Annotated in this window: 41 protein-coding genes and 1 pseudogene (1 of these 42 cut by a window edge); 23 read left to right on the top strand and 19 right to left on the bottom strand. The window is 64.1% G+C overall.

Annotation, left to right across the window (positions count from 1 at the left end; translation table 11 throughout):
• The coding region (locus tag ACW4E8_RS02225) for a transposase (RefSeq protein ID WP_456803032.1) at nt 1–343 on the bottom strand (343 nt) is incomplete at its 3' end.
• Nucleotides 344–365: 22 nt separating this feature from the next.
• On the opposite strand from ACW4E8_RS02225, the gene ACW4E8_RS02220 reads away from it, so the two are divergent.
• Complete coding sequence (locus ACW4E8_RS02220; protein ID WP_456803031.1) at nt 366–1703, top strand: MFS transporter; 1338 nt, start codon at nt 366–368, stop codon at nt 1701–1703.
• Between the two features lie 100 nt (nt 1704–1803).
• Here ACW4E8_RS02220 and ACW4E8_RS02215 read toward each other — a convergent pair whose 3' ends face one another.
• Complete coding sequence (locus ACW4E8_RS02215; RefSeq protein WP_456803013.1) at nt 1804–2235, bottom strand: DMT family transporter; 432 nt, start codon at nt 2233–2235, stop codon at nt 1804–1806.
• Nucleotides 2181–2531, bottom strand: a complete 351-nt coding sequence (locus ACW4E8_RS02210) for an EamA family transporter (protein WP_456803012.1) — start codon at nt 2529–2531, stop codon at nt 2181–2183. The genes ACW4E8_RS02215 and ACW4E8_RS02210 overlap by 55 nt, the downstream gene beginning before the upstream one ends.
• 307 nt (nt 2532–2838) lie before the next feature.
• On the opposite strand from ACW4E8_RS02210, the gene ACW4E8_RS02205 reads away from it, so the two are divergent.
• Entirely contained in the window at nt 2839–3789 is a 951-nt protein-coding gene (locus ACW4E8_RS02205) for a LysR family transcriptional regulator (protein ID WP_456803011.1), read from the top strand.
• 90 nt (nt 3790–3879) lie between these two features.
• Here the strand turns inward: ACW4E8_RS02205 and panB are convergent, their stop codons facing one another.
• From panB to ACW4E8_RS02190, 3 genes are all read right to left on the bottom strand, one after another.
• On the bottom strand, nt 3880–4776 hold the full coding sequence (gene panB / locus ACW4E8_RS02200) for a 3-methyl-2-oxobutanoate hydroxymethyltransferase (RefSeq protein WP_456803030.1): 897 nt from the start codon (nt 4774–4776) through the stop codon (nt 3880–3882).
• A gap of 91 nt (nt 4777–4867) precedes the next feature.
• Nucleotides 4868–6052, bottom strand: a complete 1185-nt coding sequence (locus tag ACW4E8_RS02195; RefSeq protein ID WP_456803010.1) for a pyridoxal phosphate-dependent aminotransferase — start codon at nt 6050–6052, stop codon at nt 4868–4870.
• Nucleotides 6053–6389: 337 nt separating this feature from the next.
• The gene (locus tag ACW4E8_RS02190) at nt 6390–7205 is read right to left on the bottom strand and encodes a Crp/Fnr family transcriptional regulator (protein ID WP_456803009.1); all 816 of its coding nucleotides are present in this window, start codon (nt 7203–7205) and stop codon (nt 6390–6392) included.
• A 321-nt stretch (nt 7206–7526) separates the two neighbouring features.
• Between ACW4E8_RS02190 and ACW4E8_RS02185 the strand changes: the two genes are divergently transcribed.
• A complete protein-coding gene (locus ACW4E8_RS02185) occupies nt 7527–8186 on the top strand; it encodes a TetR/AcrR family transcriptional regulator (RefSeq protein WP_456803008.1) in 660 nt (219 codons plus the stop codon).
• Between the two features lie 228 nt (nt 8187–8414).
• On the opposite strand, the gene ACW4E8_RS02180 is transcribed toward ACW4E8_RS02185, so the two are convergent.
• Complete coding sequence (locus ACW4E8_RS02180) at nt 8415–10070, bottom strand: AMP-binding protein (RefSeq protein ID WP_456803007.1); 1656 nt, start codon at nt 10068–10070, stop codon at nt 8415–8417.
• 245 nt (nt 10071–10315) lie between these two features.
• Here ACW4E8_RS02180 and ACW4E8_RS02175 point away from each other — a divergent pair, with 245 nt between their 5' ends.
• From ACW4E8_RS02175 to ACW4E8_RS02160, 4 genes are read left to right on the top strand one after another with little or no spacing between them, the layout of a single operon-like run.
• The gene (locus ACW4E8_RS02175) at nt 10316–11038 is read left to right on the top strand and encodes a nitroreductase (protein WP_456803006.1); all 723 of its coding nucleotides are present in this window, start codon (nt 10316–10318) and stop codon (nt 11036–11038) included.
• A 55-nt stretch (nt 11039–11093) separates the two neighbouring features.
• On the top strand, nt 11094–12458 hold the full coding sequence (locus ACW4E8_RS02170) for an MFS transporter (RefSeq protein ID WP_456803005.1): 1365 nt from the start codon (nt 11094–11096) through the stop codon (nt 12456–12458).
• A gap of 20 nt (nt 12459–12478) precedes the next feature.
• Nucleotides 12479–13237: an SDR family NAD(P)-dependent oxidoreductase gene (locus tag ACW4E8_RS02165; protein ID WP_456803004.1), complete on the top strand. Its 759-nt coding sequence runs from the start codon at nt 12479–12481 to the stop codon at nt 13235–13237.
• An 18-nt stretch (nt 13238–13255) separates the two neighbouring features.
• Entirely contained in the window at nt 13256–14452 is a 1197-nt protein-coding gene (locus ACW4E8_RS02160; protein ID WP_456803003.1) for an acetyl-CoA C-acyltransferase, read from the top strand.
• A 277-nt stretch (nt 14453–14729) separates the two neighbouring features.
• On the opposite strand, the gene ACW4E8_RS02155 is transcribed toward ACW4E8_RS02160, so the two are convergent.
• Entirely contained in the window at nt 14730–16148 is a 1419-nt protein-coding gene (locus ACW4E8_RS02155) for a tannase/feruloyl esterase family alpha/beta hydrolase (RefSeq protein WP_456803002.1), read from the bottom strand.
• A 499-nt stretch (nt 16149–16647) separates the two neighbouring features.
• Here ACW4E8_RS02155 and ACW4E8_RS02150 point away from each other — a divergent pair, with 499 nt between their 5' ends.
• From ACW4E8_RS02150 to ACW4E8_RS02135, 4 genes are read left to right on the top strand one after another with little or no spacing between them, the layout of a single operon-like run.
• The gene (locus ACW4E8_RS02150) at nt 16648–17325 is read left to right on the top strand and encodes an alpha/beta hydrolase (RefSeq protein WP_456803001.1); all 678 of its coding nucleotides are present in this window, start codon (nt 16648–16650) and stop codon (nt 17323–17325) included.
• Nucleotides 17326–17376: 51 nt separating this feature from the next.
• Entirely contained in the window at nt 17377–18999 is a 1623-nt protein-coding gene (locus ACW4E8_RS02145) for an AAA family ATPase (RefSeq protein ID WP_456803000.1), read from the top strand.
• Nucleotides 19000–19057: 58 nt separating this feature from the next.
• Nucleotides 19058–19651 carry a sigma-70 family RNA polymerase sigma factor gene (locus ACW4E8_RS02140; RefSeq protein ID WP_456802999.1) on the top strand — a complete coding sequence of 198 codons (594 nt, stop codon included), beginning with the start codon at nt 19058–19060 and terminating at the stop codon, nt 19649–19651.
• 41 nt (nt 19652–19692) lie between these two features.
• Entirely contained in the window at nt 19693–19899 is a 207-nt protein-coding gene (locus tag ACW4E8_RS02135) for a zf-HC2 domain-containing protein (protein WP_456802998.1), read from the top strand.
• A gap of 52 nt (nt 19900–19951) precedes the next feature.
• Here the strand turns inward: ACW4E8_RS02135 and ACW4E8_RS02130 are convergent, their stop codons facing one another.
• Nucleotides 19952–20296 (bottom strand): hypothetical protein, encoded by a 345-nt coding sequence (locus ACW4E8_RS02130; RefSeq protein ID WP_456802997.1) that lies wholly within the window; start codon nt 20294–20296, stop codon nt 19952–19954.
• Nucleotides 20297–20582: 286 nt separating this feature from the next.
• On the opposite strand from ACW4E8_RS02130, the gene czcI reads away from it, so the two are divergent.
• From czcI to ACW4E8_RS02095, 7 genes are all read left to right on the top strand, one after another.
• On the top strand, nt 20583–20957 hold the full coding sequence (gene czcI / locus ACW4E8_RS02125) for a cation efflux protein, CzcI family (RefSeq protein WP_035827227.1): 375 nt from the start codon (nt 20583–20585) through the stop codon (nt 20955–20957).
• A gap of 94 nt (nt 20958–21051) precedes the next feature.
• Nucleotides 21052–22323 carry a TolC family protein gene (locus tag ACW4E8_RS02120; RefSeq protein WP_456802996.1) on the top strand — a complete coding sequence of 424 codons (1272 nt, stop codon included), beginning with the start codon at nt 21052–21054 and terminating at the stop codon, nt 22321–22323.
• Between the two features lie 16 nt (nt 22324–22339).
• A complete protein-coding gene (locus tag ACW4E8_RS02115; protein WP_456802995.1) occupies nt 22340–23599 on the top strand; it encodes an efflux RND transporter periplasmic adaptor subunit in 1260 nt (419 codons plus the stop codon).
• Between the two features lie 13 nt (nt 23600–23612).
• On the top strand, nt 23613–26789 hold the full coding sequence (locus ACW4E8_RS02110) for a CusA/CzcA family heavy metal efflux RND transporter (protein ID WP_456802994.1): 3177 nt from the start codon (nt 23613–23615) through the stop codon (nt 26787–26789).
• Between the two features lie 155 nt (nt 26790–26944).
• Entirely contained in the window at nt 26945–28069 is a 1125-nt protein-coding gene (locus tag ACW4E8_RS02105) for a cytochrome P450 (protein WP_456802993.1), read from the top strand.
• 26 nt (nt 28070–28095) lie between these two features.
• The gene (locus tag ACW4E8_RS02100; protein ID WP_456802992.1) at nt 28096–28452 is read left to right on the top strand and encodes an antibiotic biosynthesis monooxygenase family protein; all 357 of its coding nucleotides are present in this window, start codon (nt 28096–28098) and stop codon (nt 28450–28452) included.
• A gap of 13 nt (nt 28453–28465) precedes the next feature.
• Nucleotides 28466–29218: a sulfite exporter TauE/SafE family protein gene (locus ACW4E8_RS02095; protein ID WP_456802991.1), complete on the top strand. Its 753-nt coding sequence runs from the start codon at nt 28466–28468 to the stop codon at nt 29216–29218.
• Between the two features lie 31 nt (nt 29219–29249).
• Here the strand turns inward: ACW4E8_RS02095 and ACW4E8_RS02090 are convergent, their stop codons facing one another.
• On the bottom strand, nt 29250–29999 hold the full coding sequence (locus ACW4E8_RS02090; protein WP_456802990.1) for a carbonic anhydrase: 750 nt from the start codon (nt 29997–29999) through the stop codon (nt 29250–29252).
• Nucleotides 30000–30301: 302 nt separating this feature from the next.
• A complete protein-coding gene (locus ACW4E8_RS02085; protein WP_010810704.1) occupies nt 30302–30502 on the bottom strand; it encodes a DUF3606 domain-containing protein in 201 nt (66 codons plus the stop codon).
• Nucleotides 30503–30633: 131 nt separating this feature from the next.
• On the opposite strand from ACW4E8_RS02085, the gene ACW4E8_RS02080 reads away from it, so the two are divergent.
• The gene (locus ACW4E8_RS02080) at nt 30634–31731 is read left to right on the top strand and encodes an extracellular catalytic domain type 1 short-chain-length polyhydroxyalkanoate depolymerase (protein WP_456802989.1); all 1098 of its coding nucleotides are present in this window, start codon (nt 30634–30636) and stop codon (nt 31729–31731) included.
• A gap of 56 nt (nt 31732–31787) precedes the next feature.
• Here ACW4E8_RS02080 and ACW4E8_RS02075 read toward each other — a convergent pair whose 3' ends face one another.
• Both ACW4E8_RS02075 and ACW4E8_RS02070 read right to left on the bottom strand, forming a co-directional pair.
• Nucleotides 31788–32102 carry a 2Fe-2S iron-sulfur cluster-binding protein gene (locus ACW4E8_RS02075; RefSeq protein ID WP_456802988.1) on the bottom strand — a complete coding sequence of 105 codons (315 nt, stop codon included), beginning with the start codon at nt 32100–32102 and terminating at the stop codon, nt 31788–31790.
• Entirely contained in the window at nt 32095–32712 is a 618-nt protein-coding gene (locus ACW4E8_RS02070; protein ID WP_456803029.1) for an IMPACT family protein, read from the bottom strand. The genes ACW4E8_RS02075 and ACW4E8_RS02070 overlap by 8 nt, the downstream gene beginning before the upstream one ends.
• A 295-nt stretch (nt 32713–33007) precedes the next feature.
• On the opposite strand from ACW4E8_RS02070, the gene ACW4E8_RS02065 reads away from it, so the two are divergent.
• From ACW4E8_RS02065 to ACW4E8_RS02055, 3 genes are all read left to right on the top strand, one after another.
• A complete protein-coding gene (locus ACW4E8_RS02065) occupies nt 33008–34993 on the top strand; it encodes a PhoX family protein (protein ID WP_456802987.1) in 1986 nt (661 codons plus the stop codon).
• Between the two features lie 110 nt (nt 34994–35103).
• Nucleotides 35104–35616 carry a GNAT family N-acetyltransferase gene (locus ACW4E8_RS02060; RefSeq protein ID WP_456802986.1) on the top strand — a complete coding sequence of 171 codons (513 nt, stop codon included), beginning with the start codon at nt 35104–35106 and terminating at the stop codon, nt 35614–35616.
• Nucleotides 35617–35744: 128 nt separating this feature from the next.
• Complete coding sequence (locus ACW4E8_RS02055; RefSeq protein WP_013953965.1) at nt 35745–36374, top strand: DUF938 domain-containing protein; 630 nt, start codon at nt 35745–35747, stop codon at nt 36372–36374.
• A 131-nt stretch (nt 36375–36505) separates the two neighbouring features.
• Here ACW4E8_RS02055 and bcsS read toward each other — a convergent pair whose 3' ends face one another.
• Nucleotides 36506–37237, bottom strand: coding sequence for a cellulose biosynthesis protein BcsS (gene bcsS, locus ACW4E8_RS02050; protein ID WP_456802985.1), 732 nt, complete (start codon nt 37235–37237; stop codon nt 36506–36508).
• Nucleotides 37234–39393, bottom strand: coding sequence for a glycosyltransferase family 2 protein (locus ACW4E8_RS02045; protein WP_456802984.1), 2160 nt, complete (start codon nt 39391–39393; stop codon nt 37234–37236). The genes bcsS and ACW4E8_RS02045 overlap by 4 nt, the downstream gene beginning before the upstream one ends.
• Nucleotides 39394–39820: 427 nt before the next feature.
• Between ACW4E8_RS02045 and cysK the strand changes: the two genes are divergently transcribed.
• Nucleotides 39821–40738, top strand: coding sequence for a cysteine synthase A (cysK, locus tag ACW4E8_RS02040; RefSeq protein WP_078201148.1), 918 nt, complete (start codon nt 39821–39823; stop codon nt 40736–40738).
• Between the two features lie 59 nt (nt 40739–40797).
• Here the strand turns inward: cysK and ACW4E8_RS02035 are convergent, their stop codons facing one another.
• The 4 genes and pseudogenes from ACW4E8_RS02035 to ACW4E8_RS02020 form a co-directional block, all read right to left on the bottom strand.
• Nucleotides 40798–41286 (bottom strand): GFA family protein, encoded by a 489-nt coding sequence (locus tag ACW4E8_RS02035; protein ID WP_456802983.1) that lies wholly within the window; start codon nt 41284–41286, stop codon nt 40798–40800.
• A gap of 84 nt (nt 41287–41370) precedes the next feature.
• Entirely contained in the window at nt 41371–42033 is a 663-nt protein-coding gene (alkB, locus tag ACW4E8_RS02030; protein WP_456802982.1) for a DNA oxidative demethylase AlkB, read from the bottom strand.
• Nucleotides 42034–42064: 31 nt separating this feature from the next.
• Nucleotides 42065–42481, bottom strand: coding sequence for a type II toxin-antitoxin system HicB family antitoxin (locus ACW4E8_RS02025; RefSeq protein ID WP_456803028.1), 417 nt, complete (start codon nt 42479–42481; stop codon nt 42065–42067).
• 51 nt (nt 42482–42532) lie between these two features.
• Nucleotides 42533–42656: pseudogene (locus ACW4E8_RS02020) on the bottom strand (type II toxin-antitoxin system HicA family toxin) (its annotated part continues 47 nt past the right edge of the window); the annotation flags it as partial.

Raw genomic sequence — 42656 nt, 5'->3', positions numbered from 1 at the left:
AGGGTGAGCGCGCAATCCATTTTCGCGACTTCATCACCTCCACTGCCTCGCGCAGAATCTCGTTCTCCATGGTCTTCTTGCCCAGCAGGCGCTGCAGCTCACGAACCTGCTTGAGCGCATCGCTCAACTCGGACGCTGGCACCACCTCCTCCCCAGCACTGACCGCAGACAGGCTGCCGTCCTGGTACAGCTTGCGCCAATGAAAGAGCTGGTTCGGATTTACGCCATGCTGGCGCGCCACCATCGACACGGTCTTACCCGGCTCGCAGCTCTCGCGCACCATCGCGAGCTTCTCTTCCGGCGACCAACGCCGCCGGCGCTCCGGCCCCGTCAACACTTCCACCAATTCCTGCTTCGTTTTAGTCATAAACACAGTCGTATGCCTACCCGCTATTGTAAGTGGGGGACTGTGTCCGGCGATTCAGGGGGCCGCTCCAGCGGGAATCGCGCTGCCATCAATCATGAAGGACATGGGTGTCAATTCGACGAGTGCCGGGTTCATGGTTAGCTCGGCGCTGTTCGGGATGATGGTGGGTGCCATCTTTCTCGGTACGGTTGCTGACAGGATTGGTCGACGTCGGGCCATCGCCATCTGCGTCGGACTCTTTAGTGTGTTCACCGCCGTGGCCGGCCTTACCAGCGACCCGGTGACGTTCAGCGTTACCAGGTTTCTTGCGGGCCTCGGGATCGGCGGTGTGATGCCTAACGTGGTAGCTCAGATGACGGAATACTCGCCCAAGCGAATTCGCAGCACCATGGTTACGCTGATGTTCAGTGGCTATGCGGTGGGAGGCATGCTGGCTGCTGTCCTCGGCAAAGGTCTGATCGAGACATACGGCTGGCAGTCCGTTTTCCTTGCAGCGGGCGTGCCGGTGCTGCTGATCCCGCTTATCCTGAAGTCGCTGCCCGAATCGATGCCGTTCCTGATCAAGTCTGGACGCATTGAAGAGCTAAAGAAAACTGTTTCGAAGCTGGAGCCGGGTTACCGGCCACAAGCGGATGATCTCATCGCGCTGCCTGCCGCGGACAACACCAACGATGCGCCGATTCGCCAATTGTTCCGTGAGGGGCGTGGTTTCAGTACCTTGATGTTCTGGGTCGTCTTTTTCATGTGCTTGTTCATGGCCTACGCGCTGAGTTCATGGCTGGCCAAACTGATGGCCACTGCGGGCTACAGTCTGGGCTCCGCATTGACCTTTGTCCTGGTATTGAACTTTGGAGCGATCGTCGGTGCGATCGGAGGGGGCTGGCTGGCCGACCGCTTCCATATCAAACATGTGCTGGTGGGGTTCTTTGCGCTGGCGGCTGTGTCGATTTACTTGCTCGGCTATGGTGTACCTACGGCGGTGCTGTATTTCGTCGTCGGTATGGCCGGCGCGACAACCATCGGCACCCAGATTCTGGCCTACGCATATGTCGGTCAGTTCTATCCTATGACCGTTCGCTCGACCGGAATCGGCTGGGCATCGGGTGTCGGGCGCACTGGTGCGATCCTCGCTCCGATCTTGATCGGCATCCTGGTGGGTAGGAATCTGCCTTTGCAGCAAAACTTCATTGTGATTGCGGTTCCCGCGTTGATCGCGTTGGTCGCCATCGCAATGGTCAACCATCGGCGCTCTGCCTCCGTGCATGGGGAGCGGACCAGCGCGGTGGCGTCGGGCCTTCCGCCGGTTGGCACGGTAGCGGGGACCCTGCACCGCTGAGGTCATATTCAGGGGGGAGGCGCAGCTTCATTGGCCCTTCACCGGATTAGCGGCGAGCCCGGCATCAAGCAAGGCTCGCCGCGCGCCACACCAGAGGGGCTCATAGAGCCTGTCTGTGAACCCGTGGCGTGAGACCAGGAATCCAGCGTTGGCCTGCGCCAAGTCCGGAACAAACCAGGCCTGCCACGATGGCCGCTATGCCGAGCGCATGGTAAAGGTGGAGATGTTCCCCTAGGAATAGTGCCGACAGCACGACGCCAAACATTGGCGCAAGGTGTACACACAAGCCCGCTTTGGCGGGGCCGAAGTGTTGCACGGCCCGCATATACAGGAAATAGGCGAGCGCCGACGCAAAGATCCCCACATAGGCCACGGCCGCATAGGCCTTCGCTCCCCATGCCGGCGCGGAGTACGCGCCGTGTTCCATCACCGCGAAGGGAAGCAGAACCAGCAGCGCCAGCGCGATTTGAACACCCATCAGGCCAAGGCGATCCAGGTCCGCGGGGAGTTGGCGCAGCCAGAGTGTATACACCGACCAGCATCCCGCCGCACCCAGGACGATAGCGTCACCCGCGTTGAACGTGATGCTCTGCCACCGCGGCCCTGCCCTTGAAGGACCAGGATCAGGACGCCGACAAACGAGAGTATCAGCCCTGCGCCCTGGTTCCAGTTCAAGCGCTGGCGATAGAACATCGCGCCCAGCAGCACGATCAACAAGGGGGCGAGCGAATTGAGCAGCAGGGCATTGCTGGCGGTCGTGGTCTGCAGGCTGCAATACAGCAGCGAGTTGTACGCCGCGATTCCCATGAACGACGTGCCCAGTACCATCCACCGATGTTCCCACTAGCGCCGCCAGTCGCGACGCATCGCCCCAAGGGCGAATGGAAGCAGGCAAGCAAAGCCAATGACCCAGCGCGCGAGTGAGAGCGTCATCGGCGTCAGTTCGTTGCGAACGGCTCGCCCGACGACGAAGTTGCCTGCCCACAGCAAAGGCGGCAGCAGTAGAAACGAAGGGTGCGGGTTTAGAGGTAGGGAGTGATGCCATGGGTAAAGCTCGAAATGCGAAGTGATAGGGGGATTGTGTTTATTCGCATTGAGGGAAACAATACGGCTTGAATGCAATCTTATTTACGTTATGCGTAAGAATCTGGACAACGGTGTCTTCCACGCCATGCGCGCTTTCGTCTGCGTTGTGGACGCGGGCAGCTTTTCCCTGGCCGCTGAGCAACTCGGGCTGACTACCGCGCAGGTTTCGCGGCTTGTCGGGGAACTGGAAAAGCGCCTGAACGCCAAGTTGCTTCATCGCACGACCCGGCAACGCTCCTTGACCGACATTGGCGCGGATTACCTCGAGCGCTGCCGCGAAGTGCTGGCGCTGGTCACTGAGGCGGAAGCGCAGGCATCCGGCACCGCAATTGTTCCGAGCGGCTGTCTGCGGCTGCAATGCATGTTCACCTTCGGTCAGCACTATGTCGCGCCGCTGCTGCCGGAATTCTTCCGGCGCTACCCCGGGATTCAGGTCGAATACAGCACGTCGCAATACTTGCCTAACCTACTGGCACGCGGCACGGATGTAAGCCTGTACGTGGCGGAGAAATTGCCGGACTCCGGGCTGGTATCGCGGCGTTTGGGAACAACGTTTTCAGTGCTCTGTGCTTCGCCGGCCTACCTGTCGGAACATGGCACCCCAAGGACACCGGCTGACCTTGCGCGTCATCCCTGTCTGCAAGCGGTCAATCCCTCGGTCAGTCCAACATGGACCCTTGTTGCGCCAGACAAGCAAAACTACGAGCTGGCGCCGGAAGGTCCGTGCATCGCCGACACGCCTGACGTATTGCGCGCCGTCGCGGAAGCCGGCATGGGCATCGCGCTGCTCCCGCTATTCAGCGTGATCGAGGCGATACGGTCCGGTCGCTTGAAGCGCATTCTCGCGCCGTGGCGCTCGCCTGACATTGGCGTGTTTGCCTTGATGCCTTCAAGGCATTATATGGATGCGAAAACCCGTGCCTGGTTGGACTTTATCGATGAGCGAATTGCACCGGAAATCGAGCAGGACGCTCGCTTTATTGACGGCAAGCGCCACTAGCTGCGGCGTTCTGACGTCGGTGCGGGCGTGTGCATGGCAGCGAAGGCCGCCGACTCGTCGGTCGCGCGGCCTTCGCGCCCATCGCCCAGATTACCAAGCGTGTTGGTTGTCGTTTGGAAATGAGCCATCCTTGACGGCCGCGACGTATGCGGAGAAGGCGCCGTGCACATCATCTGCATCACGCATGAAATTCCGGACAAACTTTGCCATCCGTCCGAGATTTATCCCGAGCATATCGTGCATGACCAGAACTTGCCCCGCCGTAGCGCTACCCGCGCCAATACCGATGGTTGCGCAGATAGGCATCTCATCGGTGACGACTTTTGCGAGTTGGCCGGCAATCATCTCCAGCACCATCATCGATGCGCCGGCGGATTCCAGAGCGGCCGCGTCGCGTCGGATTTCAAGCGCGGCATCGTCCTGACGGCCCTGCACCCGATAGCCACCCAGCGCCGAGACCGTTTGCGGCGTGAAGCCCAGGTGAGCGCAAACGGGAATCCCGCGCTCAACCAGAAATGCCACGACCTCGGCTGTCCAACCGCCGCCTTCGAGTTTGACCATGTTTGCGCCGGCCTGCATGAGCTGTATCGCAGATGAGATCGCCTGTTCGCAGGACTGCTGATAGGAGCCGAAAGGAAGATCCGCGATAATCAGCGCACTGCCTTCTGACCGTGCCAGACCTTGCGACACGCAGTGGGTGTGATATCGCATTTCCTCCAGCGAAACACCAACTGTGGTTGTCTTGCCCTGGCACACCATGCCCAAGGAGTCGCCAACCATGATGCAATCCACCCCGGCGGCGTCCGCAACCGCCGCAAACGTCGCGTCATAAGCGGTGAGCACTGCAATCTTCTCACCGTTTGCACGCATCTCGGCAATCCGAGTGGTGGTGACCTGCTTACGCTTGCGATCGAGCGGATTTCCGCTCATGCCGTAGGGCGCAGTAACCTGGCCTGCCCCCTCGGTTTGGGGTGTGGGTTGGTTCATGTTCATGTAGTTCGACCTATCGGAGTCCTGGAAATAGGGAAGCGCACGAGGGTCGAGCGCCGGCCGCCGCGGACCCTCCGAATTGGCCAGGTCAGGGCCGGAAGGCGGCGAGCCGCTCAACTGCCTCCTGGAGATTTTCCATAGAGTTGGCAGTAGAGAACCGCACGAACCGCGCAGCGTCGGCGTTGCCGAAGTCCCGGCCCGGCGACATCGCGACATGGGTGCGTTTCATCGCCTCAAAAGCGAAATCCCAACTACTGGACAGATCCCAGGCCTCGAGCCATGCCGAGCAATCGGCCCAGGCGTAGAACGCTCCATCCGGCACTACCGGCACATTGAAGCCAATCTCCTGCAGAGCCGGAATGAACCAGTCCCGCCGCGCCTTGAATTCGGCCCGCCGACGCTCATACTCTGCCAGGCTCTCTGGCTCGAAGCAGGCGAGCGCCGCGTGCTGCGAGACGGCGCTCGGACAGAGGAAGAAGTTTTGCGCCAAGCGCTCGAGGACCGGCACCAGCGACTCGGGCGCAACGATCCAGCCCAGGCGCCAGCCCGTCATGCAAAAGTACTTCGAGAAGCTGTTGATGCTGATGACGTTGTCATCGAAAGCCAGGGCGGTTTGGCCGAAGTCGCTGTCGTGACTCAACCCGAGGTAGATCTCGTCCAGTAACGTAAAACCGCCGTTGGCCTGGACTGCATCGTGGATGCGCCTCAACTCCGCTGGATGAATGGACGTTCCGGTTGGGTTGGAGGGCGAGGCCAGCAATACGCCACGCGTCTTCTCGCTCCAGCTTGCCCGTACTTTCTCCGCGCTGAGTTGATAGCGCTCGCCAGCAGTCGTCGGCACGAGTACCGGGATCCCTTCGGCGCCGATGACGAAATGGCGATTGCACGGATAGCATGGATCCGGCATCAGCACTTCATCACCGGGTTCGATCAGAGCCATGCAGGCCAGTTGCAATGCGGCCGAGGCGCCGGCGGTGACGACAATGCGCCGCGCTGGCACGTCGACGCCAAAACGCTCGCGATACCAGTTGCTGATGCGTTCGCGCAAAGGCTCAATACCAACGGCCGGCGTGTATTGGGTAACGCCGGCGCGTACTGCACGTATGGCCGCTTCCTGAACCAGAGGCGGCGCCGTGAAGTCCGGCTCGCCGATGGTCAGATGGATCACCGGTTTGGCTCGGGCGGCCTCGGTAGCGGCCAATTGTGTAGCCGCCTTGGCTACCTCCATCACGTAGAACGGCTCGATGTGAGCAGCACGCTTCGAAATCTTCATCGAATATCTCCATCCGGGAATGCGCCGCTCTTATGTGGCTCACTGGGGATCATTGTGTGCCAGGCGACGTAAGGGCCACGGAACGGTGGGGCGCTCCCGCCGGCAGGCGTGGGTCGAAACGAGAATTCTCGTGACCTCGTGCGGACTGGACAATATGGCTTACAGAGAATGTGTTTTGTATCCTGCGTAAGAATTGAGGCGCTTTCCATCCGGTTGCGCCGCAAGACGGAACCGCTGCCATTGAATGCGTCTTTCAGGGTATCTCAGGCGAGATAGTGACCTTGGACGGCGAATCGAATCTCACATAGCCTTCGGGAAAGGAGGGGCGAGGTCCCGCTCAATCCCCCACGTGCGCAAATCTCCACAGCGCGCCAAGGTCCATAATCTGGATCGCCCCGTATTCCACCGCGATCAATTTGGCGTCAGCCAAATCGCGAAGTGCACGATTTGTGTTTTGCCGCGATAGTCCAGACAGGCGTCCTATTTCCTCTTGGGATAGACCCACGATCCTGTCAGTAGCTGGATAGAGCTGCTGATTGAACATCTCGGCCAAGCAGAATGCCACTCGCGCTGAGGCTTCGTGCAACCGTAAGTTGTGTACCAAACCGACGTAGTAGCCACAGCGCGCATTGAGCTGGTTTATGACATATCGGCTGAACTGGCTGCTGTGATCGAGCAGCCAGAGAAATGTCGATCTTGGGACGAATGCCAGCCGACTGTCCCGAACTGCCACTACCGAATAGGGTCGGGGCTCTTCCTTTAGGACCGCTCCCTCCCCAAACCAAGAGCCAGCAGGGACGCCCGCGAATGTGACAGTGCGCCCTGCGCTTGAGGCGGTATCGACCTTAATGATCCCGTCCACAACTGCCAACCAGTGGTCAGCGGGATCGCCCCGGTGGCAAACGGTCGAGCCGGCATGGTATGAGCGATCAAAGCAGTCGCTCCTTACACGAGCCTTTTGTTCGCCGGAAAGATTCGGATACCACGGCGACCGGGAAAGGAAATCCACCAGGCTCGAAATCCCTGCATCCTCCGTTTCTGTTGAATCACGGAACAGGATCGGTCTTCCCAGCCGGTCTGTGCTTGCAGGCCCTTCGGGCGCAATGCCAAGCCGCTCCACTCGCTCGGCACAGAAGGCTCTTAGAGAGTTCATGATGGTAGCGCTACGTCGTCTTGGACGGCCGCAACCAGTGGCGTGCGGCAATCACCATAGATTCCTCGCTCAGCCGTCGTCCGGGCGCGCGGCAGCAGAACCGCTCTGATTTCGCATGTCAACACGGGGGGTCTCTTAAGTGAAATTCAAATTCACTTAAGGCTATGCGGCAACCTGGCCCCTGTCAAGCTTGTCGCATTAGGTGCTTCCACGGCCCGCTCCCAAGTTCTCAGTCGTCCTGGGGCCAGTCGCATGCCATAATTGGATCCTCACGCAACAGGCTGAGTAGGTTCAGATGCGTTAATCGACACCCGAGATCCTATGTCTATTGAAACCGAGCTTCTACTTAGCACTCCGCGCGCACGGATTCGCCGCCGCGGAGCGGACAAACATCCCCTGATTCTGAAGGCGGCGCGTGCCTTGGTCGCTGACGTGGGATTCCGGGAAACACAGATGTTGTCGGTTGCCGAAGCCGCAGGAATTGCCATTGGCACGTTGTACCGATACTTCCCGTCGAAGACAGAATTGATGATCGAGGTCGTCAAAGTAACGGCGCAGCGCGAAGTGGATGTGGTTGCCGGCATTGCAATGCGCGATGGATCGGCCCACGAACGACTGGGTGCGGCGGCATGGACCTTCGCCAATCGTGCCCTGCGAGGTCGCCGCCTTGCTCACGCGCTAGTTGCGGAGCCAGTCGAGCCCGATGTTGAGGCAGCGCGCCTCGTCTATCATCGCGCGCTGTCGAGAGTCTTCAAGACCATAATCGAGCAGGGCATCACCAGCGGTGAATTCCCTGCCCAGGACGCGGCCGCTTCTGCAGACTGCATTGTTGGCTGCCTGTTCGAAGGGCTAGTAACGCCACTGTCCAATGACGTTAGTGCTGATGCGGCGCAGATAAATATCCATGCATCAGCCATTATCACTTTCTGCTTGAGAGGAGTTTCCGGCTCGCAAGCTCCCTACAGCGTACCGACTCAGTAGCCTCCGAGCAGCAGATCCCCTCGTAGCCAAAAAAGCGTCCATCAGCATTGCTGATGGACGTTGCCAGTACAACTATCACTCGATGGGGTAGTCCAACAAGAATCTAGTGTTCCTCTTCAGCCCCGTTGGAGGTGGCGTGAGTAGTCGTTGACGTCTAGGACCCTATCGTCCGTCAGTGATCCCGGCGTACGTGATCAGGAAGACCTGGAAAGAAGAATTATGACCAGGTTACGAGCCGGAAGGCTCCGTGATAGCTTCGCGGCTCCCGGCGAGCTCTCGCAGCTTGAACTTCTGGATTTTCCCAGTGCCTGTCTTCGGGAGCGCCCCGTAAATGACGCGGACAGGGCATTTATAGTGAGCAAGCCGCTCGCGACAGAACGCAATGATCTCGGCCTCCGGCGGGGCGGCGACATCGGGCTTCAGCTCAATGAACGCGCAGGGTGATTCGCCCCACTTCGCGTCGGGCTGGGCTACTACGGCCGCGATCAAGACCGCTGGGTGACGATGGAGTACCTCCTCAACCTCCACGGACGAGATGTTTTCACCACCAGAGATAATGACGTCCTTCGATCGGTCCGTGATCTGGATGTAGCCATCGGGATGCATCACAGCCACATCACCGGTATGAAACCAGCCGCCGGCAAACGCATTCGCGGTCGCGTCTGGATTCTTCAGGTACCCCTTCATCACAATGTTGCCCTTTAGCAGCAGCTCGCCTTGCGTCTTTCCGTCGCAGGGAACGGGCTCGCATGTTGCTGGGTCCGCCACGCGCAACCCCTCCAAGACTGCGGATCGATTGCCCTGGCGAGCCATCAGCCGTGCTCTTTCGTCCATAGGCTTGTCGTGCCAGACCGGATTCACGAAGGAACTGACGGGGGTACCCGAAGCCTCGGTAATGCCGTAGACGTGTTCGACTTCAAATCCCATCTCAAGAACAGACTTCAAGACGGTCGCGGGCGGCGGCGAACCTGCAGTTCGCACACGGATCGTATGGGAGAAGGCTCTACGCTCAGCAGCCGTGGATGTCGCGAGCGAAGCAAGTACGATGGGCGCAGCGCAGAAATGATCGACACCGTGCTGGTCGATTGCGGCAAAGATATTTGCGGCCGTCACCTTTCGTAGGCACACATGCGTGCCTGCGGCTGCCGTGATCGCCCAAGCAAAGCACCAGCCATTGGCATGAAACAAAGGCAGCGTCCACAGATATACCGGCCTGCGTGGCATACCCCAGTCCGTCAGTTGCAACAAGCTCATCAGGTAGGCGCCTCTGTGGCTGGGCACAACCCCTTTAGGATCCGATGTGGTGCCAGAAGTGTAGTTGAGGGCGATAGCATCCCATTCGTCGGTGGGCCAGACGCCGGCGAAATCCGGGTCGCCTTCCGCCAGGAACGCTTCGTATTCCATTGTTCCAATTAACTCACCGCCGATCGCCTCAATGTCGGCGATGTCGATTATGAGTGGCTTGCTGTCAAGCTGCTCCAGCGCTTTCGCCGCCAGGGCGGAGAACTCCCGATCAACAAAGAGAACCTTCGATTCTCCGTGACGCAGGATAAAGCGAACGCCTTCGGCGTCCAGGCGGCAATTGATGGCATTGAGCACCGCGCCGCTCAACGGGACACCATGATGTGCCTCGACCATGGCCGGCGTGTTCGGGGCGAGGATAGACACCGTGTCCCCCTTCTTAATCCCCCGCTTTACCAGCGCGCTGGCCAAGCGTCGGCAACGTTCCCTCGTTCGGCTCCAGGACTGCCGCAGCGTCCCATGGACGATGGCGGTGTGATCGGGATACTGGTCCGCACACCGGTCAAGAAACTGCAAAGGGGTCAGTGGAAGGTAGTTTGCAGGGGTCCGGTCAAGGCCGTGTTCGTAAATATTTCCGCTCATCATCTGTCTCCGTGTCGGGTCATAGGGGCTCGGTCCTGATGGGTGACCCTTCCTCAAGCCGTTCAGCAAATTAACTGTAGCTGGGCCCGACGATTGTCATTCGCAAGACATTTCAGAATCCTGCGGAAGCGGTTTGCCGATGGATTGCAGTGATTGTCGGCTACATGACATTGAGCTCGCTCGATGATCGCTACTCTGCAATCCAGCGGGCGCCAGGCCCGCTTGATGAGACAGCGAGGTAGGAGATGGAACGAGCAGGACCGCCACCGGACGAGTTGGCATCGCTTCGATCGGCCGTTGAATGGGCGATCGCAACAAGACGTAGCGTCAGAGCTTATCTTCCGCGTCCCGTACCCGACGCAATCGTCCAAGCCATTCTTGATGTGGCTCGCTACGCAGCCACAGGCGTGAACATCCAGCCGTGGAAGGTGCATGTGGTAACTGGTCCCGCCAAGGACCGTGTATGCGCCGCCATCAGGAAAGTCGATAACGATCCGACGTTATCCAAAATGCACTCTGATGAATGGAGCTACTACCCGGATGAGTGGGTGTCTCCATACATCGACCGGCGTCGCGCGCTTGGCTGGAAGCTCTACGGCCTCCTTGGCATCGAGAAAGAAGATAAGCAGAGAATGCACGAACAGCACGGACGGAACTATCAGTTCTTCGACGCGCCGGTCGGGCTGTTCTTCACCATGGATCGCGTCATGGAGCGCGGCAGCCTGCTGGACTACGGCATGTTCCTCCAGAACATCATGGTCATGGCCCGCACCTACGGGCTCAGTACCTGCCCTCAGGCGGCATTCATGAAGTACCACAAGATCATAGAACGCGAGCTGCATCTGAAGCCTGAGGAGATGTTTGTCGCAGGCATGAGTCTTGGCTTCGCAGACGAATCGCGCATCGAGAACTCTCTCGTCTCAGAACGAGAGCCGTCGTCATCTTTCGCCGTCTTTCACAGCACCTGAACTACACAACAGACGGGCGATAGCCACATAGATCCATCATGAAACGGAGGAGACCATGAACAACCAAGTTGACGTACAAGAGATAGCGCAAAGCGCCAGATTTTCACGATTCCACGCAGTCATCCTGTTCTGGTGCGTGCTGATTCTTGTTCTTGACGGCTACGACCTGGCCGTCGTGGGTGCTGCTTTGCCCTCGATCATGAAACAGATGGGGGTCGACGCAGCGAAGGCTGGCTTCATGGCCAGTTCTGCGCTGTTTGGCATGATGTTCGGGGCGATCTACCTGGGTACGCTCGCTGACAAGATCGGTCGCCCTGTGTCGATCTGCGTATGCGTGGCGCTATTCAGCGTATTCACTGCCGCAGCAGGTCTCGCGCATGATCCTGTGACCTTCAGCATCACCCGCTTCCTTGCAGGACTCGGCATTGGTGGTGTGTTGCCCATCGTGACGGCACAAATGGGTGAGTTTGCTCCGAGAAGCATTCGCGCCCGGCTTGTGACCATCGTCTTTGCCGGGTATTCGATCGGCGGGATTCTCGTCGCTCTCACTGGTAAGCAGTTGATCGAAGCCTACGGCTGGCAATCGGTGTTCTTCGTCGCCGGAACGCCCATTTTGCTTGTTCCCTTCATCCTATGGACCATGCCGGATTCACTCGCGTTCCTGGTCCAGAAGAAGCGTGCCGACAAGCTCGTCAAGGTACTGAAAAAGATCGCCCCCGAGGTGCAGGTGAGCATCCGGGACAATTTTGTGATGCCGAAGGATGCGCTGATTACCAGCGCTCCTGTAGCCCGGCTGTTCCAGGAAGGTCGCGGTGCCAGTACCTTCATGATCTGGATTGCGTTCTTTATGGGTCTGTTCATGGTCTACTCCCTCAGCTCGTGGCTCACGAAGCTGATGGCGATGGCGGGTTACAGCCTGGGTTCTGCTCTCACCTTCGTGTTGGTATTCAACATCGGCGCAGTCGTGGGAGCAATCGGCGGTGGATGGCTGGGCGACAAGTTCAACATTAAGTACGTCCTCGTCGCCTTCTACGCGGTCGGTGCAGTGTCACTGGCGCTCATGGGCTATACGAAATCGACGGAGCTTCTCTTCATTGTCGTCTTCGTCGTTGGTGCCTCTACCCTTGGCACTCAACTTCTTGCCTACGCCTACGCCAGTGAGTTCTACCCCGCTGCCATCCGCTCTACGGGAGTGGGCTTTGCTTCTGGCATCGGACGTCTCGGGGCGATTGCCGCGCCAGTTCTGATCGGGACGCTGGTTGCAATGCAATTGCCGCTTGAACAGAACTTCCTTGCGATCGCCTTCGCAGGTGTACTCGGAACCATCGCAGTCATGATGGTCGACCATCGTCTTTGCGCAGCCAATCATCAGGAAGCGCGCGCACATGCTGCGGTTCCTGCCCGCGCAGAATTGAACTAGTAACCATTGGACATCAACCGATGCAGATTGAAAACAACGTATTCGTAGTCACCGGCGGAGGATCAGGTCTCGGTGCGGCTACGGCCAGGATGCTCGCTCATCAAGGTGGGAAGGTCGTGATCGTTGACTGCGATGCAGCCGCAGGTACTGCCGTCGCCTCCGAGACGGGTTGGATCTTTGTCCGAGCTGACGTCACGAGCGAAGAAGACGCAAAAGAGGTATTTGCTGCAGCCACAGCGTTAGGTACGCTTCGCGGCCTGATCAATTGCGCCGGTGTGGCACCCGCCGGTAAAGTCGTTGGTAAGCAGGGTGCCCATTCCATGGAATCCTTTCTGCGCACGGTGCACATCAACCTGGGCGGAACTTTCAACATGGTTCGTCTTGCCGCCGAGATCATGCAGCAACAGGACTCTGATTGCACCGGTGAACGCGGCGTGATTGTGAACACTGCATCGGTCGCGGCCTTTGATGGCCAGGTCGGGCAGGCAGCATATGCGGCATCGAAGGGAGCGGTTGCGTCCATGACGCTACCTTTGTCTCGCGAGTTGGCGAGGTCAGGTATCCGCGTGATGACGATCGCTCCCGGAATTATGGAAACCCCGATGCTCCTAACCATGCCATCGGAAGTACAGGAAGCGCTGGGTCGATCAGTTCCTTTCCCTCCTCGCCTTGGTAGAGCGACCGAATTTGCCAGCCTCGTCGAACATGTGATTGGCAACGGTTACCTGAATGGGGAGGTCATTCGGCTCGATGGAGCAATACGAATGGCTGCGAAGTGATTGTCCAGGAGAACACGTATGAGCACTAACGATCCGATCGTCATTCTGTCGGCGGCGCGCACACCAATCGGTGGGTTTCAGGGGGAGTTGTCGAGCCTCACAGCTCCGGAGCTAGGCGGCTTCGCCATTCGTGCTGCCGTGGAGCGGGCTTGCGTAGATCCCGCTGACATTCAGGAGTTGCTAATGGGGTGCGTGTTGCCTGCTGGCGTCGGTCAGGCACCCGCGCGACAAGCCTGCTTCCAGGCGGGACTTCCTCAGTCGGTGGCCTGCACGACCATCAGCAAGGTCTGCGGGTCAGGCATGAAGTCAGTGATGCTGGCGCACGATATGTTGTCCGGGCGCGGGTACGATCTGATCGTCGCCGGTGGAATGGAATCCATGACCAACGCACCCTACCTGCTCCCCAAGGCACGAAAGGGTTACAGGCTCGGTCATGGCTCGTTGTTGGATCATATGTTCTTCGATGGCTTGGAAGATCACTACAGTGCGGAAACACGTGGTCGCCTGATGGGATCGTTTGCCGAAGATTGCGCTGTGAGCTATCAATTCTCACGCGAGGCGCAAGACGAATGGGCCATCTCGTCAACGCTTCGCGCGCAGGAGGCGATCAAGCGCGGTGACTTCGCTTGGGAAACGACGCCGGTCATCATAGATAGTCGTTCGGGATCGCAAACGGTCCTGCATGACGAACAGCCCATGAAAGCCGACGTGGACAAGATTCGGACCTTGAAGCCAGCGTTCCGAGGCACAGGGACTGTGACAGCGGCGAACTCGAGCTCTATCTCAGACGGTGCTGCGGCGCTCGTGCTGACGCGGGAGTCCGTAGCCCGCAGACTCGGGGCAGAACCTCTCGCGCGCATTGTCGGTCATGCTACCCACGCACAGACCCCCGCGACCTTCACGAGCGCGCCGGTAGGGGCGATCAGCAAGCTGCTGGACCAACTCGGATGGCGAGCATCAGATGTCGACCTGTGGGAGATCAACGAAGCCTTCGCGGTGGTTGCCATGGTGGCAGTACACGATCTGGGACTGGACCCAGAGAAGGTCAATATCCATGGCGGCGCATGCGCGCTTGGGCATCCCATCGGAGCATCCGGCGCGCGAATTCTTGTGACGCTCTTGGGCGCCTTACGAAAGACGGGAAAGAGACGCGGTGTCGCGAGCCTCTGCATTGGAGGCGGTGAAGCAACTGCGACGGCGATTGAATTGCTGTGACGCTGGCACCAGCCTCAAAGGCAGGCTGGTCACGATTCAGTTTGCGGGCTACTCCTTCGCGCAAACGTAGCGTCAAGATCACAGCCGATGAGCAGCCGCTTAAGGCCGACCTCAATTGCATCCGACTCACGCGAGATCGGGTGAACATTCATGGCGCCATGCGCGGGCCCCCGGTGCCTCCGTCGGCATTCGTTAAGGCAGATGACGAATACCCCGGGGCCACCCAAATTGCCCCGGGGTTGCGGGCTCTATAAGTGCGACGATAATGCCGCCCGTTCTAGGAAGTCGTGCAGGTGAAGCTTTCGGCGGCCTTCGGATCTCCGCCGATGTATTTCGGGTACGCCGGGTATCTACAAAGCGGGCGGCGCGCGGGCGTGCCCCCATCAGTCGGCGCCCGTTGTTCCGCAACGATGACGGAGCTCGATGGCTTGGTTCCATTCTCCAGCCACTCGAACATCGGCCCCACCAAGTCGACTTTATCTGCGCCGGTGCCGCCGTTGCAGTGGTCCACCCCTGGCGCGGTGTAGTACTCGACGAACTCGTCCGCTGAAGACTGTCCTCCAATTTTCTGTACGACGCGCTGATAGTAGTCGGTCGCATTGTTGGCAGTAATCAGCCAGTCAGTCTGCCCCGTCCAGAGAAGAAGCTTTCCTTTGCGGGCTTTGAAACGGCTAAGATCCGGATCGACGGCATCGAGCATCGCGCTTAGCTGCTCAAGCCGGGAGAGGTACTGTTCGGGCTCCAGCGTCAAGGGATCGATGGACGCGCCTTGCCCAACCATGTACTTGATGAAGTCGAGTCCAAGCTGGCCTCCCGGCTTCCAGTTTGCTGCGGTCTCGCCCCCCGGAAGGAAGCCGGGCCAGGTGAAGCGGCCGTTGCCTATGCTGGTTGGGGCATAGAAAAGCTTTGCAGTCTCCACCTGTGGAGGGGTCAGGCACGAGTCGGATTCGGCACCGGTGCAAGCTAATTCTGCAGGATCGAACGTGCATGATTCTGGTCGACCGATGATTCTGTCTGCCAGGCCATCGAGGCTGTCGCACTTTGCGTATACCGCATCGCCGATGGCCTTGATCTTCGCTTCACTGAGTGCAGCACCCGGTTTCGCGAGTTGCTTCTGCATTTTTTGATACCAGAGAAACTGCACGGTATAGGCATTCGCTGGCGCGCGGGCGATGATGCCATCGAACAAATCGGGATTCCGCTGCGCCTGCATCAATGCTTGTCGACCACCGCCCGAGCAGCCTTCATAGATCAGCTTTGTATCGCGAAATGCGTCGCCATAGCGGCTGCGAAGGATGGCCTTTGCCGGACCCAATACACGCGGCACGGAAGCCTGGGCATAGTCAGCGAGCATGTCTTGATCGAGAGCAAATGACGCGCCAGGTGATGTCAGCATGGCATGACCGTGATTGGTCGCGATGGTGGCATAACCTCGCTTTGGAAGGTCTGGACTTCCCACGGGACTGACAGCAGGGTCACTGATGTAGCCCACGTCGAGGAAGCCGTCGAAGCCGCCGCCGCCCCGGAAGACGGTGCGGTGATTCCACTCCGTAGGCATGCGCACGTCGAAATCCAAGTTCTTCGGCATTTCTGCGCGAACGATGCAATGCTCCGGCACGTCGTTGGTAGCTGCAATCAGCTTGGCCTTCGTAACCGTAGCGCCTTCATAAGTCTGACCCAGGAAGGCTTCGCACAAGCTCTGTGCGCTAGCTTGGGGGACGGAGACTTCGGTTCCTCCCTCGCCGCTTCCGGCACAGCCGGACAGACAGGCGACTGCAAGCACGGTGATACCCGGACTCATCAGGCAAAAGGGCAGTACCGGTAGACGCTCGCTAGGTCGCGAGGTCGACGGTCGTGTCGCTTCTTCGGTTGGTGGGAAATTCAAGAGTGAGCGCATTCGATTCTTTCTCCTCATAGGTGTGTGCTTGTTGGCACGAATAGAGGGTATGAAAGCTGCGCAATGCTGATTGTCGGCTGCACGACATTTACACGTTTCGGGGGGCTCTGATCCGCTCTCGAATCGTCTACACGCGCCCAGCCCTCGCTGATGAGCGAAGGCGAGGCCGCCGAGCCGCTCAAGGTGTGGCGGGGGCCTGCCGACTGTTTAGCGGCTGTCGGTCGTCCGGAGCCCATCGCCCCATGCTTAGATATGTGATATACAATATATCAAGTACGCACAACGCCCCCCTGCCGCCATGCTCGATCCCTCGCTGTTCGGTCGCCTGTCGTTCACCCACGCGGATCCCGTCGACGGCCCGCTGCCGCCGGGGCGCAACCCGCTGGGCGTAGCTGCGGAGCGCGATGCCGTGCTGTTCGTGCCGGACGGCCTGCCGGACAGTGGGCCGGTGCCGCTGCTGGTGATGTTCCACGGCGCGGGCGGGTTTCCGGAAAAGGTGCTGCCGCATATTGAGCCGCATGCGCAGCGCCACAAGTTCCTGGTGCTGGCGCCGCATTCGCTCTACCCGACCTGGGACATCGTGATCGGCGGCAACGGCCCCGACCTGGAGCGGCTGCGCCAGGCGCTGACCGCGGTGACGTCGCGCTACCGGGTCGACCCGGGCCGGCTTGCCTTTGCCGGCTTCTCGGACGGGGCCAGCTATGCGCTGTCGGTCGGCATCACCAACGGCGACATTGCCAGCCATGTGATTGCGTTCTCCGGCGGCTTCATGTCGGTGTTCATGCAGGAGGGCGCGCCCAGGGTGTTTGTCGCGCACGGGCTGGCCGACGAGCAATTGCCGGTTGCCACCAGCGGCCGCGCCCATGCGGCCAGGCTGAAGGCCGCGGGCTACGACGTGCAGTACGTCGAGTTCGATGGCCTGCATGTCATCCATCCGCCGGTGGTCGAGCGCGCGATCGACTTCTTCCTGCAGTGAAACCCCGGCCGCTGGCCGGCGCGGCCATGCCATTCAACGGGAGTGCGGTACATGGATTTCGAGATTCCGGAGGCGCTGATCCATCCCCTGCTGGCGATGATCGAAACCGGGTCGCCGCTGGCGCGGCAGCTGCAGGAGCACGGCGTCTGCCACGGCAATATGCTGGTGTCGAGCAAGCTGTTCGATGCGCAGTCGCTGAACTCGCTCTACACGCTGAGCAAGACGCAGAACGAGCGCGCGCTGATGTTCCAGATGCTGGCGCTGGACAATGTCTACAACGCGCCGCAGGCGCGCGTGATTCCGGGGCTGGACCAGCTGGTGGCGGGGCTGGCCGCCTACCTGTCGCGCGATGCCATCGACGGCTGGCTGTACCAGCGCAACCGCGACGGCGTGCTGCTGCCGTGGCTGGTGCGCCGGATGCGCTATGTGTCGCCCGAGCAGGGCATGCCTTATGTGGTGGTGGACATGCTGGCCAACACCATGCAGTCGGCCAACTCCACACTGACCGACCACCACCTGCGCCGCTCCGGCATGACCACGTCGATGGTGATTACCCGCGACGATATCGCCAACCGCACCATCCCGGAGTTGCTGGCCGAGTTCGGCTTCTACAAGGAGTGCGCGGAATTCCGGCACGAATACGAGCAGCACGCGCAGCGCTTCGTGCGCTACCAGCGCCGCTTCGGCGCGCAGTTTGTCGCCACCCGCGCGGCGTTCTCGCTCGATGCCAAGGGACCTGCCGAGCTGACGCCGATCGCCGATGCCGCGGGCGCGCGCTGCGTGAATGATGAAGAACGGCTGGAGCGCCGCTTCGAGATGACCTGCGACCCGGCGTTCTGGCGCGACGCCGGGGTCATGGAGGGCTTTGAGCGCGTGCCGCTGCATTGCTACGTGCACCTGTTCCACCTGGAGTGGCATCGCAATATCTGGGTGCATGCGCAGCACCTGTCCGAGTATCGCTACCAGCCGGCCCTGCGCGACAAGCTGGTCCTGCCCGCGCATCACCGCGACCTGATCGATATCCTGACCTCGCACATGGACATGCTGGTGCCAGACTTCGTACCCGGCAAGTCCGGCGGCACCACCATCCTGTGCCAGGGTGCGCCAGGCCTGGGCAAGACGCTGACCGTGGAGATCTACGCCGAGGTGGTGGGCAAGCCGCTCTACCGCGTGCACTCCGGGCAGCTGGGCACCACTGCCGCGTCGGTCGGCGCCACGCTGATGACGATCCTGCGCCGCGCCATGCGCTGGAACGCGATCCTGCTGCTGGACGAGGCCGACGTCTATATCCGCTGCCGCGACAACGACCTGGAGCACAACGCCATCGTCGCGGAATTCCTGCGCACGCTGGAGTACTTCAACGGCCTGCTGTTCATGACCACCAACCGCATCGGCGACGTCGACGATGCGATCCTGTCGCGCTGCATCGCCACCATCCATTACGAAACGCCGTGCAAGCAAGACGCCATGCGCCTGTGGCGCCTGCAGGCCGGGCAGTTCGGCGCGGACCTGGGCGACGGGCTGATCGATGCGCTGACCGCCGCCTACCCCAAGGCGAGCGGGCGCGACATCAAGGAGCTGCTGAAGCTGGCGACCCGCTACGGCAAGGCCAAGGGGATCCCGCTGTCGGAAGACGTGTTTCGGCTGTGCGGGCAGTTCCGCGGGATAGGGTAAGGCGCCGGCGCGCGGGTATCATGGGCCATCCGTGCAGGCAACCGCGCCCCGATCCCCAATGAGCCTCGACCCCGCCGAACTCCAGGCCATACGCCCCTACCTGCTGCGCTTTGCCCACCTGCAGCTGCGCGACGAGGCAGTGGCCGAGGATGCCGTCTCGGAAACGCTGCTGGCGGCGCTGGAGCACCCTGAGCGCTTCGCCGGCCAGTCAACGCTGCGCACCTACCTGGTTGGCATCCTCAAGCACAAGATCATCGACACCCTGCGCAGCGGCAAGCGTGAGGTCAGGCTGGCGCTGGCCACCGATGCCGAGGGCCAGCCGCAATCCGACGACGACGCCCTGGACGCGCTGTTCACGCGCAACGGCCACTACCAGGACCCGCCGTCCGACTGGGGCAACCCGGAACGCGCCTTTGAGCGCCGCGAGTTTTTCGAGATCCTGCAGCTTTGCGTGGACCGCCTGCCGGAGCGCACCGGCCGGATCTTCATGATGCGCGAGTGGCTGGAGCTGGACACCGAAGAAATCTGTCAGCATTTGCAGATCAGCGCGACCAATGCCTGGGCGATGCTGTACCGCGCGCGCATGCGCCTGCGCGAATGCCTGGAACTGCACTGGTTCGGCCAGCGCGGCCGGCCCGGCAAGGCCGGTTGAGCCTGGCCCCCGCCCACGCAACGGATAAGTCACTGAGCAACATGCCAGATTCCCGCCCCTCCCGCCGCCTGCTGCCGAACTGTGAAGAGGTCCACCACCTCACCATGAAGGGCCTGGACCGGCCGCTGTCATGGGGCGAGCGGCTGCGCATGCGCGGCCACCTGGCGATCTGCAGCGCCTGCACCAGCTTCAGCGCCCAGATGCGGACCCTGCGCGAGGCTATGCACAGGCTGGGGCGCGACGAATGACAAAAGGCCAGCGGATCCGCTGGCCTTCTTGCTGGCTGGGTGCCGGTATCGCTCAGGCGCGCGCGCCCTCCCCGTAGGGGTCGAAGCCGCCAGCGCGGCTGCCTTCGGTAAAGGTGTCGAAGCTGCGCGACGGCGATGCCGACACGCCGCTGCGGTCCAGCCCGGCCAGCGTGCGGGCGCCGTCCACGAAGGGATCGGTCTTGCCAGTGCGGGCGCCGTCGGTGAAGGCGTCGTGGCTGCGGAACTCATAACCATACTTGTCGCCGGGCACGGTGCTGCGGAAGCTGTAGCCGTACTTGTCGCCGGGCACTTGTTCGGCGGCGGTGGCGGCTTGCGCGGCGCCCAGGGCGGCCAGCGACAGGAGCAGGGCGGTAGCGAGGCGGGTGGTCTTGGTCATGATGGTTCTCCTTGGGGTCGTTGAATTTGTCAGAAGGCTTTGCGTTGTGTGCGTGCCGTTCATGTACAGAACTATAGGAGCGCCATCGAGACGGAAACAGGCCGGTTGCCGGACAAGTTATTCAAAAATATTGAATTTACGGGCGAGGGCGGAGACGGCCCGTGGCATGACGCAAATGTAATGACCCCGTCGCCGGAATGCCCGGCGCGGCTCGGTTAAACTTGCGGCTCGCTGCAGTCCCCCCGTCGCCTGATGCCGGGCGGCCAGGGCAGCTGCCAATTCCCTTATGCAACGGCTCATCCTCATCCTTCTTGCGCTCGTCCTGCCGCTCCAGTTCGCCTGGGCGGGAGCCGCCGCGTATTGCCGGCATGAGGTGGCGGCTTCGGCCAAGGCCCATTTCGGGCACCATGAGCACCAGCACAAGGCCGACAGCGGCAAGCAGGACCAGCCCGCGCAGAAGGCGCAGGACAAGGCCAAGCTCGGCCTGCCCGATCCCGACTGCGGCGTCTGCCATATCGCTTCGCTGCCGTTTGCACGGGCCGACGCGCCCGACGTGCACGCCATGCGCCGGGTGGAACTGGCGCCACCGGCGCCGCAGCCCAGCTTCTCTTCGCACAGTGCGCGGGCGCCCGACCGTCCGCAGTGGCCGCGTCTTGCCTAGCCGGCGAGACGACGCTTCCATTTCCTGGTCTTCCTGAGTCCCTGACATCAGGCGTCTCGCCGAATTCTCCCGGTTTCTTTCCTGGTGCAATTCGATGCGAAGACTTTTGCTGCCGCTTGGGCTGGCGGCCGTTCTATCCAGCCCGATCCATGGCGTCGCGCAGACGCCGCCCCCTGCCATGGCGCAGCCATCGGCATCCTCGCCGGCCCCAGGGCAAGAGCCTGCCGGCACGCTGACGCTCGACGCCGCGCTGGCGCTGGCCGAAGCCGGCAGCTTCACGCTGTCCGCCGCGGGCAAGGAGCTTGACGCCACCGAGGGCGATGTCACGCAGGCGCGCGTGCTGCCCAATCCCGAACTGGCCGTGTCGATGGAAGACACGCGCAAGGCCACGCGCGCCACCACCGGCCAGATCAACCTGCCGATTGAACTCGGCGGCAAGCGCGCCGCGCGCATCGGCGTGGCCGAGCGCGGGCGCGAGCTGGCGCAGGCCGAGCTGGGCGGCGCACGCGCCGAGCTGCGCGCCGCGGTGATCGCACGCTTCTTTGGCGTGCTGGTGGCGCAGGAACGCGTCAAGCTGGCCGAAGGCTCGGTCGGCATCGCCAGCAAGGCGGCCGCGGCGGCCGGGCGGCGCGTGGCCGCCGGCAAGGTCGCGCCGCTGGAAGCAACGCGCGCCAGGGTCGAACAGGCCAATGCCGAGCTGGAACTGGCCGAGGCCACCGGCGCGCTGCAATCCGCACGGCAGTCGCTGGCCGCGCTGTGGGGCAATGCCGTGCCGCATTTTGCGCAGGCGCAGGGTGACCTTGACGCACTGCCCTCGCGCCCCGCGCCGGCAGCGCTGCAAGCGGCGCTGGAAGACTCGCCGCAGCTGGCGGCAAGCCGCCTCGTGGCCGAGCGCAGCCGCGCCGAAGTCGCCGTGGCGCGCAGCCGCCAGTACCCCGACGTGACCGTGAGCCTGGGCGCCAAGCGCGACAACGAGGCCAACCGCAATATGGCCGTGCTGGGCGTGGCGATCCCGCTGCCGCTCTTTGACCGCAACCAGGGCAACCTCTACGCCGCATTGCGCCGGGCCGACAAGGCGCAGGACACGCACGCGGCCACGCGCATCCGCCTGGTGGGTGAGCTGCAGCAGGCGTCGACGCAGCTGTCGGTATCGCGCGCCGCGGCGCAGACGCTGCAGGCCTCGGTGCTGCCCGCGGCGGAGCAGGCCTATGCCGCTGCCTCGCGCGGGTTCGAAGCCGGCAAATTCAATTTCCTCGATGTGCTGGATGCCCAGCGCACGCTGTTCCAGGCGCGCATCCGCTACCTGGACGTGCTGGCCCGCACCTATGACGCGGCGGCCAGCATCGACCGCATCCTCGGACACTGATACGGAAGCTGCAGACATGGCAATGAGCAAGCAACAACGGGCCGCCGTGGTGGCCATCCTGGTCGCGGGGCTGCTGGGCGGCGCGGCGATCCTGTTCACCGGCAAGGGCGGCAGCGCCACCGGCGAGGCCGGGCACGGGCATGCCGACGAGCATGAACATGGCAAGGAAGCGGACAAGGCGGCCGCGCACGCTGACGCCAGCGCTCCCGCGGCAAAACCGGAAGCCGAAGGCAAGCCGCACCTGATCGCGCTGACGCCCGTGCAGATCCAGCAGGCCGGCATCGGCATTGCCACTGCGGCCGCGGCGCAGCTGCGCAGCAGCGTCGATTTCCCCGGCGAGATCCGCTTCAATGAAGACCGCACCGCGCACGTGGTGCCGCGCGTGGCTGGCGTGGCGCAGGCGGTGCCGGCCAACCTTGGCCAGCAGGTGCGCAAGGGCGAAGTGCTGGCGCTGCTAGCCAGCACGACGCTGGCCGAGCAGCGCAGCGAGCTGCTGGCGGCGCAGAAGCGCGAGGCGCTGGCCCGCGCCACCTACGCGCGCGAGAAGACCTTGTGGCAGGAGAAGATCTCCGCCGAGCAGGATTACCAGCAGGCTCGCACGGCGCTGGAGGAAGCGCAGATCGCGGTGCAGAACGCGCGCCAGAAGCTGACCGCGATTGGCGCCACGGAGAACAGCGCGGGCAAGGGTGGCAGCCTGAACCAGTTTGCGCTGCGCGCCCCATTCGATAGCATCGTGGTCGAGAAACACCTGGCGCTGGGCGAAGCGGTCCAGGAAGCCACCAGCGTCTTCACGGTCTCCGACCTGAGTTCGGTGTGGGCGGAGTTCGTGGTGTCCGCGCGCGACCTGGACCAGGTGCGCGTGGGCGAAGCGGTCACGGTGCGCTCGAGCGCCTCGGACACGCAGGCCGAGGGCAAGGTGTCCTACGTCGGCGCGCTGCTGGGCGAGCAGACGCGCACGGCCAAGGCGCGCGTGACGCTGGCCAATCCCGGCATGGCGTGGCGCCCGGGGTTGTTCGTCACGGTCAGCGTGCTGGGCGCGCCGGCGCAGGTGCCGGTGACGGTGGCGGCCGACGCGGTGCAGCAGGTCGACGGCCAGAGCGTGGTGTTCATCGCTGTGCCGGGCGGGTTTGCCGTGCAGCCGGTCAAGACCGGGCGCGCCGGCGGCAAGCTGGTGGAGGTGACCGAGGGCCTGCAGGCCGGCGCCCGCTACGCCGTGGCCAACAGCTTCATCCTCAAGTCCGAGCTGGGCAAAGCCAGCGCCGGGCATGAGCACTGAGCGGGAGGCACGCATGTTTGAACGCCTGATCCGCTTTGCCATCGAGCAACGCTGGCTGGTCCTGCTGGCGGTGCTGGGCATGGCCGCGCTGGGCCTGTACAGCTACACCCGGCTGCCGATCGACGCGGTGCCCGATATCACCAACGTGCAGGTGCAGATCAACACCGCCGCGCCGGGCTATTCGCCGCTGGAGACCGAGCAGCGCATCACCTATCCGGTCGAGACCGTGATGGCGGGCTTGCCCGGGCTGGAGCAGACCCGCTCGCTGTCGCGCTACGGCCTGTCGCAGGTGACGGTGATCTTCCGCGACGGCACCGATATCCACTTTGCCCGCCAGCTGGTCAACCAGCGCATCCAGGAAGCGCGCGACAAGCTGCCCGCCGGCATCACGCCCGCGATGGGCCCGGTCTCGACCGGGCTGGGCGAGATCTACCTGTGGACGGTCGAGGCCGACCCCGGCGCGCGCAAGCCGGACGGCACGCCCTATACGCTGTCGGACCTGCGCGAGATCCAGGACTGGGTGATCCGCCCGCAGCTGCGCAACGTGCCTGGCGTGACCGAGGTCAATGCCATCGGCGGGCATGCGCGCGCTTATGTGGTCGCACCCAGCCTGGAGCGCATGGCGTCGTACGGGTTGTCGCTGGCCGACGTGGTGAGCGCGCTGGAGAAGAACAACGACAACGTCGGCGCCGGCTATATCGAGCGCCGCGGCGAGCAGTACCTGGTGCGCGTGCCGGGGCAGGTGCGCTCGCTCGACGATATCCGCGACGTGATCGTCGGCACCGCGCAGGGCCAGCCGATCCGCGTGCGCGACGTCGCCACCGTGCAGACCGGCGGCGAGCTGCGCACCGGCGCGGCCACCGAGAACGGCCGCGAGGTGGTGCTGGGCACCGTGTTCATGCTGATCGGCGAGAACAGCCGCACGGTTTCACAGGCGGTGGACCGCAAGATGGCCGAGATCAACCGCACCCTGCCCAAGGGCGTGAAGGCCGTCACGGTGTACGACCGCACCACGCTGGTCGACAAGGCCATTGCCACGGTCAAGAAGAACCTGCTGGAAGGCGCGGTGCTGGTGATCGCCATCCTGTTCCTGTTCCTGGGCAATTTGCGCGCGGCGCTGATCACCGCGCTGGTGATCCCGCTGTCAATGCTGTTCACCTTCACGGGCATGGTGCATTACCGCATCAGTGCCAACCTGATGAGCCTGGGCGCGCTGGACTTCGGCATCATCGTCGACGGCGCGGTGGTGATCGTCGAGAACTGCGTGCGCCGGCTGGCCCATGCGCAGGAGCGCCATGGCCGGCCCCTCACGCGCAGCGAACGGCTGCATGAAGTCTTTGCCGCGGCGCGCGAGGCGCGCCGGCCGCTGCTGTACGGCCAGCTGATCATCATGGTGGTGTACCTGCCGATCTTTGCGCTGACCGGGGTCGAGGGCAAGATGTTCCACCCGATGGCCTTCACCGTGGTGCTGGCGCTGCTGGGCGCAATGGTGCTGTCGGTGACCTTCGTGCCCGCGGCGGTGGCGCTGTTCATCGGCAACCGCGTGGCCGAGCGCGAGAACCGGCTGATGGCCTGGGCGCGCCGCCGCTACGCGGTGCTGCTGGAGCGCTCGCTGGCCGCGACCCCCGTGGTGCTCACCTTTGCCGGCGTGGCGGTGGTGCTATGCCTGGCGATCGCCACGCGCCTTGGCAGTGAATTTGTGCCTAGCCTCAACGAAGGCGACATGGCGATCCAGGCGCTGCGCATCCCCGGCACCAGCCTGACCCAGTCGGTGGCGATGCAGCAGCAGGTGGAAACCGCGCTGAAGGCCAAGTTCCCGGAGATCGAGCGCATCTTTGCGCGCACCGGCACCGCGGAGATCGCCTCCGACCCGATGCCGCCGAATATCTCCGACGGCTACATCATGCTCAAGCCAGTGTCGCAATGGCCTGAGCCCCGCCGCACGCGCGACGAACTGATCGCCGCGATCCGCGATGAGGTCGGCAAGCTGCCCGGCAACAACTATGAGTTCTCGCAACCGATCCAGCTGCGCTTCAATGAGCTGATTTCCGGCGTGCGCTCCGACGTGGCGGTCAAGGTGTTCGGCGACGACAACGCCGTGCTGGAGCAGACCGCCAATCGCATCGCGGCGGTGCTGCAGGGCATCCCCGGCGCGGCCGAGGTGAAGGTCGAACAGACCACCGGCCTGCCGATGCTGACGGTGCAGATCGACCGCAACAAGGCGGCGCGCTACGGGCTGAACCTGAGCGATATCCAGGATGCGGTGGCGATCGGCATCGGTGGCAAGGTGTCTGGCACCTTCTTCAGCGGCGACCGGCGCTTCGACATCGTGGTGCGTCTGCCGGATGCCGTGCGCGAGGACGTGGAGGCACTGCGGCGCCTGCCGGTGCCGCTGCCGAAGGAGGCCGCGGCGCGCACCAGCTATATCCCATTGAGCGAAGTCGCCAGCGTGGAGATCGCGCCGGGCCCCAACCAGGTCTCGCGCGAGAACGGCAAGCGCCGCATCGTGGTCAGCGCCAATGTGCGCGGGCGCGATATCGGCAGCTTCGTGCCCGAGGCCGAGGCCGCGATCCGCGCGCGCGTGCAGATCCCGGCGGGCTACTGGACCAGCTGGGGCGGCACCTTCGAGCAGCTGCAGTCCGCCACCGCGCGGCTGCGCGTGGTGGTGCCGCTGGCGCTGGGGCTGGTGTTCGTGCTGCTGTTCGCCATGTTCGGCAACGTCAAGGACGGCCTGCTGGTCTTCACCGGCATCCCGTTCGCGCTGACCGGCGGCATCCTGGCGCTATGGCTGCGCGGCATTCCGCTGTCGATCTCGGCGGCGGTGGGCTTTATCGCGCTGTGCGGCGTGGCGGTGCTCAACGGGCTGGTGATGCTGTCGTTCATCCGCTCGCTGCGCGAGGAAGGTCATGGGCTGGATGCGGCGATCCGCGATGGGGCTTTGACGCGGCTGAGGCCGGTGCTGATGACGGCGCTGGTTGCGTCGCTTGGCTTCGTGCCGATGGCCTTGGCCACGGGCACGGGTGCCGAGGTGCAGCGCCCGCTGGCGACGGTCGTCATCGGCGGCATCCTGTCGTCGACGGCGCTGACCTTGCTGGTGTTGCCGGTGCTGTACCGGCTGGCGCACCGGAAAGATGAGCCGGCGACGGAAGCGGCGCAAGGAGAAGGGGAGCTGGCGCGAATGGATGCGTGAAGACCCAGGGTGCGCCGGCGTTGCGCCACTGCATTCGATAGTTCATGTCACCATGAATCTTCGGCCTGCGCCGCGGCGGCATGATGCGACTGTCCGCCCGCCCCCGGGCGCTGGGTTCATTGCAAGGACTCAGCACTTTCATCCACTGTGCCGCCATGCCCGATACCAGCATCGATCCGCTCAGCGCCGTCACCGATCCCGACCCGTACCCGTACTACCGGGAGCTGGCCGCCAGCCAGCCATTCTACCGCGATGACCGCCTGGGCCTGTGGGTCGCCGCCGGCCCACGGGAAGTGGCCGACGTGCTCGCCCACCCCGACTGCCGCGTGCGGCCGCCCGCACAGCCGGTGCCGCCCGCGCTGGCCGGCACCGCCGCCGGCGAGCTGTTCGGCCGGCTGATCCGGATGAACGACGGCGCCGCGCACGCGCCGCTCAAGGCCCTGCTGATGCCGATGCTGGCGGGCATCGACGCGGCCGCCGCGGCGCAGCGCGCAACGGTGCTGGCGACGGTGCTCGATGCCGGCGAAGCGTCCCGGGCCACTAAGTCCGGCGAGCGCATCAATCGCTGGCTGTTCACGCTGCCGGTCATCACGGTCGCCGACCTGCTTGGCCTGCCAGTTGCCAACGGAGGCAGCCGGGCAGCCGAAGTCGCACAACGCGTTGCGGCCTTTGCCGGCGCGCAGTCGCCATTGGCCGATGCACCGGCAGTGCGCGCTGGCGCTGAGGCCGCTCAATGGCTGGGCCACTGGCTTGCCGATGCGGCGGCCGGCGCGGGGCCGCTGCCGGCGCTGCGGCAGGCAGCCGGTGCCGCCGGCATCGACGCGCAGGCGGTCGCCGCCAACATCATCGGCCTGCTGGTGCAGGCCTGCGAAGCCACTGCAGCGCTGGCCGGGAATACGCTGCTGCGGCTGGGTCGCGACACGACGCAGTCAGAGCTGCCGCTCGATGCCGTGGTGGCGCGGGTCGCCCGGGAGGATCCGCCGGTGCAGAATACGCGCCGCTTCCTGGCCGCCGATGCGCAGCTGTGCGGCCACGCCGTCAAGGCCGGCGATGCGGTGCTGGTGCTGCTGGCCGCGGCGTCTAGCAGTGGTGCCGCAGCCGGCGAGCGGCCATGGACCTTCGGCCACGGCCGCCATGCCTGTCCCGGCGACCGCCTGGCGCAGGCGCTGGCTGCTGCCACGGTGGCGGCGCTGCGTGCGCGTGGTGCCGACCCGGCCGCGCTGGCGCAGGCATTCCGCTATCGTCCGTCGCTGAACGCGCGCATTCCGCATTTCCATTGATCCCCGCCATTGCCTCAGGAGACAACATGATCGCAGTCATCTTCGAAGTCGAGCCCGCGCCGGGCCGGCAGGACAACTACCTCGACATCGCCGCGCAGCTGCGCCCGCAGCTGGAAGCCATCGACGGCTTTATCTCGGTGGAGCGCTTCCAGAGCCTGACCAACCCCAACAAGCTGCTGTCGCTGTCGTTCTTCCGCGACGAGGCCGCGGTGATCGCCTGGCGCAATACGCTGGCGCATCGCCAGGCGCAGGCGGCCGGTCGCGGCGGCGTGTTTGCCGGCTACCGGCTGCGCGTGGCGCAGGTGCTGCGCGACTACGGGCTGAATGAGCGCGACCAGGCGCCGGCGGACAGCCGCGCGGTGCATGACCACAAGGCGGAATGAAGGGGGAGCAGCGATGACGATGGAAGCGATCGCCACCCAAGCCGCCTTTATCGGCATGACGTTCTTGCTGGCAGGCTTTGTCAAAGGGGTGGTGGGCCTGGGCTTGCCCACGGTTGCGGTGGGCATGCTGGGGCTGGTGATGCCGCCCGCGCAGGCGGCGGCGCTGCTGGTGGCGCCGTCGATGGTGACCAACGTGGTGCAGCTGTTCGGCGGCCCGCGCTTCGGGCAACTGATGCAACGGCTGTGGCCGATGCTGGTGGCGATCTGCGCCGGCACCTGGCTGTGTGCGGCATGGGTGCCGGCCGGCATGATGACGCACGCTACCTCGGCGTTGGGTGTGGCGCTGGTGCTGTACGCGGTGGTCGGGCTGGCAGCGGTGAAGCTGGTGGTGCCGGCAGGGGCGGAGCGGTGGCTCGGACCGTTGATCGGGCTGGTCACGGGTGGCATTACGGCGGTGACCGGTGTGTTCGTGATTCCCGCCGTGCCTTACCTGCAGGGGCTCGGGCTGGACAAGGAAAGCCTGGTGCAGGCGCTCGGGCTGTCGTTCACGGTATCGACCATTGCGCTGGCGGTGAGCCTGGCCATGGGCGGGTCGCTGCTGCACATGCCCGTGCTGGGCGCCTCGGCGCTGGCGCTGGTGCCGGCGCTCGGCGGCATGTTCCTGGGCCAGTGGCTGCGCCACCGGATCAGCGCCGAGCGCTTTCGCAAGCTGTTCTTCTGCGGGCTGCTGGTGTTGGGCGGCGAACTGGCGCTGCGCGGGCTGTGATCAAGCCCGCAATGCTCCCCGCCCTGCACGCTCAGTGGCTGGCCTGCACCGTGCGGCCGTTCAACGGTTGCACCGGGCGGGCGTTCATCGGATAAAGCTGGCGGAATGCGGCCAACTGCGCCGGCGACACTTCCACCGGGGTCTTGAGCACCTGCCAGCGCACGTCCTCGCTGCACGGTGGCGTGGTCAGCGAGCCGGTGAAGGCCCAGTACGACTGCCGGGCCGGCAGCAACGCCGCCACATCCAGCGGCGCCGTCAGTTCGCGCGACGCTCCAGCCTTGGCCGGCAGGCTCGCGAAGACGGGTTTCAGCGCCGCATTCTCCCGCCCGGACTTGAACAGCACCGCCACCACCGCCAGCTTGCCTTCTGCATTCTGGTGCACCAGGTGCGCGACCAGCGGATAGGTCTTGCCGTTGATCTTCTCTTCGCTGGGCGTATGGAAGTGGAACTGCAGCAGCTTGTAGGGCACACCGTCGAGTTCGATCTGCCCCGCGGCGGGCAGGTTGACCTGTACGGTGTGGCCATTGTTGACCACGGTGGCGGGCGCCGCGGCGTAGTCAAAGACGATCGGCTTCAGGTCCGCGGGTTGGACCTTGCCGGTGCGGATATCGATGGGCGACTGGTGCTTGCCCAGCGCACAGGTCTTGTAGTCCTGGTCGAGTTTGGCCCAGTGGCTGGTACCGGTGGGTCCGGTATAGCTCCAGTGCGGGTCATTGCCGGCCCACGTGGCAGGTGCAAGCAAGGCGGTGCAAACCGTGATAATCGGCAGCCTGATGTTCATTGTCGATGCGTCCTAGTGTTGGTAACCCCTTGGTTTCCGACGTGGTGTTATCCAGCTGTCCCAGTCTTGAGTGCCGGATCTTTGCCCGGGCCGGAAATCATGCAGCAAAACCGTCGTCCAGCGAATAAGACATTGGTATGCACTGCATTTAACAAGGGTATGGACTGCATGCACGCATGCGATTGATGCGTGCCGCGCATGCCGTCATGGAACGGACACGGCGCCGACATCTCGCGTGGCACGCTCCACAGGCATCCCCGCTCAGCCGGGGATGCCTGCCTGCCACCGTTTGTCTCGGGATTTCAGCCAGGCCGCGCGCCGGCCTGGTTCGACTCCAGTTGCGCGCGTACCGCGGAGATATGGTCGCCCGCGGCATCGACGGCGTTCTCCAGGTCGCTGGTGCTGCAGCCCAGCTCCCGGCACCAGTACTGCACTTCAAGCGGATCCATCAGGTTGATGCGGCCCGGATCCAGGGGCCTGAACTCGTTTGTCACATCGCTCATGCTTGCCTCCTGTCCATGTCTCGGGGCGACACGGCCCTTGCATTGTAGGCAGTCATCCGGCGCGCGTTGCATGCAAGACGGCCTGAGCTTGCGCATATGATGTACGGGTTACCCAAGTGACAGGACGCCGCATGCCGCGCTCATCCGGTGCAAAACTCTGGTCCACGCTGAACAAGGCCGCGGCCCGCAATGCGCGCCGCATGCAGCGCGCCGTCAACCAGAACCTGACCGGGCCGATGGCCGAGGCCATCGTGCGCAACGCGGTGAAGCAATCGGCTGCAGTCACGGCCGCCACACAGCGCGCACTGTCGGGCGTGGTATCGCCGGTGCAGGCGCCGCAGAGCCGCGGCAGCGGGCGCTGGGAGGAAGGCGCATGGGGCGCGCCACTGGCACCGCGCCGCTACCGCATCTTCGTGCCGGCCGGCATCACGGCGTCGCGGCGCGCCCCGATGCTGGTGCTGCTGCATGGCTGCGGCCAGGACGCCGCCAGCTTTGCCGCGGTCACGCGCGCCGCCGCGGTGGCGCGCGAAGCCGGCTGGGTGGTGTTGCTGCCTGAACAGACCTCGCAGGCCAACGCACAGCGCTGCTGGAACTGGTTCCGGCCCGCCGCGCAGGGCGGCGTCGAAGCCGGGCTGCTGATGGCGCTGATCGACCAGGCTTGCCGCGTCCATCCGGTTGCCGCGGACCGCATCAGCGTGCTGGGGCTGTCCGCGGGCGGCGCGATGGCGCTGATGCTGGGGCTGCGCTACCCTGAACGCTTTGCCGCAGTGGGATCGCACTCCGGCGCGGTGCCCTGGAGCGCCACCAATGCCGCCCAGGCGGCGCGTGCCATGCGCGGGGGGCGCGGGCCCGATGCCAAGGCCATGAAGGCGCTGCGGCTCGGGTTGGCGGGGCGCCGCCCGCCGCCGCTGCTATTGCTGCATGGCGATGCCGACCACGTGGTCGACTTCAGCAACGCGACCGCCGCGGCGGGCATGTGGATGCACCTGCAGCCCGAGGATGCGCACCCGCTGTCCGCGGTGCCGGCACGGCGCATCCAGCGCGGCATGCGCCGTGCGATGGATGTGTCCGACTGGACGGAGGGAAAGTCGCCTTACGTGCGCCTGGTGCGGATCGAGGGCCTGGGTCACGCCTGGAGCGGCGGGGCAGGCGGCCAGGCGTTCTCCGATCCGGCGGGGCCGGATGGGTTGAAGGTGGCGTTGCGGCTTTTTCTGGCGGTTGGGGGGTGAGAGAGTAATCTTGACGCCGCACAACGGGTGATTAAGGTTCTCTTCAGGCCTGAGCCCTACCCCAAACTGACAGGCTCAAACACCACATCACTGGCCGGACAAGCCACACACGGCAAGATCAGCCCCTCTTCCCTCTCATCCAGACTCAACCCCGGCCATTCGATCCGATAGCGGATCGTCCCCGCATGCAGCCGGCTGGCGCAGGCGCGGCAGGTGCCGTTGCGGCAGGAGTTGGGCAGCGCCACGCCTTCGAGCAAGGCAGCTTCCAGCAGGCTCAACGCCGCCGGCGCGGCGAAGCGGGTATTGCCTGGCAGCACGCTTGCGGTGAATTCCGCGCGGTCGTCCGGCGCCACCGGCTCGCGTTCAGCCATGGGCCTCATCCTCCGCTTCCGGGAATTGGGCGCGTCCGTGGGTCGCGTCGCGCAGGGCGTCGCGCGCGGCGTCGAGCTGGGTTGCGGGCATGCGCAGGACCAGCGTGGCCAGCGCGCCATAGGCGGTGCCGGCCAGCGTGCAGCCCGGCTGCGCTTCGTAGTCGAGCCAGCGGCGCACGCGCGGCTCGTCGGCATAGTCGACTGACACCGTCAGGGTGGCGTAGGCGATGCGTTCCACGCGCTCGGCCGTTTTCAGCGCGGCCGCGATGGCATCGGTGTAAGCGCGCACCAACCCGCCCGCCCCCAGTTTGACGCCACCGTAATAGCGCACCACCGCCGCCAGCACGCCGTCCAGGTCATGGTGGCGCAGCACTTCCAGGATGGGCCGGCCGGCGGTGCCGGAGGGCTCGCCATCGTCGGACATGCCCGAGGCGCCGCCAGCCAGCAATGCCCAGCACACGTGGGTGGCGGTGGGGTGCTCGACGCGCAGCGCCTGCAGCGCCGCCATGGCGGCCTCACGGTCGGCAACGGGCAGCGCCAGCGCCAGGAAGCGGCTCTTGCGGATTTCGATCTCGGCCCGGACGGGGGTGGCTAGCGTGTAGGTGGGCAAGCGGAAGGACGGAAGGGGGCAGAAACGGAGGCTGCCGGCATTCAACGGATCCGCGCCTGTGGAGCCGCGGATGCAAAGGGCGAGTGTACCGCAGCGGCATCCGGGGCCTGGCCGAGAGCGCCGCTTTTGTGTCGTATCGTCAACTTGTTGTCACAAACTGCGCCTACGATCCGCTCCGGCCATGCGCAATGCCGCCCGCCGCCCGCCTGTGCCAACAGGTGCCCGGCCCCGCCCGCGGGTCCGGCGCAAATACGCAGTGAACAACATATCCCTTCCTCTTCCCCGGATCGAGAACATGCTTGAACAACCCAATGCTGGCCGCCGCAAGGCCCTGAAGCTCCTGGCCGGCGCGCCGATGCTGCCGCTTGGCCTTGCCTCCAGCGGCCTGCTGGCAGGTTGCGGCGGTGGCGACGACGCTGTCGCCGCGCCGCTTCCGCCGGCCCAGGCCGCCACGTTCACCACGGCCGAGTTCGTCGGCATGAGCGCGCCGACGCTGGCCACGCCGGACGCCATGGCGACCACCACGGTGGGCTCCAGCCTCAAGGTGTCGTTCAGCGACGGCAGCAGCCAGACCTACAAGCTGGCCTACCAGCCGTTCTTCATCACCGGCGACACCCTGCCCGACGGCAAGGGCGGCACCATCCTGGCCGGCGGCTACTACGACATCAACAACAAGCCGATCCTGGACACCTCCGTGGCCGGCAAGGAACGCCAGTTCTTCTCCGACGCGCCGGACGGCAGCTCGCTGCTGACCCTGGCCAACCCGACCGTACCCGGCGTCAAGGGCAAGACAGTGTTTGCGGTGGTGCAGTTCGAGTACACCACGCGCAACCAGGGCAATGCCAGCATGTACGGCCTGCTGCCGTCGCCCATCGCCGTGGTGACGCTGGACCAGGACCCGGCCACCGGCAAGCTGACCCCGGTCAAGTACCACAACGTCGATACCTCGGGCGTCAACGGCCTGTGGATCACCTGCGGCGCCAGCCTGTCGCCGTGGAACACCCACCTGTCGAGCGAAGAGTACGAGACCGACCTGCTGAACGCCAGCGCGGTCACGCAGCTGCAGGGCTACAGCCAGAACCTGTACGGCGACCCGGCGCGCGCCAACGCCTACAACTACGGCCACCTGCCGGAAGTCACGGTCAACCCGGACGGCACCGGCACCATCAAGAAGCACTACTGCCTGGGCCGCATCTCGCATGAGCTGGTGCAGGTCATGCCGGACGAGCGCACCGTGCTGATGGGCGACGATGCCACCAACGGCGGCCTGTTCCTGTTTATCGCCGACCGCGCCCGCGACCTGTCGTCCGGCACGCTGTACGTGGCCAAGTGGCACCAGACCTCGGGCGTGGGCCCGGGCAGCGCCACGCTGTCGTGGATCAAGCTGGGCAGCGCCACCAGTGCCGAAATCCGCGCGCTGGTCGACGGCGGCATCAAGCTGGCCGACATCATGGACGTCAAGACCGCCGATCCGGCAGATGTCAGCTACACCCGCATCCTCTACAACGGCAAGCCGAACTGGGTGAAGCTGATGCCGGGCATGGAAAAGGCCGCGGCGTTCCTGGAAACGCACCGCTACGCCGCACTGGTCGGCGGCAGCCTGGGCTTCACCAAGATGGAAGGCACCACGGTCAACATCAAGGACAAGAAGGCCTACTCGGCGATGTCACGCATCGAGTCGAGCATGCTCACGGGCAACGCCGCCAACGCCGGCGATATCCAGGTGGAAGGCCCGTACTCCGGCGCGGTCTATGAGCTGAACCTGAAGGGCGGCCAGGCCGACAAGACCGGCACGGCCATCAGCAGCGAATGGGTGCCGGTCGACATGGCGGCGGTGCCGGCGCTGGTCAGCGAAGACCTGGGCGGCGGCAAGATGAAGCAGCAGGATGCGCTGGGCAACTTTGCCAACCCCGACAAGGTCGCCACGCCCGACAACCTGAAGTTCTCGGAAAAGCTGCGCACCCTGTTTGTCGGCGAGGACAGCAATACCCACGTCAACAACTTCCTGTGGGCGTACAACGTCGATACCAAGGTGCTCAGCCGCGTGCTGTCGTGCCCGGTCGGCGCCGAATCCACCGGCCTGCACGCGGTGGACGAGATCAACGGCTGGACCTACGTGATGAGCAACTTCCAGCACGTTGGCGACTGGGAGACGCCGCTGCACGACAAGGTCCGGCCCGCGCTTGAAGCGAAGGTGATGGCCAACTACAAGGACCGCTTCGGTGCCGCCGTGGGTTACCTGACGGCCGATCCGACCGGCGTCAGGCTGGCCAAGGCCTGACGCGTAGCGCAGTGCCAGGATGAGGGCGGCGGGCTTCGGCCCGCCGTTTTTTGTTGGGGCACGATCGTCTAACATGGCAACTCCGGCTCATGCCCAGCCTCCCGCCCGTCATGCCTGACCAGCTTCCGCACATCCACTCCGCGCGCCTCAGCCTGCTGCCCTTTCGTGGCGACGATGCAGCCGAGGCGTTTGCCTGCATCACCCCGACACTTGCCCGATTCATGGACTGGGAGCCATCGCCCACGCCGGCGGCTTTCGAAGCCGTGTGGCAAGGCTGGCTGGCAGGCATGGCGCGAGGTTCGGAATTTGTGCTCACCATCCGGCGAGCCGGCGACGGGCTGTTCCTTGGGCTGGCGGGATTGCACCACGCCGACACGCCCGCGCCGGAACTCGGCATCTGGATCCGCGAGGACTGCCACGGCCATGCCTTCGGCCTGGAAGCGGTCACCGCGCTGGCGCAATGGGCGCAGGACAACCTGTCGCCGGCGCACCTGGTCTATCCCGTGGCCGAACAGAACTGGCCCAGCCGCCGGATCGCAGAGTCGCTTGGCGGCACGGTCGTGGGCCAGGCCACGACGCGCAAGTTTGAGCGCTTGATCTACCGGATTCCGGGGCACCGTTGACGTACTGCGGCATCACATCCTGCCCGTGCTGCCGTCCTTCATCAGCTGACACGCTGCCCTCAGGGCAGCGCGCCCCCGGCGCGCCGATTCTGCTACGCTAAGCGCTTTCCCCCGCTGAGCGTGCCATCATGACCGGCTCGACCCAAGACCCCGATGCACGCCGCATGGCGCCCGCCACCGAGCGCAACCGCGAGCCTATCCTTGCGGTATTGCGCAATGTGCTCCCCGCCAGCGGCACAGTACTGGAAATTGCCAGCGGCACCGGCCAGCACGCCGTGCACTTTGCCGCAGCACTGCCGGGACTGACCTGGCAGCCAAGCGATCCGGAAGCCGCCGCGCGCGCGTCGATCGCAGCCTGGACCGCGCATGCGGGCCTGGCCAATGTGCGCGCGCCGCTGGCGCTGGATGTCTGCCGCCAGCCGTGGGGCATCGATGCCGCGGATGCGGTGGTGTGCATCAACATGATCCATATCGCCCCGTGGGCCGCGGCCGAGGCGCTGTTCGAGGGCGCCGGCAAGCTGCTGGGCCCTGGCGGCGTGCTGTTCCTGTACGGCCCCTATCGCCGCGGCGGCGCGCATACGGCGCCCAGCAACGCGGCCTTCGACGCGCAATTGCGCGCCACCGATCCCGACTGGGGCGTGCGTGACATGGAAGCCGTGATCGCGCTGGGCGAGGCACAGGGCATGCGCTGCGACGAGCCGGTGCCAATGCCGGCCAACAACTTCAGCCTAACGTTCCATGTCAATGGAATCAAATAGTTAGCGTATTTTTTCGGGCGCTTTGGGGCACCTGCGATGATCTTCCCCGGATTCAGCGGCGCCCACTCGTTCCCGTCAACAGCAACGCCGTGCGCCGCACCCGCAGCCGTATGTGTGCGGCACAAGCGCCATCAGAACGCCTTGCTGATTTCCAGCCCGCCATAGAATGCGCGAGGCTGCCCACCGGTCTTCTTGACACCACCATAGAAGCCAAGCTTCACGGTCTGGCCGAGCGAGATGCCGGTCAGCACCAGACCGCCCTGCGTGGAGTGGTAAAACGGATCGCCATGCTTGATGACCTCCGCTCCGGCCCACGCATCGCCGAAAATCTTGTAGAGAATCCGGCCGCGCGCCCAATACGCCTTAGGCCCGATGTTGTAGCTCGCGATCCCGTTGACAGCCCAGTGTTGCGCGAACTCCTGCTGGCCGAGGACTGTCAATGCCAGGCCCCATTCGCCGCCGTCGGCACGGTTATCGGCGCCTTCTGGCGACACGCGATTGTAGCGATAGCGCGCGCCGGCCGTGGCTTCAACCCAGCCGGTCTCCCAGCCTTTCTGTACGCCAAGCGCCGCCTCGGCCGACTGTCCGTTCACTGACACCGTCGTGCCGTTAGAGCCGTACTTGTAGTGGTAGTCGCTGACGACGAGCTTCTGGGTGAGGAAGGGCACCGGCAGCCAATTGCCGGTGACACCAGCGTATTCGCTACGCTCACCTCCACCGGCGAAGCTTGCCCCGCCGAACAACGTGCCCGCCATAGCCGGCAACGGGACGATGGCCGAGCCACAGAGGGTTACGATGACGAGAGCATGGTCGGCCCGAATATTCTTGCGCGTGTCCTGCGTCATGCGGCTTTTTTCTTTCATACCGTCGTCGCGTGCGGCGTAATGTTGTAAAGGTGAAAATCGCCGGTTGGCGTCGCTAGCCTGCCCGTGGGCGTCAGCCTGATCGTATGTTCCGTGGCCATGCCTTTCGTGGTACGACGCAAGGTGGCACCAGTGTCAAGATCGAGTTCGATGCTGCTGAACAGCAGCGGCGCCGCGCCCTCGATCGTGGCAATGACCACCGGCAACACACCGGCGCGCAGCGGCTGCATCAGCAGTCCCGGCGCCCAGTTCTGCGTCAGCAGTGGCGCGCCCCCGTCGCGGCTCAGCAATTCAGCCAGGCGAGTAAGAGGCGGAGTCTCGGTTTCGGAAAGGTTGCCCATTTCAAGCTGCAGCCGACTGCCGTACAGAAACGTCTCGAGTGCGCCGGTGTTGCCCTGCGCATCCCAGTTGAAGCGCAGTCCCACTGTGGCCTCCCCGGCGACGCCCGCCGCGGCCTTTTCCGCCCACGCCGCAGATCGGTTGACGAACGTCGCCGCGGCCGCATCGCATACGATCAGATTGGGCAGGTGGATGGCTATGTTTACCGTGTCGCCGCGGGATAACGTTGGAATTGGTTCCCCGATGTAAAGCGCGCCGTTGGGGGAAAGGTCCGATGTCAAGCCAAGGTATGACGTGCCATCAAGGGTCAGCGTGATCGGCAGCCGCAGCGGGAAGCGGTACTCGGTGCGGCGGTTGCTTGCATGGCGGTGAGCGTACACGGTCACCATCGCTGCCGTGAGAAGGGTCACGCAGGTCCATATGAGCGTGACGACGCCTGCACCGACCGGAATGCTTCCTGTATGCATCCGGTACAGGCCTATTGGCACGCTGATTGCCGTAATCCCCGCCAGCACCAGCACCGGCGACATCCAGAGCCACATCCTGCCAGTATCGGAAAGCTGCTTGTCGGTCACGGCAAACGGGATGTTGCGACGAAACAGTCCAATGCTCGTTGACATGAAGGCAAAGAATCGTGTCATGGCGTACTGCTCGCTGAGAAGCAGCGAGTTGTAGCCGCGTCCCAGCTCAAGGTGAACCAGCATCGACAGCAGGTAGTACAGGCAGAACAGCAGCAGGAAAGTGTTGAGCGATGAGACGATGGGTAGGACGCCCGAGAGAAATACTGCCGGCGGTGTCAGAAAGAAAACAAGCTTCTGCCAACCTTCGAAGAAGAAAAGTGCCGACGCGAAATAATTGAGTCGCTGGCCCAGCGTCAGGCCCCGGCTGAAAAGAATTTTTTCGCGCCGGAACACCTGCATCGCTCCCATTCCCCAACGCATGCGCTGCTTCAGGTAGGTGTCAATGCTGTGCGGCGCCAGGCCAAAGGCAAGTGATTCGGCGTAGTACACAGACTTGAATCCCAGCTTGTGCAGCTTGACGGCCGTATGCACATCCTCCGTAACGGTCTCGGTGGCGAAGCCGCCGATTCTCTCCACCGCGGAACGTCGGATCACCGCACAACTGCCGCAGAAGAAGGCCGCATTCAGTGCGTCCTTGCCGCGCTGTATGACTTTGAAGAAGAGCGCCTGCTCATCCCAGACTCGCTTCTTGCCGATGCGGTGGTTGAACGAGTCGATATTGAAGAAGTCTTGCGGTGTCTGCACGAACGCAACGCCCGCATCGCGGAAGAATCCCAGTGTCTTCACCAGGAAGTCCTTGCGAGGAGCATGGTCGGCGTCGAAGATCGCAATGAATTCGCCTTCGCAGAACTGCAGCGCGTGGTTCAGGTTGCCGGCCTTGGCGTGGGAGTTGTTATCGCGGGCGAGGTAGCGGCAGCCCAGATCCTCGGCCAGCTTGCGCATGTCTGGCCGCCGGCCGTCATCCAGTAGCCAGGTAACATGCGGGTACTCCATCCGCGTGGCCGCCAGCAGCGTACGGCGCAGCAGGTCCACGGACTCGTTGTAAGTGGGCACGAATACATCGACCTTCATTCCCGCTGGCGGCGGTACTACCTCCCGCACGCTGAGCCGAAAGGTCATCAGCACGAACAGAAGTCCGCTCAGATAACCGTAGACTTCAGCGGCATACAACGGCAGAGACAGCCACGGCGCGTCCATGTTGACGGTTCCTACGCGCCAGGCGAGATACGCGAATCCGCAAGACACGTAGACGGCCACTAGCCAGGCGATATAGCGTTTGGGCTGCTCAGTCTTCATGTTGGCTTCCAATGGGCGCCTTGCCCGTCGAGCTACAAGCGGAGACCTATGTCGGCATAGTCATGCGACTAGTCCGCATGGTGCCATAGGCGGGAGCTCTTTGACGACCTCATGTCGCATCAGACGGTTGTTGTTTATTTCTGATATGAAGATCATTTAAGGCAGAGGCGGGGACGAGCTGGCTAGTGACCAAAATCTACGCGCAGATTCCACTGTTGCGTGAGTTGATCGCCGAGCGCCTGCGCGATTGAGCGGTGGCCTGCGCAGGGCATACGGTCAATGGTTAAGGAGGGCATTGCAGACGATACGATCCTGGCATGAAGCGTTCCGCCTGCGTGGCGCTTTGCTCTAGAATCGTCCCGTCATTCGATCCTGCGATGCCAGTGCCTTACAGGCCTGCGGCATCGCGCCCGCCACGGAGAACACGATGAAGGTCCAGAACATCCTGCAGACGATCGGCAATACCCCGCATATCCGCATCAACCGGCTGTTCGGCAACGGCCACGAGGTCTGGATCAAGTCAGAGCGCAGCAACCCGGGCGCCTCGATCAAGGACCGCATCGCGCTGTCGATGGTGGAAGACGCCGAACGCCGCGGCGTGCTCAAGCCGGGGGGCACCATCATCGAGCCGACATCGGGCAATACCGGCATCGGCCTGGCCATGGTGGCCGCGGTCAAGGGCTACAAGCTGGTGCTGGTGATGCCGGACAGCATGTCGGTGGAGCGCCGCCGCCTGATGCTGGCTTATGGTGCCACCTTTGACCTGACCCCGCGCGAGAAGGGCATGAAGGGCTCGATCGCGCGCGCCGAGGAACTGGTCGCCGCCACGCCGGGCGCGTGGATGCCGCAGCAGTTCGAGAACCCGGCCAATGTCGACGTGCACGTGCGCACCACCGCGCAGGAAATCCTGAATGACTTCCCCGAGGGGCTGGATGTGCTGATCACCGGCGTCGGCACCGGCGGCCACCTGACCGGCTGCGCCAGGGTGCTCAAGGACAAGTGGCCGCAGCTCAAGGTGTTCGGCGTCGAGCCGGTGGCCTCGCCGGTGATCTCCGGCGGCGCGCCGGCGCCGCACCCGATCCAGGGCATCGGCGCGGGCTTTATCCCGAAGAATCTCGATACGTCGTTGCTGGACGGTGTGATCCAGGTCGATGCCGAGCCCGCGCGCGAGATGGCACGCCGCTGCGCGCGCGAGGAAGGCATCCTGGTCGGCATCTCGTCCGGCGCCACGCTGGCAGCGATCGCGCAGAAGCTGCCCGAGCTGCCGGCCAACGCGCGCGTGCTGGGCTTCAACTACGACACCGGCGAGCGCTACCTGACCGTCGAAGGGTTCCTGCCCGCCTAAGCAGGCATGAGCGCCCCGGCCCGTGCGGCCCGGGCGCTCAGAACGCTTTGGGCAGCCGCTCAGCGCGACAACAGGCCGTGCCGCTTGTGCCAGTCCGCCAGCGATTCATCCGGCCAGGTGCGGCAGTGCACATGGCCTTTGCCCTTGGGCACGTCGACCCAGGGCGCGACAGAATCCAGCGCAGCCTCTACCACCTCCGGCGGGCGCGGCAGCGCTGTGTCGATGGCCGATGCATGCGGATGCACCAGGTGCGGCCAGCGCGGGTCCCACAGCCACAGCGCGCTGCCGCACTTCACGCAGAAATGCCGCTGCGCCGGCGAGCGCCGCGCGCGCTTGCCTGGCTCGCGCAGCACCGCGTGATAGACGCCCAGGTGCTTGCGCCCGCGCACGCGTAGCGTGGCGGCATCGCCGCCGAGGTTGATCGCGTAGCCGCCGCTCCCCGCGGTCTTGCGGCAGATCGAGCAATGGCAATGCATATAGGGATAGGGGGAATCGGACTCGAGCGAGAAATGGATGGCGCCGCAATGGCAGGAGCCGTCTAGATGCATGGTGTGGGCCTTTGCACGGTGGCGTTCAGGACAGTCCATTGACTGTAGAAAACCCCGGGCAAAGTGCCAAGGCGGCGGTGATGGCTAGAGCGCCTTGCGGAATGTCAGGTTGATGCGCAGCCGCCCCAGCAGCGGATGGTCGCCATCGGCCAGCGGCGCCACGCCGTGGAAGGTCAGCCGCGACGGCCCGCCCCACACCACCACGTCGCCATGCGCCAGCCGCACCCGCTGCGGACGGTCCGCGCGGCGCATGCCGCCGAACAGGAACACCGCGGGCAGCCCCAGCGAGACCGAGACGATGGGCGCGCTGAAATCGCGCTCGTCGCGATCCTGGTGCAGCGAGAGCCGGGTGCCGGGCTCATAGCGATTGATCAGACAGGCATCCGGCTCGAAACCGGCAAAGCCCGCTTGCGCCGCCGCGGTGGTGGCCAGTTGCCGGAAACTCGCCGGCATCTCCGGCCACGGCTTTCCGTTCAGCGGATCGACGGGGTCATAGCGATAGCCGCGCGCATCGGAGACCCAGCCGACCGTGCCGCAGTTGACCATCGCCACCGACATTTTCAGCCCGCCGGGGGTGATCATGTGCCGCCAGGGGGCAAGCGCGATGATGGCCTGGACGTCGGCCAGCAGCACTTCGGCATCCGCACGGGCCAGGCCGCGCAGGACTACGGCGCCGTCGGCGAGGGGTTCGATGGCGGGGCTGGCCGGGCCGCTCGGTGGCAGGTCGTCGAACAGGTCGAAAGTCATGAGGTGGAGGATTGCCGGCGTCTTGGCGCGGTCAGGCGACCGTCAGTTCCAGCCGCTTCCCCAGCGCCCGGAATGCGGCCTCGATCGTATCGATCTTGGTCGCATGGTCCAGGTTGACGATACGCTGCACCTCTTGCTTGCGCGTATTCAGCCGGCGCGCCAGTTCCGCCTGCGTCACGCCCTGCGCGAGCATCTCGTTAAGCAGGAGCACCTTCGCCGACACGCTGGCCGGCAGCTCGACCAGATGCTGGCCGCGTTTTGCCTTTGACGGCAGCGGCACCGGGCGGCCATCTTCGAAATAGAACTCCATGGCCGTGGCGAGCGCATCGGCGGCCATCTCGCGGGCCTGCTCGATGGTGTCGCCGCTGGTCAGGGCTTCGGGGATATCGGGAAACGACACAGCAAAGCCACCGTCGTCCGGGACGATGTTGGCAGGGAAACGCAGCATATTGGGACTCCTTTGACGACAAGGGCACGTTGGGGCGTGAGATTGAAGACTCAGGCCGAGTTGCTTGAGAATCGCCTTGCGCAACCCCTCCCGGATCTCGTGGCTGGGATGCCGTGGCAGCGTGGTCTGCCTGCCATTGAGATACACCCTCACATGCTTCGCGCCTTCACTGAAG

This window comes from Cupriavidus sp. CP313 (genome assembly GCF_054072015.1).
This window is presented reverse-complemented; position numbering and strand designations above follow the sequence as displayed.

Coding starts and splice junctions, on each gene's coding strand:
- ACW4E8_RS02210 (WP_456803012.1), bottom strand. CDS start 2,531: ATGGTACTGGGCACGTCGTTCATGGGAATCGCGGCGTACAACTCGCTG.
- ACW4E8_RS02205 (WP_456803011.1), top strand. CDS start 2,839: ATGCGTAAGAATCTGGACAACGGTGTCTTCCACGCCATGCGCGCTTTC.
- panB (WP_456803030.1), bottom strand. CDS start 4,776: ATGAACCAACCCACACCCCAAACCGAGGGGGCAGGCCAGGTTACTGCG.
- ACW4E8_RS02195 (WP_456803010.1), bottom strand. CDS start 6,052: ATGAAGATTTCGAAGCGTGCTGCTCACATCGAGCCGTTCTACGTGATG.
- ACW4E8_RS02190 (WP_456803009.1), bottom strand. CDS start 7,205: ATGAACTCTCTAAGAGCCTTCTGTGCCGAGCGAGTGGAGCGGCTTGGC.
- ACW4E8_RS02185 (WP_456803008.1), top strand. CDS start 7,527: ATGTCTATTGAAACCGAGCTTCTACTTAGCACTCCGCGCGCACGGATT.
- ACW4E8_RS02180 (WP_456803007.1), bottom strand. CDS start 10,070: ATGAGCGGAAATATTTACGAACACGGCCTTGACCGGACCCCTGCAAAC.
- ACW4E8_RS02175 (WP_456803006.1), top strand. CDS start 10,316: ATGGAACGAGCAGGACCGCCACCGGACGAGTTGGCATCGCTTCGATCG.
- ACW4E8_RS02170 (WP_456803005.1), top strand. CDS start 11,094: ATGAACAACCAAGTTGACGTACAAGAGATAGCGCAAAGCGCCAGATTT.
- ACW4E8_RS02165 (WP_456803004.1), top strand. CDS start 12,479: ATGCAGATTGAAAACAACGTATTCGTAGTCACCGGCGGAGGATCAGGT.
- ACW4E8_RS02160 (WP_456803003.1), top strand. CDS start 13,256: ATGAGCACTAACGATCCGATCGTCATTCTGTCGGCGGCGCGCACACCA.
- ACW4E8_RS02150 (WP_456803001.1), top strand. CDS start 16,648: ATGCTCGATCCCTCGCTGTTCGGTCGCCTGTCGTTCACCCACGCGGAT.
- ACW4E8_RS02145 (WP_456803000.1), top strand. CDS start 17,377: ATGGATTTCGAGATTCCGGAGGCGCTGATCCATCCCCTGCTGGCGATG.
- ACW4E8_RS02140 (WP_456802999.1), top strand. CDS start 19,058: ATGAGCCTCGACCCCGCCGAACTCCAGGCCATACGCCCCTACCTGCTG.
- ACW4E8_RS02135 (WP_456802998.1), top strand. CDS start 19,693: ATGCCAGATTCCCGCCCCTCCCGCCGCCTGCTGCCGAACTGTGAAGAG.
- ACW4E8_RS02130 (WP_456802997.1), bottom strand. CDS start 20,296: ATGACCAAGACCACCCGCCTCGCTACCGCCCTGCTCCTGTCGCTGGCC.
- czcI (WP_035827227.1), top strand. CDS start 20,583: ATGCAACGGCTCATCCTCATCCTTCTTGCGCTCGTCCTGCCGCTCCAG.
- ACW4E8_RS02120 (WP_456802996.1), top strand. CDS start 21,052: ATGCGAAGACTTTTGCTGCCGCTTGGGCTGGCGGCCGTTCTATCCAGC.
- ACW4E8_RS02115 (WP_456802995.1), top strand. CDS start 22,340: ATGGCAATGAGCAAGCAACAACGGGCCGCCGTGGTGGCCATCCTGGTC.
- ACW4E8_RS02110 (WP_456802994.1), top strand. CDS start 23,613: ATGTTTGAACGCCTGATCCGCTTTGCCATCGAGCAACGCTGGCTGGTC.
- ACW4E8_RS02105 (WP_456802993.1), top strand. CDS start 26,945: ATGCCCGATACCAGCATCGATCCGCTCAGCGCCGTCACCGATCCCGAC.
- ACW4E8_RS02100 (WP_456802992.1), top strand. CDS start 28,096: ATGATCGCAGTCATCTTCGAAGTCGAGCCCGCGCCGGGCCGGCAGGAC.
- ACW4E8_RS02095 (WP_456802991.1), top strand. CDS start 28,466: ATGACGATGGAAGCGATCGCCACCCAAGCCGCCTTTATCGGCATGACG.
- ACW4E8_RS02090 (WP_456802990.1), bottom strand. CDS start 29,999: ATGAACATCAGGCTGCCGATTATCACGGTTTGCACCGCCTTGCTTGCA.
- ACW4E8_RS02085 (WP_010810704.1), bottom strand. CDS start 30,502: ATGAGCGATGTGACAAACGAGTTCAGGCCCCTGGATCCGGGCCGCATC.
- ACW4E8_RS02080 (WP_456802989.1), top strand. CDS start 30,634: ATGCCGCGCTCATCCGGTGCAAAACTCTGGTCCACGCTGAACAAGGCC.
- ACW4E8_RS02075 (WP_456802988.1), bottom strand. CDS start 32,102: ATGGCTGAACGCGAGCCGGTGGCGCCGGACGACCGCGCGGAATTCACC.
- ACW4E8_RS02065 (WP_456802987.1), top strand. CDS start 33,008: ATGCTTGAACAACCCAATGCTGGCCGCCGCAAGGCCCTGAAGCTCCTG.
- ACW4E8_RS02060 (WP_456802986.1), top strand. CDS start 35,104: ATGCCTGACCAGCTTCCGCACATCCACTCCGCGCGCCTCAGCCTGCTG.
- ACW4E8_RS02055 (WP_013953965.1), top strand. CDS start 35,745: ATGACCGGCTCGACCCAAGACCCCGATGCACGCCGCATGGCGCCCGCC.
- bcsS (WP_456802985.1), bottom strand. CDS start 37,237: ATGAAAGAAAAAAGCCGCATGACGCAGGACACGCGCAAGAATATTCGG.
- ACW4E8_RS02045 (WP_456802984.1), bottom strand. CDS start 39,393: ATGAAGACTGAGCAGCCCAAACGCTATATCGCCTGGCTAGTGGCCGTC.
- cysK (WP_078201148.1), top strand. CDS start 39,821: ATGAAGGTCCAGAACATCCTGCAGACGATCGGCAATACCCCGCATATC.
- ACW4E8_RS02035 (WP_456802983.1), bottom strand. CDS start 41,286: ATGCATCTAGACGGCTCCTGCCATTGCGGCGCCATCCATTTCTCGCTC.
- alkB (WP_456802982.1), bottom strand. CDS start 42,033: ATGACTTTCGACCTGTTCGACGACCTGCCACCGAGCGGCCCGGCCAGC.
- ACW4E8_RS02025 (WP_456803028.1), bottom strand. CDS start 42,481: ATGCTGCGTTTCCCTGCCAACATCGTCCCGGACGACGGTGGCTTTGCT.